Consider the following 56921-nt stretch of genomic DNA (forward strand, 5'->3'; position numbering starts at 1 on the left):
GCCTCAGCCGGATGCGCGAGCAGGTGCTGAAGGTCGCCGCCACGCTGAGGCTGCACGCTCGGCGAATCACCGTTCATCTGGGTGCCGCCGCCGACAAGTGGTGGCCGACCTTGCTTAAGGGGCTGCCGAAGCTGACCGCACTGAGCTGACGCTCCTGCGAGACCACCACAGCATCAGAAAGCGAGCGACCGGAGCGGCGGTCGGCGATCACGGCTGCTTGGACGGCCGCCATTGATTCCAAAGAGCTATAAGTAAGTAGGAAAAGGGCTGCGTTCTGGCATTACTCAACAGCCACTCGCGCTGAAGATGCGAATCCTGATAAGCAATGCCAACAGCCAGTACCTTCAGACCGCTCAATCAGCGCCCTCGTGAATAAGGCGGGATTACCGATGTTTAGGCCATTTCAGTTAGTATAGAGTATCTGCGAGCCAGCCGAATTGCGCAACGTTATGCTCTCAATAGACGTCATTATTCATCTAAGTGCCAACGAATGCCTTGCCCACTATGAAGGGCAGTACGACAATGTGCGTACACGAAGTATAGATGGTCGCTGGGTTGTTTTCCCTGCTCAAGCGCTTAGACGCGTGGTGGGGGAGGAGGGGGTTCATGGTATTTTTCGGTTAACGTTTACCGAGCAAGGCCGTTTTCACGATATTGTTCCACTTAATCGCCGCTGAGCCTGCTTATGCCCCAATATAATGCAAAAATGACGCTGAATGAGCTTGTTTACTCCGTCATACCTAATTTAAACACCGCCGAGCGTTTAGTGTGCAACACCTTAGATAGCTTGATTGAGTCTGCAGAAAACCCTCTTGATGTCTTTAAGCGCACCGAACAGCGCCAAGCATTTAATTTAGAGCTACACCGAATCCGCATGAATATTAAGCATTTGCTGGATCGCTATCGCGCCGATGTTGATGAAATAATGCGAAAAAATGGCGGTGTGGATGGCCCGGTGATTGAGCCAGATGCGTTAGAGGCCGATGCCATTCAAAGTGCCATTGATATTTATCAGCATGTTCGAGCGTTTCAGCGTGGCGAGCAGCGTCATCCAATCCCGCGCCGGTGATACATACATGGCATTAATATTGCCTGTATAATGTGGCACATGCTTCAGGACTACCCGCCTGAATGCTTGCAGCTCGCCTACCCGGCAGCAGCTGCTTACACATTAGGAGATTACCCATGTCTGCCTCACCTGTCACATTGATGGTGGCTCGTCGCGTCGCGAATAGTCGCTACCAAGATTTTAACCGTTGGCTAAATGAAGGTCGTGAACTCGCGGCTGACTTTCCTGGCTACTTGGGGTCCGGTGTATTGGCGCCCCCTAAAGAAGATGATGAGTATCAGATCATTTTTCGCTTTGACAGCCAGGAAACCCTTTCTGCTTGGGAGCATTCGGCCTCTCGCCATGCTTGGCTTGAGCGGGGTAAAGGCCTTTACGATGCGCCCCATGAGCACCGGGCAACAGGCTTGGATGCGTGGTTTAAGGTAAGCCCTGGAGCTACCCCACCACGCTGGAAGCAAGCCGTAGCCGTCTGGCTGGCGTTTTTCCCCATTTCACTACTGTTTCAGTGGACGTTTGGCAGTGTGTTAGCCGAGTGGCCGCTCATTCCGCGGGTGCTGGTGAGTACCATGATGCTGACTCCCGTGATGGTGTTTGTGTTTATCCCGCTTTCAACACGTTTACTAGCGCCGTGGTTACAAGGCAAGTGGTCACCCATGGATCTTTTTGCCCGCTTTCGACAGCAGCATAGAACGTGAGTGTTTATATTGTTCAGCCTCCTTATGATTCGCGTCCACCATCTAGAAAATTTTCGAAGCGTATTAAAGAGCCCGCCCAGTGCACGAGCGCTGGGCGGGCTAGCGTGTTTACCTGCTAAGGCTAGCCAAACAGCGCGAAGCTTTCGGCATTGAGCCACATATGAACCAGGATACTGGCGATATACCCCAGCAAAATCACGGGCGACCAGCGCAAGTGCCCCATAAAGGTATAAGAACCACGCGCTTGACCCATCACGGCCACGCCAGCGGCTGAGCCAATCGATAGCAGGCTACCACCTACGCCCGCCGTCAACGTGATTAGCAGCCAGTGCCCATGAGACATTTCAGGTTCCATGGTAAGTACGGCGAACATGACCGGGATGTTATCAACCACTGCAGACACTACCCCTAGCGCAATATTCGCCCACGTAGCGTTCCAGCCGGTGTAGAGTGCTTCTGAAAGCAACCCCAGGTAACCCATAAAGCCAAGGCCACCGACACACATCACTACTCCGTAGAAAAACAGCAGTGTGTCCCACTCTGCCCGAGCAACGCGGTTGAAGACATCAAACGGCACGACACCCCCTAGCTGCTCCAGCTTTTTGTTGTCACCCAGGCGGCTATAGCGTTCCCGCTTGCGTTCCAGTGAACGGGGCAGGCTCTGGCGTAGGTAGTAACCAAAAAACTGTAGGTAGCCTAGGCCGGTCATCATGCCCAGCACGGGCGGAAGATGAAGCAGTGTATGACACAGCACCGCTGTACCAATGGTCAGCAAGAAGAGCGCAATAATGCGTCGCGCTCCGCGCTTGAGCTGTACATCCTCATATACGCTGCTGGGCTTTTGATCTTTAATAAACAGGCTCATTACCATCGCTGGGATCAGGAAATTAACCAACGACGGAATAAACAGGATAAAGAACTCCTGGAATTCAATCAGACCGGCCTGCCATACCATCAGCGTTGTAATATCGCCAAACGGACTAAAAGCACCGCCTGCGTTTGCTGCGACCACAATATTGATACAAGCAAGGTTAATAAAGCGTTTGTCGCCTTCGGCTACTTTAGTGATGACGGCACACATTAGCAGCGCAGTGGTTAAGTTGTCGGCAATCGGAGAAAGAATAAAGGCAAGGCCGCCCGTTAGCCAAAAAAGCGTACGATAGTTAAAGCCTTTGCGCAGCATCCAAGAGCGCAGCGCATCAAATACTCGGCGCTCCTCCATGGCGTTGATATACGTCATGGCGACCAGCAGGAACAACATTAGCTCGGTAAACTCCAGAAGCGTCACGCGAAACGCGTACTCGGACGTATCCGACATGCCGTTCTGGACATATACCCAGCCAATGAGTCCCCAAATAATACCGGCGGCCACCAACACAGGCTTGGATTTGCGCATGTGGATTTTCTCTTCGGCCATGACCAAGGAATAGGCCAGGACAAAGACTGCCACCGCGAAGAACCCTACCGCAGAGGTGGTTAAATCAATCTCACCTGTGACCGCGAAAGCGGCTGGGCTAATAAAAAATAATAAGGCCGCTAACAAAAAAGGCCAGCAACGAGTCACTCGAAGCTGGCCTGGGTCATGATGTAACGTCATCATAGTGTGTTTATCCTTATAATGGTTAAAAGAAGGGGGAATAAGCGACGCTAGTTTAGCAAGCGATATTGCGCTGCAATACGGAATAAAACCGAATGAAAGCCTGTGATAAATAAGTTATTGCGTCTTTTTTTTGGAAATTATCCGTTTCGCTAATAGTAAATTTCGCCAGATAATGTAATGAATTTAGGCTGAATTAGTTGGACGATAGTCGGCTATAAGTAACCCTACCATTACCAGTCAATGTGCTAGACACGGCTTATCGGCACAATGAAAGCCACTTCCAGCCGTCTCAGTACTCGTGAGAAATCAAGACGAAGGCCGGTAGGGGGGGGGGGCAACACACAGGAGGGGTGCGGCTATGATGAAGGGGCGCACCTGCGTACAGGCCAGAACATGCCGCCAGGGTAGCGTTTTGGGGGATGGCTAGTGGGATGGCCAATAAACAAAAAAGCACCCGTAGGTGCTTGATTTGTAGGGGTGTCTGGTGGAGGCGGCGGGAATTGAACCCGCGTCCGCCAGCACGCGCCCATTGGCTCTACATGCTTAGATTCCGTCATTTGCTTTAGCGCGACTGACTCCGACGGTCAGGATTCAGCCACGCGAGCCTTCTAAAGTTTAACGGTTGACGAGAAGACACCGCCAACCGCGGTCCTATCAGCTTTAGCTCATATCCCCGCAGTGATGAATAGGCACATCACCTTGGGGCCAGACAAGAAGCTAGCAGGGTTTAAGCTGCCAGCGCGCCTTGAGCGTAGTTTTCGTCGTTTGCGACTATTTTTCGTGATGTGGTATTTACGAGATACATCACGCTCTCGGCATGCACCGCAGGGTTTGTCACCGGCGTCGAAACCATGTCGCCCCCTTAGTCAGAGCCGCATTCTAACGTGCTCATCGCTAATTGACCAGTTATGCCTTGTTATGTTCCCGCATAATTCGACCTTTTTGGCGATTCCAGTCGCGGTCCTTCTCAGTGGCCCGCTTATCATGGAGTTTCTTACCGGTTACCAGCGCCAGTTCGCACTTCACTTTGTTGCGCTTCCAGTAGAGCTTGAGCGGTACACAAGTGTGGCCCTTGTCCTGGGTGACCGAAAAGATTTTGGCGATCTCTTTACGGTGAAGCAGCAGCTTACGAGTTCGCGTGGGATCAGCAATTTCATGGGTGCTGGCCGTATTCAGCGGCATAATATGGCTGCCCAGCAGGAACGCTTCGCCGTTGCGAATTAAAATGTAGGTATCGGTGAGCTGCGCTTTACCAGCACGCAGGCTTTTCACTTCCCAGCCAGCCAGCGCTAAACCCGCTTCGAAGGTTTCGTCGATATGGTACTCAAATCGTGCCTTCTTGTTCTGGGCAATGACACTGCTGCCGGGGCCCTTACTGTTACCTTTCTTAGTGGCCATGGAACCTCATCGTTGATCTGTCAGTAGCATCCCCCTTCGTTATGTGGGGAGGCGTGATACCATTCAAGGTCTGAAAAAATGTTTCCCATGATACGCTTTGGGCACTGTGAAGTCAGCGGAGAGGTCAATGCCAACCGTTAATCGTACCGCCTTGGTGCGGCACACCCCCCAACAAATGTTCGATTTGGTCAATGACTTCGAACGTTACCCCGAGTTCCTGCCGGGATGCCGCCGCGCGCGTCTGCTGGAAAAGGACGATCAGCACCTGGTCGGAGAAATGACTCTGGGTCGTGCGGGGGTCGAGCAAACCATCACTACGCGCAACGACCTGCACGCACCAGAGCGGATCGAGCTTTCGCTGGTCAAAGGGCCCTTCAAGCAGCTCAAAGGCCGCTGGCTGTTCATCCCCATGGGGGATGATGCTTGCAAGGTCAGCCTGGAAATGGAGTTCGTATTCGCCAATCGGTTGCTGAGCATGGCGTTTAGCAAACTGTTCCAGCAGATTGCCGGGCAATTGGTCGATGCCTTCACCAAGCGCGCCAACGAACTGTATGGCCGTTGATGATATTGCCGTCGAGGTGGCCTTCGCGCTGCCTCACAAGCAGCGAATCGTCGCGCTGAAGGTACCCAGCGGCACCACTGCCAGAGCAGCCGTTGCCATGGCCGACCTGCCCAGCCTGTTTCAGGAACTGCCCGCCAAGACCTTCGAGCAGGCGCCGCTGGGCATCTTCGGCAAGGCGTTGCGCCACCCCGATAAGGAGCCGCTGCGCGAGGGCGATCGTGTGGAGGTGTATCGCCCGCTGCAGATCGACCCGAAGGCGGCCCGCCTAGAGCGGGCCAAGCGTCAGGCCAAAGAGCAGTAGCCTGGCGCTTACTCGCCAGTGATGATCGGCTGCGGCTCGGGGGTGGTTTCCGGCGTGGGCGTTCGCTGGCTGGGCAGTGCATCTAGCGGGTCGGCACCTTCAACGGCTGGCCCCATACCGCGGTCTGTGCTCACCGGCAGGTCGCGGGATAGGTCTCCCTCCTGCTCAATGTTGACCAGTCGGCTCGCATCATCAAACGTGAGCGTGACGCGGCGCTGCTCAACACTTTCATAGGCTTTATCGATGCGGTAAACGTAGTCCCATTCGCGGGAGTCGAAGGGCGCTTCCAGCAGTGGGCGGCCCATTACGTAGGCTACCTGCTCTTGAGTCATGCCCGGCTGGAGCTGGCTGACCATCTCCTGGGTGATCAGGTTGCCCTGGGGGATGTCACGCTTATAAACGCCGACATAGCTACAGCCACTGACAACGGTCAGGGCGACGGAAAGGGTAATGATACGAGTCAATTTTTGCATTTGAGCCTGTTCTTCACTATCGTGGTTTCGGTCGATGATACCCGACCTAACCTGTTACTGCGAAGAGCAACCATGGCCGATCAGAACCATGAACTACGCAAAGCCGGGCTGAAAGTGACCCTGCCGCGCGTCAAGATCCTGCAGATTCTCGAAAATGCTTCGGGCCAACACCACCTTAGCGCAGAAGAAGTGTATAAAACACTGATTGATGCGGGCGAGGATGTTGGCCTGGCAACTGTCTACCGCGTGCTGACTCAGTTTGAATCAGCGGGCCTTGTGATTCGTCACAACTTTGACGGTGGCCATGCAGTATTCGAGATGACCCAAGAAGACCACCACGACCATATGGTGTGTCTGGAAAGCGGTGAGATCATCGAATTTGTCGATGACATCATCGAGCGTCGCCAGCAAGAGATCGCCGAAGAGCACGGCTACGAGCTAGTGGACCACGCTCTGGTGCTGTACGTACGCCCCCGTGGGTCGGACGTCACGCGCCAGGACAGTGGCCCCACGAACCGCAAGTAGTCCGCTGCCACATGAAAACGCCCTTGGGGTGCCAGAGTAGTTCATCTGGCGCCTCAGGGGCGTTTTTGTAGGTCGCGTGATGGCCGAAGCGCTGCCTTCGCCCGGCGAAGGGCAAAGGCTTGGCGTGGGCTTGGTTGAGTTTGGTTGAACTTAGTGAGGAGGGCGCTGGCTGGCGTGCAGCATTTCCCGCGCGTGGGCCAGGGTTTGGTCGGAAAGCGTCACGCCGCCCAGCATCCTCGCCAGCTCGCTAATCCGGCCGCGTTCGTCCAGCAGCGCCATGTGGGTGAGTGTGGTGTCTCGCTTGGCGCGCTTTTCGATGTGCAGATGCTGGTGCGCCTGGGCAGCCACTTGAGGCAGGTGGGTCACGGTCATTACCTGGCCGTTTTCGCCTAGTTTACGTAGCAGTTGGCCGACGATTTCCGCCGTTGCCCCAGAAATACCCACGTCCACTTCATCGAAGACCAAGCTCGGAATCGTCGAATGCGACGCCGCTACCACCTGAATGGCCAGGCTGATGCGCGACAGCTCACCGCCGGAAGCGACTTTGGTGAGCGGCCGGGCGGGTTGGCCCGGGTTGGCGCTGATCAGGAATTGCACATGGTCCAAGCCCTCGGGGGAAGGCGTTTCGCGTGGGGTGACGTCCACGTCGAAACGTGCTTTGCCCATGGCCAGGAAGGCCAACTGCTGCTGCACCTCTTTGCCCAAGCGAACAGCGGCCTTTTGGCGTGCTTCGGTGAGCTGTTTGGCTTCGCTGCGGTAACGCTCGCGGTACTCGGCCACTTGACTGCTGAGGGCTTCTAGATCGTCATCGCTGGCTTCGAGCTGCGCCACCTCTTGTTTGAGTTGGGCATGCAGCGCGCAAATCTCTTCGGGAGCGACGTGGTGCTTACGGGCAATGCGGTGTACGTCGCCCATGCGCTCCTCGACCCACGCCAGTCGCTCTGGGTCCAGTTCGGTGGTGCTGGCCAATCGGTGCAGCTCGCTAGCGGCTTCTTCGACTTGAATTCGGGCATCGCTCAACATGGTGAGCGTATTGGCCAGCGTGCCTTTATCGCTGCCGGGCAGCGCACTCAAGTGGGCGTAGGCTTGGTTGAGAAGCGACAGCGCGCCCCCTTCATCGCTTTCGCAGCAGTCGGCGGCAAACTGGGTTTCACGTAGGGTCTCTTCGGCGTGGGCCAGGGTGTGCTGCTCCTCTTCCAAGGTTTGCAGCTCGCCTTCGGCAAGGCCCAACTGGTCCAACTCCTCGACTTGATAGCGCAGCAGTTGGCGTTTGGCCTCGACTTCGCTGCCCTCTTCACTGAGTTTTTTCAGCCGACGGCGGGCACTGCGCCACTCGCGGAACGTCTCGGCGAGCTGCTGGCTGCGTTCGCGAAGCCCGGCGTAGTCATCCAGTAGCGCCAAGTGCGTCTCTTCCCGCATCAAGGCTTGGTGGGCATGCTGGCCATGAATCTGAATCAGCTGTTCACCCAGAGATTTCAAATCGGCAATGGTCGCTGGGTGGCCATTGATCCACGCCTTGGAGCGCCCGTTGGCAGTAACCACGCGACGCAAGAGACACTCATCGGCAGGTAGCTCGCGGGCGTCGAGCCACTCGGCTGCTGCGGGCAGGTGCTGGATATCGAAACGGGCGGAGAGGTCGGTTCGCTCGCAGCCGTGGCGCACGCTACCCGCATCGGCGCGCTCGCCCAGGCAGAGCCCCAGAGCACCCAGCAGAATGGATTTACCCGCCCCGGTTTCCCCCGTAATGGCGGTCATGCCACGGGTGAGGTCGAGTTCGAGACGGTCAACGATCGCATAGTCTTGGATCGCTAGCTGCGTAAGCATAAGGCCTCCTGAGGCGGTGCGGCACAGAAGCTGGATACTTATCCAATGATTGTTGTTTTATACAGTAGTCGATAACTCACTTCAATGCCCCTCTTGAGATGGCTTTGATGGCCCCCATATAGGCTGCATACGTGGTTAACACCCGCTACTTACCTCAGGTGGCCGCCACCGGCACCGTTACTTATTCCAGGAGCAAGGCATGGCAAAAGAACCGCAAACCCCGTTGGAAGATGAGCTGGCACGCCAAGAGCAGGAAGCAGAGGTCACCGACCAGTCTGCCGAAGAGCGGTTGGTGGAAGGCGAACTGGAAGGGCTGATCGATGACGATGCACCGCTGAAAGATAGCGCTGGCAGCCCCGAGGCCGACGTGCTGGCCGCTCAGGTAGAAGAACTCGAGCAGAGCCTGGCGGAAGCCAAAGACCAAGCGCTGCGGGCTGCTGCCGAAGCTCAGAATGTTCGCCGCCGGGCGGAGCAAGAAGCCGAAAAGGCGCGCAAGTTTGCCCTAGAGAAGTTTGTCAAAGAGCTGCTGCCCGTGGTGGATAGCTTGGAGAAAGCGCTGGAAAGCATGCAGGACGATGCGTCCGAGGCGCATCGCGAAGGTGTCTCCATGACCCTCAAGATGCAGCTCGACGTGCTGAGCAAGTTTGGCGTCGAAAGCATCGAGCCTCAGGGCGAGCCCTTCGATCCACAGGTGCATGAAGCCATGGCGATGGTGCCGAACCCAGAGCTCGACCCCAATACCGTGATGGATGTGATGCAGAAAGGCTATCTGTTGAACGGCCGCCTCGTGCGTCCTGCCATGGTCGTGGTCAGCCAAAAAGCGAATTAAGCCGCGTTGACGCATTGCCGCAAAAAAAGCCCTTGAAATGCGGCAAGCGGCCCCCAAATAAAGGTCAACCCCGCGGGATAAGCCCGCAACTTGTTTAAAGAACAAATTTTTTAGTTTTGTAACAACTGAATTCGAGGTTTTTACTATGGGACGCATTATTGGTATCGACCTGGGCACCACTAACTCTTGTGTGGCCGTGCTCGATGGTGACAGCGCTAAAGTCATTGAAAACGCCGAAGGCGGTCGTACCACGCCTTCTATCATTGCCTACACCGACGACGGTGAAATCCTGGTAGGCCAGGCCGCCAAGCGCCAGGCCGTGACTAACCCGGAAAACACTCTTTACGCCATCAAGCGTCTGATCGGCCGTCGCTTCAAAGACGACGTCGTTCAAAAAGACATCAAGATGGTGCCCTACAAAATCGCCGAAGCCGACAACGGTGACGCGTGGGTAGAAGTAAAAGGCAAAAAAATGGCGCCGCCGCAGGTGAGCGCGGAAGTGCTGAAGAAGATGAAGAAAACCGCCGAAGATTATCTCGGCGAAGCGGTCACCGAAGCGGTCATCACCGTACCGGCCTACTTCAACGACAGCCAGCGTCAGGCTACTAAAGATGCAGGCCGCATTGCCGGTCTAGACGTCAAGCGTATCATCAACGAGCCGACCGCTGCTGCTCTGGCCTACGGCATGGACAAAGCCCGTGGCGACAAAACCATCGCAGTCTACGACTTGGGTGGTGGTACCTTCGATATTTCCATCATCGAAGTCGCCGACGTGGATGGCGAAACGCAGTTCGAAGTATTGGCAACCAACGGTGACACCTTCCTGGGTGGTGAAGATTTCGACCTCGCGCTGATCAACTATCTGGTCGATCAGTTCAAGTCGGACAGCGGTATCGATTTGTCTGGTGACAATCTGGCCATGCAGCGTCTGAAAGAAGCCGCCGAGAAAGCCAAAATCGAGCTTTCCAGCGCCCAGCAGACCGATGTGAACTTGCCGTACATCACCGCCGACAACACTGGCCCGAAACACCTCAACGTGAAGGTGACTCGTGCCAAACTGGAGTCGCTGGTCGAAGACCTGGTACAGCGTTCGCTCGAGCCGTGCAAAATGGCGCTGAAAGATGCAGGCTTATCCGCTTCTGAAATCGACGAAGTGATCCTGGTCGGCGGTCAGACCCGCATGCCGTTGGTTCAGAAGAAAGCGGCAGACTTCTTCGGTAAAGAAGCCCGTAAAGACGTGAACCCGGATGAAGCGGTTGCCGTGGGCGCTGCGATTCAGGGCGGTGTATTGGGTGGCGACGTAAAAGACGTTCTGCTGCTTGACGTTACCCCGCTGACCCTGGGTATCGAAACCCTGGGTGGCGTGATGACGCCGCTGATCGACAAGAACACCACCATCCCGACCAAGAAGACGCAAACCTTCTCGACCGCGGATGACAACCAGACCGCCGTGACCATTCACGTCGTTCAAGGTGAGCGTAAGCAAGTGTCGCAGAACAAGTCGCTGGGTCGCTTCGACCTCGCCGACATTCCGCCGGCACCGCGCGGTGTGCCGCAGATCGAAGTGGCGTTCGACCTCGATGCCAACGGTATTCTGAACGTATCTGCCAAAGACAAGGCGACCGGTAAAGAGCAGTCCATCGTCATCAAGGCGTCTAGCGGCCTCTCCGATGAAGAGATCGAGCAAATGGTACGTGATGCCGAAGCCCACGCGGACGAAGACAAAAAGTTCGAAGCGCTGGTGCAGCTGCGTAACCAAGCGGACGGCATGATTCACGCCACCCGTAAGACCGTTCAAGAAGCGGGCGATAAGGCCACCGATGACGAGAAACAGGCCATCGAAACCGCCATCGCCGAACTGGAAGAAGCGGTGAAAACCGATGACCAGGACGACATCCAGAAGAAACTGGATGCGCTGACCGAAGTCTCCGGCCAGCTGGCGCAAAAGATGTACGCCGAACAGGCAGAAGCGGCCCAGGCGGGTGGTGAAGGTGCTGAAGAAGCCAACACCAAGCAGGACGATGACGTGGTTGACGCCGAGTACGAAGAAGTCAACGACGACAAGAAGAAGCAGTAACCCACCTCTTTCTGCCAAGGAAAGCGGTGACGCGGGAGGCAACTCCCGCGTTGCTGTTTCCGCGGCCGAGACGCCTATAGTGTGTAGCTAACCAGGAGGCGTAGGACCCATGTCCAAACGCGATTATTACGAAGTCCTGGGTGTCGAAAAAGGGGCCGATCAGAAAGAGATCAAAAAGGCCTATCGCCGTCTGGCGCAAAAATTCCACCCTGATCGAAACCCGGACGATACCTCCGCAGCGGAAAAATTCCGCGAAGTGTCGGAAGCTTACGAAGTTCTGAGCGATGGTGAGAAGCGCGCGGCCTACGACCAGTTCGGCCATGCCGGTGTGGACGGCCAGGGCGGCGGCTTCGGTGGCGGCGGCGCTGGCGATTTCAGCGATATCTTCGGCGATGTGTTTGGCGATATCTTCGGTGGCGGCGGTGGCCGTCGTCGTGGGCCCAACGCACCTGCACGGGGTTCCGACCTGCGCTACAACCTAGAGCTGGATCTAGAGAGCGCAGTGGCGGGCACCACGGTGGATATTCGCGTCCCGCGTCATATTGAGTGTGACCGCTGTGACGGTGGCGGCGCCGAGCCGGGCTCCACCAAAGAGACCTGCCCGACCTGTCATGGTCACGGCCAAGTACGCATGCAGCAGGGCTTCTTTGCGGTTCAGCAAACCTGCCCGACCTGTCACGGCAGTGGCCAGCACATCAAAGTGCCGTGCCACAAATGTAACGGCGAAGGGCGCGTGCGCGAAACCCGCACCCTCTCGGTGAAGATTCCGCCGGGTGTGGATACGGGAGACCGTATTCGTCTCAACGGCGAAGGCGAGAGCGGCGTGAACGGTGGCCCGGCGGGCGATCTGTACGTTCAGGTGTCCATTAAGCCGCACCACATCTTCAAGCGTGACGGTAAGCACCTGCAGTGCGACGTGCCGATCAACTTTGTTGATGCAGCGTTAGGTGGCGAGCTGGAAGTGCCCACGCTAGATGGTCGCGTGAAGCTGAAGATCCCGCCGGAAACCCAAACCGGCAAACTCTTCCGCCTGCGCGGCAAAGGCGTGAAGCCGGTACGCGGCGGTGCCCCCGGCGACCTGCTGTGCAAAGTAGTGTTGGAAACGCCCGTCAACCTCAACGACGAGCAGAAAGACCTGCTTCGCCAGCTGCAAAAGAGCTTTGATGACAGCAATAGTCATAGCCACTCGCCGAAGAAGACTGGCTTCTTCGATAGCGTGAAGAAGTTCTTTGAAGAGATGAAGCCGTAAGGTCTTTATCTATTTCATGCAGTTTGTGTAGCAACGCTAAAAACCAGCATCCATTGGGTGCTGGTTTTTTGTTGCATGTAGCTAGGTGGCTGCACCGTTGCAACGAATTCTCATTCAACGCTTGGCTCTTATCGCGGTGGGGATTAGGCTAGTGGGTGCTCACCCGCCACCTATATGGAGAGATCTCTATGCCTTTATCCCGAGCAGAAATTGCCACCCCATCCGGCGCGCGGTTGATCAACCGCCTGTGTAAACACTGGGCGCATAAGCTTGAGGTGGAGCACAGTGAGCAGGACGCCAAGATCGTGTTTGCCAGCGGTACTTGCCTGATGCACGCCGAACCTGATCGGCTACTGGTCTCCATCGAAACCCTGGAAGAAGAGCACTTGGACCAGCTAGAGGGCGTGGTCGAGAGCCATCTAATGCGTATGGCGAAAGACGAGTCGCTGGAGATTGTCTGGGAGAATTGAAAGTGCATGAAGGGCGCTGCCGTTAGCGCCGCATCGCTAAGGGTGGTCTGCTATAATCGCGGCCACCTTTTTTGTTTCTAGTTGATGCCAAATAGCGCACGCGTAGGAGTTTCCATGACCCGAATTGCCATTGTAGGCGTAGCTGGCCGCATGGGCCGCACGTTAGTTAACGCTGTTGAGCAACAGGCTGATGCCTCGCTTGCAGGCGGTATTGTGGAGCCGGGCAGCTCCCTGGCGGGCGTAGATATCGGCGAGCTGGCAGGTGTGGGTAAGCGTGGTGTGGCCGCCGTGGATTCGCTCGACGCCATTGTGGATGACTTCGACGTGCTGATCGACTTCACTGCGCCCCAAGTCACCTTGGCGAATCTGGCATTCTGCGCTGAGCACGGTAAGTGCATCGTGATCGGCACCACCGGTATGAACGATGAAGAGCTGGCCGAGCTAGATAGCTACCGCGATAAGGTGGCCATGGTGTTTGCTCCCAACATGAGCGTGGGCGTGAACCTGACGCTCAAGCTACTGGAAACGGCGGCCAAGGCGCTGGGTGATGAAGGCTACGATATTGAGGTGATTGAGTCCCACCACCGCTATAAAGTCGATGCGCCTTCCGGCACGGCCATTAAAATGGGTGAAGTGGTGGCCGAAAGTTTGGGCCGTACCTTGAAAGAGCACGGCGTGTTTGAGCGGGTTGGGCAGTGCGGCCCGCGTACCGATAAAGAGATCGGCTTCGCTACCGTGCGGGCGGGCGATATCGTCGGTGAGCACACGGTGATGTTCGCCACCGAAGGCGAGCGCATCGAAATCACTCATAAAGCTTCCAGCCGTATGACCTTCGCCAAAGGGGCCGTGCGGGCGGCACGCTGGGTGGCCGCTCAGCCGCATGGCCGTTATGACATGCAGGACGTGCTGGCGCTGAGCTGAGCCGTGGGCTTGTGTTAGACCAAGGTCGGCATAAAGCGCTGGCCCTGATGCGCTAAATGCTGTAACATTCCAAAAATTTTGGCCCAGTGGCTGCAAAGAGCAGCAAAATATCTACAGTGAAGAGCTGTAGAGAGAGCAGAGAGAGCACCGCGCTTGTTGCACTGGCCGTTAAGTGGGAAAAGTAGTCAGCTAAATGCTGCGCCATGGCTAACACCGTTATGAAGGCCAAGGAAAGAGAACAACAAGCGGGATGAAACCGATTTTTTATTATCGGCTTCGTCCCGCTTTTTTACGACCCGACGTTTGCACGCAAACGCCGACAACCGGATCGCCGAGCCTGCGCCCACAGGCTCCCACCAGCATGGGAGAACTTGTCTTGAATAACCCCGCATTGAGCAAACCCGCGATATTGGCCCTGGAAGATGGCAGTGTGTTTCATGGAACTGCCATTGGCGCGGATGGAGTCACAAGCGGTGAGGTGGTGTTCAATACAGCCATGACCGGCTACCAGGAAATCCTCACCGACCCCTCTTACACCCGCCAAATCGTCACCCTGACTTACCCGCACATCGGCAACACTGGCATTAACTCTGAAGATGTAGAGTCCGCCTCGATTGCGGCAGCTGGCTTGGTAATTCGCGATCTCCCCCTGCTGGCCAGTAGCTTCCGTTCTGAGCAAACCCTCTCTGATTACCTGAAAAGCCACAACGTGCTGGGTATTGCGGATATCGATACCCGCCGCCTGACGCGTATTTTGCGCGATAAAGGTGCCCAGAACGGTGCGATTCTGGCGGGTGTCGATGCAGAAGGTGAGGATGCCGTCGAGCGGGCGCTGGCGGCGGCGAAGGCATTTCCGGGCTTGAAGGGCATGGATTTAGCCAAGGAAGTCTCCTGCAAAGAGGCTTACGAGTGGTCGGAAGGCGAGTGGGCCTTGGGCGAAGGCTATGCGGATGCGAGCCAGGGCGAGCGCCCTTACCATGTGGTCGCGTTTGATTACGGCGTGAAGTTCAACATCCTGCGTATGCTGGCGGCGCGCGGCTGCCGCTTGACCGTGGTGCCGGCGCAAACGCCTGCGGCAGAGGTGCTGGCGATGAACCCGGATGGCGTGTTCCTGGCTAACGGCCCCGGCGACCCCGAGCCCTGTGACTACGCCATCAAAGCGATCCAGGAAGTGTTGGAAACCGACACGCCGGTGTTCGGCATTTGCTTGGGCCACCAGCTGCTGGCGCTGGCCTCCGGTGCCAAAACCGTCAAGATGGGCCACGGCCACCATGGTGCTAACCATCCGGTACAAGACCTAGATACCGGCACGGTGATGATCACCAGCCAGAACCATGGCTTTGCCGCCGATGAAGCCTCCCTGCCCAGCAACGTACGTGCCACGCACCGCTCGCTGTTCGATGGCACCCTGCAGGGCATTGAGCGTACCGACCGCCCGGCGTTTAGCTTTCAGGGCCACCCGGAAGCCAGCCCTGGCCCGCGCGATGTAGCGCCGCTATTTGATCGCTTTATCGCCATGATGCAGGCGCGCCGCTAAGTTAGCCACGCTGCCTCTCATTGCCTAGTTACGCCGTTTTGATGCTCATCGTCACCACTTTTTGCGGGAACCGTTATGCCTAAGCGTACCGATATCAATAGCATTCTTATCATTGGCGCTGGTCCGATTGTCATCGGCCAGGCCTGCGAATTCGACTACTCTGGCGCTCAGGCGTGTAAAGCGCTGCGCGAAGAGGGTTACCGGGTTATTTTGGTCAACTCTAATCCGGCCACCATCATGACCGACCCGGCCATGGCCGATGCCACCTACATCGAGCCGATTACCTGGCAGGCGGTTGAGAAAATTATCGAAGTCGAGCGCCCGGACGCCATTCTCCCCACCATGGGCGGCCAAACCGCGCTGAACTGTGCGCTGGATCTTGAAAAACATGGCGTACTTGCTAAGTACAGTGTTGAGATGATCGGCGCCAACGCCGACGCCATTAATATGGCGGAAGACCGCGACCTGTTCGACCAAGCCATGAAGCGCATTGGCCTGGAGTGCCCGAAAGCCAAAGTGGCGCACACCATGGACGAGGCGTGGGAAATTCAGGCAGAGCTAGGTTTCCCAACAATTATTCGTCCTTCCTACACCATGGGTGGCTCTGGCGGCGGTGTGGCGTACAACAAGGAAGAGTTCGAAGAGATCTGTACCCGCGGTTTCGAGCTTTCCAATAACCACGAGCTGCTGATTGATGAGTCGCTGCTGGGTTGGAAAGAGTACGAAATGGAAGTGGTGCGCGACAAAAACGATAACTGCATTATCGTTTGCGCCATCGAGAACTTCGACCCCATGGGCGTCCACACCGGCGACTCCATCACTGTCGCGCCGGCACAAACGCTGACCGATAAAGAGTACCAGATCATGCGGGACGCGAGCCTCGCGGTACTGCGTGAAATCGGCGTGGAAACCGGCGGCTCCAACGTGCAGTTTGGTATGGACCCGAAAACCGGTCGTCTGGTCGTGATCGAGATGAACCCGCGTGTGTCGCGCTCGTCGGCGCTGGCATCGAAGGCCACCGGTTTCCCGATTGCTAAAATCGCCGCGAAGCTGGCGGTGGGTTACACCCTTGACGAGCTGCAGAACGATATTACTGGCGGTCAAACACCAGCGTCGTTTGAGCCGTCCATCGACTATGTCGTGACCAAAATTCCGCGCTTTACGTTCGAGAAATTCCCCCAAGCGAACGACCGCCTGACCACCCAGATGAAGTCGGTGGGTGAAGTGATGGCGATTGGCCGCACGTTCCAAGAGTCGCTGCAAAAAGCGCTGCGCGGTATGGAAACCGGTAACGACGGCCTCGACCCGATCATTACCGAGTTCACCGATGAAACGATGGCCCAGATTAAGGGCGAGCTGCAGGCCGCGGGTGCCGAGCGTATCTTCTTTGTGGCTGATGCTATGCGCGCTGGTATGAGCGTGGAAGAGATCTTTGCGCTGACCAACATCGACCGCTGGTTCCTGGTGCAAATGGAAGACCTGATTCTCACCGAAGCCGCCGTGTCCAAGCGCGCCCTGGCAGAGTTCTCGGCGCGTGAGCTGTTCCAGCTCAAGCGCAAGGGCTTCTCCGATGCGCGGCTGGCGAAGCTGCTGGGCGTCTCCGAGAAGGAGTTCCGCAAGACGCGTCAGGCAGCAGGCATTCGCCCGGTGTACAAGCGCGTGGACACCTGTGCCGCCGAGTTTGCTTCCGATACCGCCTACATGTACTCCACCTATGAAGAGGAGTGCGAAGCGGACGTGTCGGATCGCCAGAAGATCATGGTGCTGGGCGGTGGCCCGAACCGTATCGGTCAGGGTATCGAGTTCGACTACTGCTGTGTGCACGCCGCCTTCGCCATGCGCGACGACGGCTATGAAACCATCATGGTCAACTGCAACCCGGAAACCGTCTCCACCGACTACGACACCTCCGACCGTCTCTACTTCGAGCCGGTGACGCTGGAAGACGTGCTGGAAATCGCCGACAAGGAGAAGCCGGTGGGCGTCATCGTCCAGTTCGGCGGCCAAACGCCGCTGAAGCTGGCTCGTGAGCTGGAAGCGGCAGGCGTGCCGATCATCGGTACCACGCCGGACGCCATCGATCGCGCCGAAGACCGCGAGCGCTTCCAGGTGATGATCGACAAGCTCGACCTGAAGCAGCCGCCCAACGCCACGGCCCGGAGCTTCGAAGAAGCCTTCACCAAGGCCGAGAAGATCGGCTACCCGCTGGTCGTGCGCCCCAGCTACGTACTAGGTGGCCGTGCCATGGAGATCGTCTACGATGCCTCTGAGCTCGAAAACTACATGACCAACGCGGTGAAGGTCTCTAACGACTCTCCGGTACTGCTGGATCACTTCCTGAGCGCGGCGGTGGAAGTGGATATCGATGCGGTCTCTGACGGCCAGCAGGTCGTGATTGGCGGTATCATGCAGCACGTCGAGCAAGCGGGCGTTCACTCCGGTGACTCCGCCTGCGCGCTGCCGCCTTACTCGCTGCCTGCCGACGTGCAGGACGAGATGCGTGAGCAGGTCAAGAAAATGGCCGTGGAGCTGGGCGTCAAAGGCCTGATGAACGTGCAGCTGGCCTGGCAGGAGGGCGAGATCTACGTGATCGAGGTCAACCCTCGTGCATCGCGTACCGTGCCGTTTGTTTCCAAGTGCATCGGCACCTCGCTGGCGCAGATTGCCGCGCGCTGCATGGCTGGTAAGACGCTGGCCGAGCAGGGCTTCGAACGTGAGATAGTGCCGCACTTCTATAGCGTCAAAGAAGCGGTCTTCCCGTTCAACAAGTTCCAGGGCGTTGATCCAATTCTCTCGCCGGAAATGAAATCCACCGGTGAAGTGATGGGCTCGGGCGATACCTTCGCGGAAGCCTTTTTCAAGGCGCAGCTGGGCGCGGGCGAGGCGATCCCGGCGCTGGATGGCGACCGTAAAGCGTTCCTGTCGGTGCGTGAGCCTGATAAGCAGGGGATTATCGAAGTGGCCCGTTCTCTGCTAACATTGGGCTTCACGCTATGTGCAACACGCGGTACCGCTGCGGCCCTCGAAGCCGCCGGGCTGCCCGTGGAGCACGTCAATAAAGTCTACGAAGGCCGTCCCCATATCGTCGATCTGCTGAAGAACGACGAAATCGCCTACATCGTGAATACCACCGAAGGTCGTCAGGCAATCAACGACTCTTCGATCATTCGCCGTACTGCTCTCGCGCGCAAGGTGCCCTATGCGACCACCTTGGCGGGCGCTAATGCTGTTTGCATGGCGCTAGAGTACGGTAGGGAGATTACGGTGCGGCGCCTTCAGGATCTGCATGCAGGAGCAAGTCAATGAACAAGGTCCCGATGACGGTAGCGGGAGAAAAAAGTCTTCGCGAAGAGCTCAACCACTTGAAGGGCGAAGCTCGCCCTCAGGTGATTGCGGCCATCGCTGAAGCGCGTGAACACGGCGATCTCAAGGAGAACGCCGAGTACCACGCCGCCCGTGAACAACAGGGGTTTATTGAAGGCCGTATTCAGGAAATCGAGAGTAAGCTCTCTGGCGCCCAGGTGATTGATGTCACCAAGCTGCCGAAAACCGGCAAGGTGATTTTTGGGGTGACTGTGTCGCTCTTGAACCTGGATAGTGATGCCAGCGTTACCTATCGCATTGTTGGCGAAGATGAAGCCGACATTAAAGCGGGGCGTATTTCGGTCACTTCACCCATTGCGCGCGCGCTGATTGGTAAAGAAGAGGGCGATGTGGTGGTGGTGAAAACGCCCGGCGGCGACGTTGAGTACGAAATTGAGAGTGTTGAACACCTCTAATATTGTGCGGATAGCGCCATAAAAAAGGCCCGATGCAGGTAGCTGCTTCGGGCCTTTTAGCTTAGCGGCGCTTGGCACCGTGTCAGCATAGTACTGTGTGCTTTAGTGCCGCCCGTGATGGTTTTCGAAGCGGGTAACGTTGGAGAGCTTGGGGTTAGCCTTTGGGTTGCGGCGATAAAGCAGCGCCATTTTGCCAATGGTCTGCACCAGCTCGGCCTTGCTGTCAGCCAGCAGCTCGTTGATCATCGCGGCGCGATCATCCCGCTCGGGCAGGGCGAGCTTCACTTTGATCAGCTCGTGGTCGTTGAGCGCGCGGCTGAGTTCTGCGAGCAGGTTTTCGGAGACGCCGTTCTCAGAAACGGTGACCACGGGGTTCAAATGGTGGCCAATGCTACGAAATGCTTTCTTTTGTGCCTGTGACAAGCTCATGGTATCTTGCGGTATCCCGGTTAGCGCTTAACGTTCCATCTTACGGTGAAATGCCGCTAAGTGAAAGCAATCACGTGAACGCACCCATCTCTTATTCCAGTGTCAGATTCCCACATGCAGCAAAAGCCTCCAAGCCGTAAACATTCAGTGAGCAAAACCAGCAACAACTGGAAGAAAGAACATTTCGACGACCAGTACGTAAAACAGAGCTGGCAGGATGGCTACCGCTCCCGGGCGAGCTATAAGCTGCTAGAGCTGGATGAGAAGGATAAACTGTTTCGTAATGGTATGACGATCATTGATCTGGGGGCAGCCCCCGGTGGATGGAGCCAAATCGCCGCCGAAAAAGTCGGGCCAGAGGGCGTGGTCATCGCCTCTGATATTCTGGAGATGGATGCGCTGGCAGGGGTGGACTTTATTCAGGGCGATTTTACCGAGGAGAGCGTACTTAACGCGATTCTTGAGCGCCTGGGAAATCGTCCGGTAGACCTTGTTATGTCGGACATGGCCCCCAATATGAGTGGTATGGCAGCCATCGATCAGCCACAAGCGATGTATCTTGTCGAGCTGGCGTTGGAGTTGGCCCGTGAAACGCTCTCGCCCAAAGGGCGGTTTTTGGTAAAGGTCTTCCAGGGGGAAGGCTTTGACGCCTACCTAAAAGAGCTGCGCGGCAGTTTTGACCGCGTGGTTACCCGCAAACCGGATGCCTCCCGGGCGCGCTCCCGAGAAGTCTATTTTTTGGCGGAGGGTTTTCGCGGTTAAACCAGTGCTGGCAAGGCCCTGGTGTTATGGCAAAGTGCTATAGCAAAGATTTATCACCACGATTGCCAGACAGGCAAGCGTAAGGTGTGTCACATTATGTACATTGGACGAACGTGACACAGATGGCCCAAAGCCAAATGTGCTTTGGCAATGGTTGAACGTTAAGCTCTAGTGTAAGGTCAGAGTATTAGCGGTTAACTGACGGATTCTTGTAATGAGGGTAGCCCCTTGAACGATATGGCGAAGAACCTGATTCTGTGGTTGGTCATCGCGGCCGTTCTACTGACAGTGTTCAATAATTTCAGTACGGAAAGCGCACCGCAAACCACTAACTACTCCCAGTTTGTGCAGCAGGTGCAAAATCAGCAGATCCGCAGCGTCACCATCGATGGGTATACCATCACCGGTGAGCGGATCGATGGTTCGCAGTTCCAGACCATCCGCCCTGCCGCAGAAGATCCCAAGCTGATCGACGACCTGCTGAGCAACAATGTCACGGTGGTCGGCAAGGCGCCGGAGCAGCAAAGCATCTGGACGCGGCTACTGATTGCCAGTTTCCCGATCCTGCTCATTCTGGCGATCTTCATGTTCTTCATGCGCCAGATGCAAGGCGGTGCCGGTGGTGGCAAGGGTGGCCCGATGAGCTTTGGCAAATCCAAGGCGAAGCTGCTCTCCCAGGATCAGATCAAAACCACCTTTGCCGATGTCGCAGGCTGCGACGAAGCGAAGGAGGAAGTAGAAGAGCTGGTCGACTTCCTGCGCGACCCGACCAAGTTCCAGCGTCTGGGGGGTACCATTCCCCGCGGCGTACTGATGGTGGGCCCGCCCGGTACCGGTAAAACGCTGCTGGCCAAGTCTATCGCGGGCGAAGCTAAAGTGCCGTTCTTCTCCATCTCGGGTTCCGACTTCGTTGAAATGTTCGTCGGTGTGGGTGCGTCCCGCGTACGCGACATGTTCGAACAGGCCAAGAAGCAGGCGCCCTGCATTATCTTTATCGACGAAATCGATGCTGTTGGCCGCTCGCGCGGTACCGGCATGGGTGGTGGTAATGATGAGCGTGAGCAGACGCTGAACCAGCTGCTGGTCGAGATGGACGGCTTTGAAGCCAACGAGGGCATTATTGTCATCGCCGCCACCAACCGCCCGGACGTTCTTGACCCCGCGCTGCTGCGCCCGGGCCGCTTCGACCGTCAGGTAACCGTGGGCTTGCCGGATATCCGTGGCCGTGAGCATATTCTGGGCGTTCACCTGCGCAAGGTGCCGCTGGCGGATGACGTGAAGCCGCAGCTGATTGCCCGTGGTACGCCTGGCTTCTCCGGTGCCGACCTGGCCAACCTGGTGAACGAGGCTGCCCTGTTTGCGGCGCGTCGTAACAAGCGCCTGGTAGGCATGGAAGAGCTTGAGCTGGCCAAGGACAAGATCATGATGGGCGCTGAGCGCAAATCCATGGTCATGACCGATAAAGAGAAGCTCAATACCGCTTATCACGAAGCAGGCCACGCGATTATTGGCTTGGTCATGCCTGAGCACGATCCGGTCTACAAGGTGACGATTATTCCCCGTGGCCGCGCGCTGGGTGTGACGATGTTCCTGCCGGAAGAGGATCGCTACAGCCTGTCGCGCCAGCAAATTATCAGCCAGATCTGCTCGCTGTTTGGCGGTCGTATTGCCGAAGAGATGACGCTGGGTGCTAACGGTGTGACCACTGGTGCATCTAACGACATCAAGCGTGCCACTGAGCTGGCTCACAACATGGTGGCCAAATGGGGTCTCTCGGATGAGATGGGTCCGATCATGTACGATGAGGACGAGTCTCACCAGTTCCTCGGTGGCCCTGGTCAGGGCGGTGGTAAGCTGAAATCTGGAGAAACCACCGCGCGTCTTGATAAAGAAGTGCGCAAGATTATCGATGAGTGTTACGAGCAGGCGCGTCAGATTCTGCATGACAACCGCGACAAGCTGGATGCCATGGCAGAAGCGCTGATGAAGTTTGAAACCATCGACGCCAGCCAGCTTAAAGACATCATGGAAGGACGTGACCCGCGTCCGCCGGAAGGCTGGAACGACGGTGACTCCTCCGGTGGTGGAATGCGCATCAGCGACGATAAGCCAGAAGCGAAAGCGGATGACCAAGCGCCTAACGCGTCAAGCGATGAAGGCGAAGAGGGTGACGATGAGCCTCGCCGTCGTCCATCTGACCCGCTAGGTGGCCCTGCAGGTCCTTAATCAAGCCATACTGCTGGTGTTAGCAAAGGCGTCCCATATTGGGGCGCCTTTTTGTTATGCTGTGGGCCAATAGCAGTTACGTTTCTTTTCTATTTTTAGGCGGTAGCATGACACCGAACGTTGACCCTTCATCGCCTTCATCGCCTTCACGCCAAGCAGAGAGTGCTTTGCAGCTGCGCTGTGGGCGCCATACGCTTGATCTTTCGTTTCCACGGGTGATGGGTATTTTGAACGTCACGCCTGATTCGTTCTCCGATGGTGGTCAGCATGTTGCCTTAGAAGATGCGCTACGCCACGCCGAGCGCATGCTGGCCGAAGGCGCTGCCTTGATTGATGTGGGCGGCGAATCGACCCGTCCAGGCGCTATGGCGGTTTCTGAGCAGCAAGAGCTAGACCGTGTCGCACCCGTAGTGGAAGCGCTGGTGCGCGAACTAGATGCGTTGGTATCGGTGGATACCAGCAGCGCCACGGTAATTCGTGAAGCCAGCGCCTTAGGGGCGGGGATGATTAACGATGTGCGTGCGCTAGAGCGCGAGGGCGCACTGGCAGCTGCCGCCAGTAGCGGTTTGCCTGTGTGTCTGATGCACCGCCAGGGTGAGCCGCAGAACATGCAGCACTCTCCTGAGTACAGCGAGCCCGTAGAGCGTGCGGTCGCGGCGTATTTATCCGAGCGTATCGATGCTTGTGAAGCGGCAGGGCTGCGCCGTCATCGTCTTTTGATCGACCCTGGCTTTGGGTTTGGCAAAACCGTCGAGCATAACCTGCGTTTGCTCAAGTATATGGAGTCGCTGCTCGCGCTTGATCTGCCGATATTGGTAGGCATGTCACGTAAAAGCATGATTGGCAAAGTACTGGGTCGTCCGGTAGAAGAGCGGTTAGCTGGCGGCTTGGCTTTGTCGGCTATGGCGGTTGAACGTGGGGCGAGCATTCTACGAGTGCATGATGTTGGGCCTACAGTGGATGCTGTGAATATGGCTTGGGCGGTACTACAAGAGGGCTGTGAGCCGCCCGTTGATAAGGAACTCTCGTTATGACACGACGCTATTTTGGCACTGATGGTATTCGCGGTACCGTTGGGCAGTCACCGATTACTGCTGACTTTATGCTCAAGTTGGGGTGGGCCGCTGGGCAGGTGCTGCGCCGTGAAAAGGGCCGCACGCGGGTATTAATTGGTAAAGACACGCGTATTTCTGGCTATATGTTTGAGTCGGCGCTGGAAGCGGGGCTTTCAGCCGCCGGTGTGGATGTTTCCCTGTTAGGGCCGATGCCCACGCCTGGGATCGCTTATCTCACACGTACCTTCCGGGCGGATGCGGGCATTGTGATTTCAGCTTCTCATAATCCGTTTGACGATAACGGCATTAAGTTTTTCTCCGCAGAAGGCAAAAAGCTGCCGGATGACGTGGAAGGCCGCATTGAAGCGATGCTGGAAGCCCCGTTGACCACCGCCGATGCAGCGCAGCTAGGTAAGGCGGCACGCATTGACGATGCCGCAGGCCGCTATATTGAGTTCTGTAAATCTACCCTGCCGGACCGACTTAGTCTGCACGGACTGAAAGTGGTATTGGATTGCGCCCACGGTGCCACTTACCATATCGCGCCCAGCGTTTTTCGCGAGCTAGGGGCGGAAGTGAGCGTGATTGGCGCTGCGCCAGATGGATTAAATATCAACCACCATGTGGGATCGACACACCCAGCAGCGCTGCGGGCGGCGGTAATTCAGCAAGGGGCGGATTTAGGCATTGCTTTCGATGGCGATGGCGACCGTGTACTGCTCGTTGATGCGGATGGTCGTGAGGTCGATGGCGACGATATTTTGTACTTAATCGCCCGTGACCGTTTTGAGCGCGGCCTTCTGGAAGGCGGCGTGGTCGGCACGCTGATGAGTAACTTCGGCTTGGGGATGGCATTAGACCGGCTCGGTATCCCGTTCCAGCGTGCCAAAGTAGGCGACCGCTTCGTGATGGAAATGATGGCAGCCAACGGCTGGGAGCTGGGCGGCGAAGCGTCGGGACACATTGTCTGTGGCCACGTACAAACGACCGGTGATGGTATTGTGTCAGCCTTGCAGGTGCTGGGGTTAATGGTGCGGGAGCAAAAGCCGTTACCATCGCTGCTGAAAGGGCTGGAAAAAGTGCCGCAATCACTGGTTAATGTGCGCTTGCCCGCAGGGTCGAATGCCAAAGAGGTTATGGCTGCCCAACCGCTGTTGGATGCTGTTGCTGCATTAGAGGCTGAATTAGGGGACCAAGGGCGGGTACTGCTGCGCCCATCCGGCACCGAGCCATTAATCCGCGTAATGGTGGAAGGGCGCGCTCATTTGGATGTGGATCGCTTAGCCAATAAGCTGGCAGGTCAAGTGCAGGCGCTACTCGGCTAGCATGCTGGGTCGTGAATAGCCGTCCTTGCTTGGCGAAGCGCGTCCTGCTTGTCATTGGGCTTGCAACAGCGGTTGTCTTGACAAGGCGGCTCCTATACCATTTCGCTCCACCTTGAGTGAGGATTATCCATGCGTACGCCATTAATCGCCGGTAACTGGAAAATGAACGGTTCTGCGGCGTTGATTGAGTCGTTTGGCAAAACGTTTGCTTCTGCTGCGCTGCCCGCCAATATCGACGTGGTGGTCATTCCGCCGTTTCCCTATCTAGATGCTGCGCGCCATGCGTTCAGCAACACGCCGCTGCAGTTAGGGGCGCAAACGCTTAATCCTCATCACTCCGGGGCACATACCGGGGAAGTGAGCGGTAGCATGCTCAAAGAGTTTGGTGTGGCCTACGTGTTGGTGGGGCATTCTGAGCGCCGCCAGCTTTACCGCGAAAGCGACGAGCAGGTGTTTGACCGTCTGTTGGCAGCCCTTGATGCTGGGCTGACGCCTATTCTATGCGTGGGTGAAACGCTGGAAGAGCGCGATGCAGGCCGCACGATGGACGTTGTGTTGCGCCAAGTAGGCTATATCATGGCTCGCTTAGCACCAGAGCAGCGTCTGCAAATCGTTATTGCCTACGAGCCTGTGTGGGCGATAGGTACCGGCCGTACGGCCACGCCAGAGCAGGCGCAAGAGGTCATGGCAGGCATTCGTGCCTATCAGGCAGGGTTTGATGCGTCGCTTGCCGAGCAGCTGAAACTGCTTTACGGCGGTAGCATGAACGCAAGTAACGCGGCTGAGCTGCTCGCCCAGCCGGACATCGACGGCGGTTTAGTGGGCGGTGCCTCGCTTAAAACCGACGATTTCTACGCCATTTGTCAGTCAGCAGGATAACTCCATGCAAGTTGCAATTCTTATGGTTCACGTGGTGATTGCGGTCGCCTTGGTTGTACTCATCCTGCTCCAGCAGGGAAAAGGTGCCGAAGCAGGCGCAGCCTTTGGTGGTGGTGCGTCGCAAACGGTTTTCGGCTCGCGGGGCAGTGGTAACTTCCTGTCGCGTACCACCGGTATTTTAGCCGCTGGCTTTTTTGTGACCTCGATGGCTCTAGCATACTTTGCCACTCAGGCAGGCCAAGCGCCGGAAGCCGGTATTCCTGATGCGCGGCTGATCGAACAGCAGCAAAACATTCCAATGCTTGACGACTCCCCTGCAAGTATGGATAATACCGCGCCAGTGCTAGAGGAAAGCAGCGAGTAACTTCTTGATGTCGCTTTCTTTAGCCTCCCCTGATGCCGAAGTGGTGGAATTGGTAGACACGCTATCTTGAGGGGGTAGTGACCGTATGGTCGTGCGGGTTCAAGTCCCGCCTTCGGCACCATCTGTTTCGCTGGTTTACCAGCTTCCCAGAATGTCAGGATTGGCACCTGAGGCGAAAGACGCATTTGAAAAAGTTTTTGAAACAAGTTCTTGGAATGAGTTCTTGACGTAAGCCTTTCAAGTGTCTATTATCGTCGACCTAGATTGATGCGGGGTGGAGCAGTCTGGTAGCTCGTCGGGCTCATAACCCGAAGGTCATCGGTTCAAATCCGGTCCCCGCTACCATTTATCTAGTAGCATGGTTTAGGATCAACGGCATGTATTAAGGTGCTTTTGAGCTGCGAAAAATTCGCGACATGTTGCTAAAATGGTACTACAGGTTTCTTTTGAAAAGCCCCTTCCTGTGAAGGGGCTTTTTGTTAGTAGCTTTTTGTAACTGGTTTTTTGTAAACAGCTTTTATGAAGAGCTTTTTGCGAGCCAAGCGTGTCTCAAGAGCGGATGTTGTTCGAGTAGCCAGAGACACATTCCCAGGTAATGCCAATCAGCCACCTAGCTTTTCTTACGACTCCTGGCCAGGTGCCTGATGCAACGGCTATAGGAGCTTTGTCTGTGGCCACAAAACACGCTGCGCTTCACGCGCTGATCGAACCTGTCGTTGCCGCCATGGGCTTCGAGCTATGGGGTATCGACCATATTTCCCAGGGCAAGCATTCGCGGCTGGTGATTTACATCGAGCGCGAGAGCGGTGTCAGCGTGGAAGACTGCGCTGATATTAGCCGCCAAGTCAGTGCCGTGATGGATGTGGAAGACCCCATTCCCGGCGAATACCGCTTGGAAGTCTCGTCGCCCGGCATGGCGCGTCCCCTTTACTCCCTGGATCACTTTATCCGCTATCAGGGCCACCAGGTCGCTCTGAAGCTACGTGTCGCGTTCGATGGGCGACGCAAATACCAAGGGCTCCTCGCAGGTGTCGAGGGCGATGAAGTGCTACTGCAACTGGAAGGCGAAGAGTACTGCTTTCCTATCGAAAGCATCGATTCTGCGCACGTTGTCCCGCAGTTCGACGAATAACACGGGTCGCGGCTTCCGGCAGGCGCCGGGGTGATGCACAAAAGGACAGGTTTTCTGGCGAGGCAAACGCATGAGTAAAGAAATTTTAATGGTCGTGGACGCGATCTCTAATGAAAAAGGCGTCCCCCGCGATGTCATCTTCGAAGCGGTAGAAGCCGCGCTGGCCAGCGCGTCGCGTAAGCGTTTTGAGCACGAAGAAGCCAATGTGCGCGTGCATATTGATCGCCGCACCGGAGACTACGATACGTTCCGCTACTGGACCGTGGTCGAAGATGACGAATTCGAAACGCCAGACTATGAAATCAAGCAGAGCATTGCCGAGCAGCGCGACCCGCCGCTGAAGCTGGGCGATGTGGTCGAGCAAAAGATCGAAAACGCTGTGTTCGGGCGTATCGCCGCGCAAACTGCCAAGCAGGTCATCGTGCAGAAAGTGCGCGAAGCCGAGCGTGCCGAAGTCGTGCGTCAGTACGCTGACCGTGAAGGCGAACTCGTTGCGGGTATCGTTAAGAAGACCACCCGTGACGGCCTGATCATTGATCTGGGAGAAAACGCCGAAGCGTTTTTGCCGCGTAACGAGATGATCCCCGGCGAGCGCTACCGGATGAACGAGCGTGTTCGCGCGCTGCTGGTCAAGGTTGACCCGGACGCTCGCGGTGCGCAGCTGCAACTCTCACGCACCTGCCCTGAATTCATCATTGAGCTGTTCAAAATTGAGGTGCCGGAAATCGCCGAGCAGCTGATTGAAATCAAAGGTGCTGCTCGCGACCCCGGCTCACGTGCCAAGATCGCAGTGAAAACCAACGACCGCCGCATTGATCCGGTCGGTGCCTGCGTCGGTATGCGTGGCTCACGGGTTCAGGCGGTATCATCTGAGCTGCAAAACGAGCGTGTAGATATCGTTCTGTGGGACGACAACCCGGCTCAGCTGGTGATCAACGCCATGGCGCCGGCCGACGTGGCCTCGATCTTGGTGGACGAGGATGCGCACGCTATGGACGTCGCCGTGGCACAGGACAACCTGGCACAGGCCATTGGCCGTAGCGGCCAGAACGTGCGTTTGGCGTCTGAATTGACCGGCTGGCGGATCAACGTCATGACCGAAGATGAAGCGGAGTCCAAGCGCGAGCAGGAAATCGACAGCCTGGTGGATTCCTTTGTTCATCATCTGGGGGTCGATGATGAGGTCGCTCGCCTGCTAGTGGAGGAAGGGTTTACCACCCTGGAAGAAGTTGCCTACGTGCCGCTGGAAGAGATGCTCGAAATCGAAGAGTTCGACGAAGAGCTGGTGGAAGAGCTGCGTGCACGCGCAAAAGACGAGCTGCTGACGATGGCGATTGCCTCGGAAGAAGCGCTGGACGGTGCCCAACCAGCGGATGACCTGCTGGAGATGGACGGTATGGAGCGCCACCTGGCCTTCATTCTGGCCAGCCGCGGTATCGTCACAATGGAAGATCTCGCCGAGCAGTCTGTCGACGATCTGGTCGATATCGAGGAGTTGGACGAAGCGCGCGCAGCGGCACTGATCATGACTGCCCGTGCGCCCTGGTTTGAAGTCGATGACACATCGGATTCAAACACACAGTAAACAGGTCACGGGCTGAGGAGGGTCACTATGTCAGATATGACAGTTAAAGATTTTGCAGTAAAGGTGGGCCGCGATGTGCCCCGCCTATTGGAACAGATGAAAGAAGCTGGCTTGAAGCATGCCTCAGAAAACGACGCCGTGTCTGAAGATGACAAGCAGACACTGCTAAGCTTTTTGAAGAAAAGCCACGGCGGCGGCGACAGCGAACCGAGCAAAAACCGTATTACGCTGACCCGTAAAACCCGCAGCCGCATCAAGACCGGCGAGCGCGGTAAAACGATCGAAGTACAGGTTCGTAAGAAGAAAACCTACGTTAAGCGCGAAGAAGATGAGAAGCCGAAGTCGCCTGAGCCCAAGCACTCTGGCCCGCGTCAGTTGGTAGGCGATATGGCGGAAGCAGAAGCAGAGCGTAAAGCGCGCGATGCCCGCGTCGCTGAAGAGAAAGCCGCCGCTGCGAAAGCCAAAGCTGCCGAAGACGCCGCGCGTAAAGAAGCGGAAGAGAAGGCCAAAGCCAAAGCCGCTGAAGTGCCGGATATCGAAGTGCCCGAGCTTGAAATCGACGACACGCCGGTAGCCGATGATCTGCCGCCGGCACCGCCGAAAGAGGGCCGTACCGATCGTCGTACTGCGCCGCCGAAAAAGGCAGCCGCGAAGAAGAAAGGTCGTGACGACGACGATGATCGTGGCGATCGCGAAGAGCGTAAGCGCGGCGGCGGCAAGAAAGTGAAGCGTGCCGAGCGCCGTGGCGGACGTCGTGGTGGTGCTAGCCAAAGTGGTAATGGCAAGCACGGCTTCCAGAAGCCGACGCAGCCGATCGTTCGTGAAGTCTCGATCCCTGAGTCCATCAGCGTTGCTGAGCTGGCCGACAAAATGTCGATCAAGGCGAACGAAGTCATCAAAGCCATGTTCACCATGGGTGCGGCGGTGACCATCAACCAGACAATCGACCAGGATACAGCGGCGATTGTGGTGGAAGAGATGGGCCACAAGGTCAAACTGGTGAAAGATGACGCGCTGGAAACGGAAATGCTGGAAGGCATCTCCTACGAAGGCGAAGAGATCACCCGCTCACCGGTCGTCACCGTCATGGGTCACGTTGACCACGGTAAGACCTCGCTGCTGGACTATATCCGTCGTGCGAAAGTCGCCACTGGCGAAGCGGGCGGTATTACCCAGCACATCGGTGCCTACCATGTGGAAGATGACCACGGTGGCGTGACCTTCCTGGATACCCCGGGTCACGCGGCGTTTACCGCCATGCGTGCTCGCGGTGCGAAAGCCACCGACGTGGTCATCCTGGTGGTGGCGGCCGACGACGGCGTCATGCCGCAAACCATCGAAGCCGTCGAGCACTCGAAAGCTGCTGGTGTACCGATGGTCGTGGCCGTGAACAAGATCGATAAGCCCCAGGCCGATCCTGATCGTGTCAAGAACGAGCTGTCTCAGCACGGCGTCATCTCGGAAGAGTGGGGCGGCGATACGCAGTTCGTTCACGTCTCTGCGAAGAGCGGTGAAGGCATCGAAGACCTGCTGGAAGCCATCCAGCTGGTATCTGAAGTACTCGAGCTCAAAGCCGTTCCGTCGGCACCGGGTAAAGGTGTGGTAGTTGAGTCGCGCTTGGATAAAGGGCGCGGTCCGGTCGCTACCGTGCTGGTACAAAACGGTACGCTGAAGAAGGGCGATATCGTCCTGGCGGGCCTGCACTACGGTCGCGTTCGCGCGCTGACCAACGAGCTAGGCAAGCAGGTCGATACCGCTGGCCCCGCTATGCCGGTCGAGATCCAAGGTCTCGACGGCACGCCAGATGCTGGTGACGACTTCATGGTCGTGGCCGACGAGAAGAAAGCCCGCGAAGTGGCCAACTTCCGTCAGGGTAAATACCGCGAAGTACGCCTGGCGCGTCAGCAGAAGGCCAAGCTGGAGAACATGTTTAGCCAGATGGGCCAAGACGAAGTGGCCAAGGTCAACATCGTCCTCAAAGCCGACGTACAGGGCTCGCTGGAAGCGATCAAAGGCGCCTTGGAAGAGCTCTCCACCGAAGAAGTACAGGTGGCCGTGGTCTCCTCTGGTGTGGGGGGGATCACCGGTACCGACGCCAACTTGGCGCTGGCCTCGGAAGCCATCGTGGTGGGCTTCAACGTCCGTGCCGATGCCGCTGCTCGTGAGATCATCGAGCGTGAAGGTCTGGATCTGCGCTACTACAGCGTCATCTACCACCTGATCGACGAAGTCAAACAGGCGATGAGCGGTATGCTCGCCCCCGAGTGGAAAGAAGAGATCGTGGGTGTGGCCGAAGTACGCGACGTGTTCCGCGCGCCGAAGATCGGTGCGGTGGCTGGCTGTATGGTCGTCGAAGGCACCGTGTCGCGCAGCAAGCGTATCCGCGTTCTGCGTGACAACGTGGTCATCTACGAAGGTGAGCTCGAATCGCTGCGCCGCTTCAAAGACGACGTACAAGAAGTGCGTAACGGCATGGAGTGTGGCATCGGCGTGAAGAACTACAACGATGTCCAGGTCGGCGACAAGATCGAAGTCTTTGACCAAGTGAGGGTCGAGCGCAGCCTGTAAGGCCGCGCGAGGAGCAACCATGCGCGAATTTAAGCGTACCGACCGAGTAGCCGACCAGCTCCAAAAGGAGCTGGCGGTACTGATCCAACGCGAAGTGAAAGATCCGCGCTTGGGCATGGTCACGGTGAGCGGGGCCACCGTTAGTCGTGACCTTGGCTACGCCGATATCTACGTCACCCTGCTGGGTGAACAGGATCCCGAGCGTATCAAGGAGAACCTGCAGGTACTGAAACGTGCAGCAGGGTTTCTGAGAAGCCAAATCGCCCAGCGCATCAAGCTGCGTCACGTACCCGAACTGCGCTTTCATTTCGATGAAAGTGTGGTGCGCGGCCAGCACCTCTCATCGCTGATCGACGAAGCGGTCTCTTCTGACCGTGCCCGTCAAGCGGAAGACGAGGGCGGCAGTGAAGAGCAAGGTGAGGAGGCGCGCTAATGCCCCGTCGCCGTCGCGGATTACCGGTCAATGGCGTGGTGCTGCTGGATAAGCCGAAAGGCCTCTCCAGCAATCACGCGCTGCAGCGTGTGCGCCGTCTCTTTGAGGCGCAAAAAGCCGGGCATACCGGCACGCTGGACCCGATGGCGACAGGCTTGCTGCCTATCTGCCTGGGGGAGGCCACCAAGTTTTCCGCGCATCTGCTGGAAGCCGACAAGATGTATCGCACCCGGGTCGAACTGGGGGTGATCACCGATACCGGCGATGCCGAAGGCACTGTGCTGGAGCGGCGCGAGGTGCCAAACCTTGCGGTCGAGGACATCGAATCTGTCTTGACGCGTTTTCGCGGCGAGATCGATCAGGTGCCGCCCATGTACTCGGCGCTCAAGCATCAGGGTAAAAAGCTCTACGAGTTGGCCCGCGAGGGGAAACAGGTTGAACGTGCAGCGCGGCGGGTAAGCGTGTATGATGCGCGCCTGCTTTCGTTCGAGGGCACGGCGTTCGAGCTGGAAGTCAGCTGCAGCAAAGGCACGTACATCCGCACGTTGGCGGAAGACATTGGCCACGCGCTGGGCTGTGGTGCCCATATCAGTCAGCTACGTCGGCTCAAAACCGGGCCGTTCGATGGTGATGCGATGTGGACACTCGAGGCACTGGAAGCACTGGCTAGCCAAGCCGACCGCGAGGCGGAACTGATGCCCGTGGATGTGCTGGTCGATCACCTGCCGTCGCTTAGCGTCGATGACACCTCGTTTGGCCGACTGGCCCACGGACAGTCAGCCGAGCTCACCGTCGATGAATTGGCACCCGATGCGTTGGCACGACTTTATCACGCCGAGACGTTTATCGGCCTTGGCGTTGTAAAAGGGCCGCAGGAAGTGGCCCCCAAGCGGCTGTTAAGTACGGTCGCTCGTTCGTAATATCGCGGTAAAACGTTGCAAGGATGTAACGATTTGCGCGAAAATAGTCGCTTGAGACTGCAAATATGCGTGGTCTCACCCATTCATTTTTAGGCATATTGCTTACTGGAGAGACAGATGGCATTAACCGCTGAGAAAAAGGCCGAGATCGTCAACGAATACGGCCGCGGCGATAACGATACCGGTTCCCCTGAAGTTCAGGTTGCACTGCTGAGCGCCAACATCAACGGCCTGCAGGACCACTTCAAGACCAACAAGCAGGATCACCACTCTCGTCGTGGTCTGATCCGCATGGTAAACCAGCGTCGTAAGCTGCTGGACTACCTGAAGCGTAAAGATTTCGAACGCTATCAGTCTCTGATTCAGCGTCTGGGTCTGCGCCGTTAAGTTCTTAACGGCCATGATCTAAAACGGGCAGCTCCTTGTGGGCTGCCCGTTTTTTGTTTCTGGTAGCCGTACGGCGCGTCAACGCCTAGAATGGTGGCGAGTCAAACGACCCAAGCGAAAAGACAAGTAGCTATTAATGTTAAAGGAAGTAGCCGTGAATCCGGTCAAAAAAACGTTCCAATACGGTCGCAGCACCGTCACCCTCGAAACTGGGCGTATTGCTCGCCAAGCCACTGGTGCCGTGATGGTCACCATGGACGACACCGTCGTCCTGTGTACGGTGGTGGCGAAGAAAGACGTCAACCCAGGCCAGCCCTTCTTTCCGCTCTCGGTACACTACCAAGAGAAAACCTACGCCGTGGGTAAAATCCCCGGTGGCTTCTTCAAGCGTGAAGGCCGCCCGACGGAGAAAGAGACCCTCACGTCGCGTTTAATCGACCGCCCGATTCGCCCGCTGTTTCCGAAAGGCTTCATGAACGAAGTGCAGGTGATCTGTACCGTTCTATCCACCGACCGTAATCACGATCCGGACATCGCGGCCATGCTGGGCACCTCGGCGGCGCTGAGCATCTCAGGCGTTCCGTTCAATGGCCCGATTGGTGCCGCCCGTGTTGGCTTCAACGAAGAGCAAGGCTACTTCCTGAATCCCACCGTCGAAGAGCTGACCACCTCCGAGCTGGACATGGTGGTGGCCGGTACCGAAAACGCCGTGCTGATGGTGGAGTCCGAAGCGCAAGAGTTGCTCGAAGACGAAATGCTGGGTGCCGTACTGTTTGGCCACCAGGAGATGCAAGTCGCGATCGACGCCATTAAAGAATTGACTGCCGACGCTGGTAAGCCGCGCTGGGAGTGGCAGGCGCCGGCAGAAAACGTTGCCTTGAAAACGGCCATGGCCGATGCTTTTGAAGCCAAAGTGGGTGAGGCGTACCGCATCACCGATAAAATGCAGCGCCAAGATGCACTCGCAGCGCTGAAAGACGCGGCCGTCGAACAATTAGCGGCTGCCGAAGGCGAAGAGGAAGCGGAAGGCAAGTTCAGCAAGGATGACGTGAAAGGCGCGTTCGCAGCGCTTGAGAAGCGTGTGGTGCGCTCCCGCGTGGTCAAGGGCGAGCCGCGTATCGATGGCCGCGACAACGTCACCGTGCGTCCGCTGAACATCGAAGTCGGCGTGCTGCCGAAAACTCACGGCTCAGCCATCTTCACCCGTGGTGAGACCCAGGCCATTGCGGTCGCAACACTCGGCACGCTGCGTGATTCGCAGCTCATCGAGTCGCTGGAAGGCGAGCGTAAAGACCGCTTCATGCTGCACTACAACTTCCCTCCCTACTCGGTGGGTGAAGCGGGCTTCATGGGTGGCCCAAAGCGCCGTGAAATCGGCCACGGCCGTTTGGCGCGTCGCGGTGTCCAAGCGATGCTGCCGTCCGAAGAAGAGTTCCCCTACACCATCCGTGTGGTGTCGGAAATCACCGAATCCAATGGCTCTAGCTCCATGGCGTCCGTGTGCGGTTCCTCGCTGGCGTTGATGGATGCGGGCGTTCCGCTGAAAGCCCCGGTGGCGGGTATTGCCATGGGCCTCGTCAAAGACGAAGACGGCTACGCGGTGCTGACCGATATCCTGGGTGACGAAGACCACCTGGGTGACATGGACTTCAAAGTGGCCGGTTCTGAAGAGGGCGTCACTGCCCTGCAGATGGACATCAAGATCGAGGGCATCAACGAAGAGATCATGGAGACTGCGCTGCAACAGGCCCACGATGCGCGCATCGGTATCCTGGCGCAGATGAACGCCGTGATCAGCCAGAGCCGTAACGAGGTGTCGGAAAACGCCCCCTCCATGGCGACGATCAAAATCGATCCGGACAAGATTCGCGACGTCATCGGCAAGGGCGGCGCCACCATTCGTAAGATTTGCGAAGACACCGGCGCATCGATCGATCTTGATGACGATGGCACCGTTCGCATCTACGCCGAAGACAAAGCCGCTGCCAAGAAAGCGATCGATACCGTACTGGCGATCACCGCCGAAGCGGAAATCGGCAAGCTGTACAAAGGCAAGGTCGTACGTATCGCCGACTTTGGTGCGTTCGTGAACATCATGCCGGGAACCGATGGCCTGGTGCACATCTCGCAAATCGTCCAGGAGCGCGTCAATAACGTGCGGGACTTCCTGAACGAAGGCGACGATGTCATCGTGAAGGTGTTGGATATCGACAACCGCAACCGCGTGAAGCTCTCGATCAAAGAGATCACCGAAGAAGAGAAAGCAGCGTTTGAAGCTGCCGAGGCGGACGTCGCTAGCTAACGAGCGCTCAGCGTAGGATTTACCGCCCCCGCAGCCCTTGGCTGTGGGGGCGGTGTCGTTTTGATAGGTCAGGAATGTGAGGACATAGCATGGAGCAGCAGGAATCGCCGCGTTGGTGGGCGGTGGTGGCCGTGATGATCGGCATTTTTTTGTTGGTGACCGCAGAGCAACTACCCATCGGTTTGCTCTCTCAGGTGGCAGAATCGATGGGCGTGACCCCAGGTATGGCAGGGTTGATGGTGACGGTGCCCGGCGTCGTGGCGGCGTTTTCAGCGCCGCTGCTACCGGTGGCGGTAGGGCGTCTCGATCGCCGTATCATGCTGACGCTGATGATGGCAGTGATGGTGCTGGGCAGCGTGCTCTCCGCCATGGCCAGCAACTTTGCCCTACTGTTGGCGGCGCGAGTGTTGGTGGGGATCAGTATCGGCGGTTTTTGGGCCATTGCGGGCAGTATTGCGCCACGTCTGGTGCCTAGCGATCAGGTGTCGCGGGCCATGACCATCATTTTTGGCGGCGTGGCGGCGGCCTCGGTGCTCGGCGTACCGTTGGGCACGCTGCTGGGTGATATCAGTAACTGGCGCGTGGCCTTTGGTGCCTTGGGGGGCTTGAGTTTGCTCACGGCGTTGGCGCTTTGGCGCTGGCTACCGCCACTGCCGCCCCGAGAGCCGGTGCGGCTTCGGGTGCTGGCGCAACAGCTAAAGAATCGTGGCGTGCGGGTAGCCGTGTTGACCACGGGGTTTGTTGTGGTGGGTCACTTTGCGGCCTACACCTTCATTAGTCCCATTTTGCAAGAGATCAGCGGGGTCGCGCAGCGCCATGTCGGAAGCCTGCTGCTGCTGTACGGTGCGTCGGGGATTTTGGGCAATATCGTTGCAGGGATGTTTGCTGGCCGTCACCCGTACCGTGCGGTGCTCGCGATTCCCAGCCTACTGCTGGTAGTCGTGGCGATCTTCCCGGTGGTAGGCGTAGAGCCGACCAGTGGGGTGCTGCTGTTAATGCTGTGGGGTGCTGTATTTGGCAGCGTATCAGTGAGTATTCAGACATGGATACTACGCACGGCGCCCAATACGGAAGCCGCCACGGCGTTAATGGCGTTCGTGTTCAACATGTCGATTGGCCTGGGGGCCATGGTCGGGGGGCAAGTGGTCGATGGCACCAGCCTACCGGTGGCGATGTGGGTTGCCTCGGGGCTGTTCCTGCTGGGGATGCTATTGGTATGGCGCACACCCTCGCGCATTGTGGGGGAGAAGCGTCGCTAATGGCTTGGCAAGACCAGTGAAAAAAATGCCCCCGCGTGGCGGGGGCACTCTCTCTACGTTCCGCTTAAGAGGTGTTACGGACGCTCAATCGCCAGTGCAACCCCTTGGCCACCGCCAATACATAGCGTCGCCAAGCCTTTTTTGGCATCGCGGGCGATCATTTCGTGGAGCAGTGTCACCAGCACGCGGCAGCCCGACGCACCAATAGGGTGACCTAGCGCGATGGCGCCGCCGTTGACGTTCACTTTAGAGGTGTCCCAGCCAAGCTCTTTGTTGACCGAGAGCGCTTGGGCGGCGAAGGCTTCGTTAGCTTCAACGAGGTCCAGGTCATCCAAGCTCCAGCCCGCTTTTTCTAGGCAGCGACGGGTGGCGGGGGCCGGCCCGATTCCCATGATGGCCGGGTCGACGCCTGCGTTGGAGTAGGCGGCAATGCGGGCTAGGGGCTCCAGGCCAAGCTCTTTGGCTTTTTCCGCCGAGCAGAGCATAACCACGGCCGCGCCGTCGTTCAGCGACGAGGCGTTACCCGCCGTCACGGTGCCGTCTTTCTTGAACGCAGGACGCATCCCGGCCAGCTTGTCTGCCGTGACTTCACGAGGGTTTTCGTCGGTATCGAAGACCACCGGGTCGCCTTTACGCTGCGGCACCTCGACCGGGACAATCTGGCTTTTTAATTTGCCCTCTTTGATGGCGGCAGCAGCTTTTTGCTGGGAAGTGGCGGCAAATTCGTCCATGGCTTCTCGCGTGATGCCATATTTCTCTGCCAGGTTCTCGGCCGTGATGCCCATGTGGTAGTTATTGAACGCATCCCACAAGCCATCGTGCACCATGGAGTCGATAGCCTTCCAGTCGCCCATGCGCTGGCCGTTGCGCGAGTTCGGCAGAATATGGGGAGAGGCGGACATGTTCTCCTGACCACCGGCCAGCACGATCTCGGCATCGCCGCAGCGGATGGCTTGAGTCGCCAGGTGCAGCGCTTTGAGGCCAGAGCCACATACTTTGTTGATCGTCATGGCCGGTACGGTGTCTGGCAGGCCTGCCTTGATGGCTGCTTGGCGCGCCGGGTTTTGGCCAACGCCTGCGGTGAGCACTTGGCCCAGTAGCACTTCATCGATTTGCGCAGGAGCCACCCCAGTGGAAGCCATAATATCTTTAATCACTAGTGCGCCCAGGTCGCTGGCAGGAATACCAGCGAGTGATCCACCAAAGCTACCTACGGCGGTGCGGCGTGCCGCCACAATGACCACGTCTTGCATACGATGACTCCTTGAGTAAGTGTTGCATCGTTCCTATGGCAGATAGACGTCGCTGCCTATCCGTTGTTATTAACATCGTTATTAGCGTGTATTGACAGGCTTGGCTATCAGCATAGGGGAAGGTTGTGCATTGCGGCAATACGCTTTTTTGGCAAATAAAAACAGGCCGATCAACGGCCCGTTAAATAACAACGTATTCTCAGGTGATTAGCTTATGCCAATTGGACCGGAATGGCGTTGCTGGTATGGCTAACGTGGTTGCCTTCTTGGAGGTACACCAGCGCAGGCTGATGGTTTTCAAGTTCGGCTTCTGAGTAGTGGGCGTAGCTGCAAATAATGATGCGGTGCCCTGGCGAGGCTAGGTGCGCCGCTGCGCCGTTGATCGAGATCAAACGTGACCCCTCTTCGCCACGAATGGCATAAGTGGTGAAGCGCTCGCCGTTCTCCACGTTATAAATCTGAATCTGTTCATTTTCGCGGATACCGGCCATATCCAGCAGTTCGCCGTCGATGGCGCACGAGCCTTCGTAATTGAGAACGGCGTGGGTAACGCGGGCCATGTGCAGCTTGGCTTTGAGCATAATGGTATGCATAGAAACTCCTGGGTAAAGAGCTAGCCTGACGGGCTAGTCAGTGGCAGCGCTAGGAAGCTGCACGCTGAGATTGTCGATAAGCCGGGCTGGGCCGAGCTTGGCGGCGGCTAAGAGCACGGCATGGCGCGTGGAGACCGCCACAGGTTTTAGGGTGGCATCCCGCAGCTCAAGATAGTCCGGCGTAAAACCGGCATCATACAGCGCGGTTTTACCCCGTTGTAGTACCTGTTCGGCGGATTCGCCTTGGGCCAGCGCATCACGTAGCTCGCACAGCGTACGGTAGAGCGTGGGCGCTATGGCGCGCTCCTGCTCGCTGAGGTAGCCATTACGTGAGGAGAGCGCCAAGCCATCGTCGGCGCGCACAATCGGCACGCCAATAATCTCGATGGGCATGTGCAGATCAGCCACCAGCTTGCGAATCACCGCCAGCTGCTGGTAGTCCTTTTCACCAAAGCAAGCGACATCTGGCTGCACTAGGTTAAACAGCATGCTCACTACGGTGGAGACACCGTCAAAATGCCCAGGGCGTGAGCCACCGCAAAGCCCTTCGCCGACCTCAGGTACGTGAACACAGGTTTGAGCTGCCAGCCCGTTGGGGTAGAGGGCGCTGACTGAGGGGGCAAACAGAAGGTCACAGCCTGCTTCGGTGAGCTGGCGCTGGTCAGCTTCAAACGTGCGCGGGTAGGCGTCTAAATCTTCGCCAGGGCCAAACTGCATTGGGTTAACAAACAGACTGGAGACGACCACATCTGCATGCTGGCGGGCGGTCGCAATGAGTGCCAAATGCCCAGCGTGCAGGTTGCCCATGGTAGGCACCAGCGCAATGCGCTGGCCCTTTAGGCGATAGTTGCGCAGAGTGGCGCGTAGCTCGTTAATATCTTGCAAAGTGCGCATAGGGGATTCGCTGTCACTCACTTAAAAACAGTGTTCCAGAGCGGGAAACGTGCGGGTTTTGACCGCTTCATGGTACTGCTCAAATGCACCTTGAATAGAGTGTGCGTCCGCCATAAAGTTCTTCACAAAACGCGGTGTGCGGCCATGGGTAACGCCTAGCACGTCGTGCATTACCAGAATCTGGCCGTCGGTATCCGGGCCTGCGCCGATCCCGATGACGGGGACGTCCAGCGCCTCGGTCACCGCTTTGCCCAAACTGGCGGGTACGCACTCCAGCAAAATGACCGATGCTCCTGCCTCGACCAGCACTTTGGCATCATTAATGATTTTTTCTGCTTGCTCGGCCTCGCGGCCCTGCACTTTATAACCGCCCAACTGGTAAACGGTTTGCGGCGTCAAGCCTAAGTGGGCGCACACTGGTACGCCACGGCGCGTCAGTTCGCGTATGCCGTCGGCCATCCACGCCTCGCCCTCTACCTTCACCAGCTCCGCACCTGCGCGCATGAGTGCCGCGCCATCTTCCAGCAGGCGTTCGGTGGTGGCGTTGCTCATAAACGGCAGGTCGACCATTAGCAGGCTGTGGCCTTTGCCACGTGCTGCACAGCGGGTGTGGTAGCAGATGTCGTCGATGGTCACAGGGAGAGTGCTGCTATGGCCTTGCAGAACCATGCCCAGGGAGTCGCCTACCAGTAGGACATCAATACCTGCCGCGCTAGCGGCATGGGCAAAGGAGGCATCGTAAGCAGTCAGGCAGCTGAACGTTTCACCGGCGCGCTTATACGCCTGCAGAGTGCTCAGGGTGACGGTTTTCATGGCGTGCTCTCATTCAATCTTTATGGGGCCGATGCGGCAGGGGGGTGTGACACGCCTGCTTTGCTCGGCCATTATTATCGCAGCGTCCCTGCCTGCGCGATGTGGCGTAACCGGCAATTGTTACCTGATTGGGGGCGTGGTGTCGAGATTTGTGTCAGATGGTAGCAGTCGCGGTGACGCCGGTATCATTTAAGTGCCGAATATCGCTCATATTTACAGCTGTTAGCCAGTGATTAAGCGGCTGCTGATGTAGGGTGATGGGGTGCTGAAGCGCTGTGGCCACTTCCACCAGTGGGACTAACACGAAAGCGCGGGCGTGCATCTGCCCATGGGGAACGGTCAAGCGTGGCTGATGAAGCGTGAGTTCGCCGTAGAGCAGCAGGTCTAAATCCAGCGTGCGCGGCCCCCAGTGGCGCAGCCGCCGCCGGCGATGGCGCTGCTCCAGCGCCTGCAGTTGATCCAACAGTGCCAAAGGCGAAAGATGCGTCTCGAGGCAGGCGACCGCGTTGATAAAGTCAGGCTGGTCTTGAGGGCCTACAGGGGGGGTGGCGTAGAGTGACGAGCTAGCCACCAGCCGAGACAAGGGCAGGGCAGCTAGCTCTTGAAGCGCCTGCTGCACCTGACCTTTGGGGTTCTCCAAATTGCTACCAAGGCCGATGTAACTGCGAATGGCGTTATTCACTGTTCGCCTTCCGCGGCTTGCGGCGTTTTTTGCGCCGGCGGTCACCTTGGCTGGCAGGATCGCTGCCGACTTTTTGCAGTAGGCGGAGCTGTTCGTGCTCATCGCCTTTCTGAAATGCCGTCCACCAGTCGCCCAGCCCACGGGGAATTTCACCCGCCTGCTCACGTAGCAACAGGAGGTCATAAGCAGCACGGAAGCGCGGATGCTCGCGGGTTTGGAAAGCCCGTTTGCCCCGGCGCATCGGCAAGCGTGCTTGCAGCTCCCAGATTTCGCGCATGGGGATACCAAAGCGCTTGGGAATGGAGGTGTGCTGAAGCTGGCGCGATACGACCTGCTGAGCTGCGGTTTGCAGGGCGGGCACGGCAGGCATGCCCTCGCGCTCGAGCTCGGCCTGGCGGTGAACGACCGGCGCCCACAGAAATGCTGCCAGCAAAAACGCGGGCGTGACGGGCCGGTCTTCGGCGATACGCTTATCGGTATTGGCGAGTGCCTGCTCAATGAGCTCTTCTGCCCAAGCGGCATCGGCCATGGCTTCTTCTGATTCCGGGAAGAGCATGCCAAACAGATTGTAATGGCTGAGCAGGCGGAAAGTGATTAATCCGTGGCCCGCCATAAACAGCTTGAGCACTTCATCAAACAGGCGCGCAGGTGGAATTTGCAGCAGCAGCGGCGCCAAGTCGTACATCGGCGCTTCGGTGGCGGGCTCGATGGTGAAGTCGAGCTTGGCTGCAAAGCGAACCGCGCGCAGCATCCGTACCGGGTCTTCACGGTAGCGGGTGGCGGGGTCGCCGATCAGCCGCAGCGTGCGCGACTCAATATCCCGCACGCCGTTGGCAAAGTCGTGGATCGTGAAGTCAGCAATATTGTAGTAGAGCGCATTGACGGTAAAGTCACGGCGCAGTGCGTCCTCTTCGATATTGCCCCATACGTTGTCCCGCAGCAGCAAGCCATCGTCCGATTGGTGAGCGATATGGTCGCCGTGCTCGTCCTGGGGTTTGCCGCGGAACGTCGTTACCTCGATGACTTCGCGGCCAAAGCGTACATGCACGATTCGAAAGCGGCGGCCAATCAGGCGTGAGTTGCGAAACAGGTCGCGCACCTGCTCAGGCGTTGCGTTGGTGGCAACATCGAAATCTTTCGGCATTTTGCCCAGCAGCGCGTCGCGAATGCAGCCACCGACAAGATAGGCATCGAAACCAGCCCCATTGAGGCGGTATAGCACCTTGAGCGCGGCTTCACTGATTTGCTGACGAGAGACGGGATGCTCGGAGCGCGGAATAATACGAGGACTGAGCGCATCAGAGGCGCTCTCAGGGGAATCGAGCAGGGATTTCAAGTGCTCTCCCGGGCTATGTAATAAACGGGTAAATCCTTTAAACATGCGGCGATATCGACTCGCAGTGTATCGAAAACAGTTTCGAAAAACGTGACCGTATGGAGGACGGTAAAGGGTTGAGTGTATCCGACCCCCTGGGGCTTGCAAAGAGCGGTTTGCAATGAGCCGTCGGACCTGACGTCAATGCCACCCGTAAACGCGGAAAGGGGAGGCTACGTGAGCCTCCCCTATAAAGCAGACAATCAGCGTCCATGCTGCTGTTTTTATTCATGATGGCACATCGCCCTGAATACGCACCGCAGTCGGCAGGCGTAAAGAATCACTCTGATTCCGACCGCCTCGTATTCAAAACAATAATCCAACCGCGAACTTTTCTCTCCCGGCGAGTTGTTATTGGCTCCGGGGGTGTACACCTATGCTGCTATTGTTGTTGTTTGGGTGCAGACCTTGTGTACGTCGCGTCCTTATTTGGGCACTTGCTGTGTATTGTTATTGTTTGCTGCGCGTTTGCTTGGCTCCGCTAGGTAACCCTGTGCTGCGCGTGCAAGTCATGAGACTCAAGCCTGTTGTTCTTGTTCGTGCCGTTATCTCTACCTGGCCTTGTTGTTTTTGTTTTGGCTCAGGTCGGGGCGGTGTCATGTTGTTTTTGTTAGCGACTAACCGCGCTGCCCAGTTTGTTCTTCTTACCCAGTAATATTGCACTCGCCGTGCCACTCATTTGATACGTTATGTATTTCAATGGTTTGGCGATTTTTTGGTAGGCCGGGGAACTAATTGGAAGGGAAAGTGTTACCCGTTTTTGACCCTATTTTTCGCTTCGTTGTGTGGGAAGGTAACAGTGTCTGGGTAACGATATTTTGAGTATTTCTTATGAAAATCAATCTATTGGACGTTAGTCTTATGATCAGGGGGTAGCCCCTGCAAAAACAGCCAATCGGTACGCTAATTCTGGCGGCGGGCAGTTTTTTTCCGCGGAATGCCCAGTCGCTGGCGACGTTCCCATAAGTTTTTACGGCTAATACCTAGTTTCTGGGCCAGCTCGGTTTCGCTCATTTGGTCCTGGTGTTCCAGCACAAAATGCTGGAAGTAATCTTCGAGGGAAAGGTCGTCTTCGTCAGCCGTCGTGGCGTCGTCATTTGTGGAAGCCCCAGGGCTAACGGCAGGTGGGTGAGGTCGGTTAGTCGCCGGGCCAAGTCCCAAATCATCGGGGTGAATCAAATGCCCTTCGGCGAGAATAACTCCGCGCTCCAGAGCATTTTCAAGCTCGCGCACGTTACCGGGCCAGGGGTAGTCGCGTAGATCCTGACGAGCCGCTCTAGAGAGCCGCAGCCCGGGGCGCTCGTGGCGCTTGCAGGCCTTTTCCAGCAGGATGTCGGCGATTTTAAGTACGTCATCTTCGCGCTCGCGTAGCGGTGGCAGGGCAATCTGCATCACGTTCAGCCGGTAGTACAAATCAAGCCGGAACTCGCCGCTTTTGGAAAGCGCGCGCAGGTCACGGTGAGTGGCGGCAATCAAGCGAACGTCCACATGGCGGGTTTCCACGGAGCCAATTTTGCGGATTTCGCCCTCTTGCAGTACCCGCAGCAATCGCGCCTGGGCGTCCAGGGGCAGCTCGCCAATTTCATCGAGAAAAAGCGTGCCGCCGTCGGCGGCTTCGACCAAGCCGGTGCGCGCCGCGCTGGCACCGGTAAACGCTCCTTTCTCGTGACCAAACAGCTCGGATTCAATCAGCGTTTCGGGGATCGCCGCGCAGTTCACGCAAATCAGCGGCGCTTTGGCGCGCTTGCTCTGCTGATGGATGGCGCGCGCGACCAGCTCCTTGCCAGTGCCTGATTCGCCTTGGATGAGCACGGTGACGTCCGCAGGCGCGGTTTTACGAATGCGCGTGTAAACCTCCTGCATGGCGGTGCAGTCGCCAATCATGGTTTGACGGCCGCCGCCTCCGTCGGTGATATCAGGCGGCGTGCCCTGCTGCATCGACTGCTTATGCAGAATGCGTTCAACCGTTTCCAATAGCTCGGTGTGGTCGAAGGGCTTGGCAACATAATCAACGGCGCCCTGCTTGAGCGCATCCACCGCCGAACGCATGCTGGCGTAGCTGGTCATGATCAATACCGGGGCGGGGGCCGCTAGCTCAATGAGCGTCGTGCCCGGCTCCCCCGGCAGGCGCAGGTCGCTGATGATGAGGTCAAAGTCGCTGAGCGGCTGCGTACGGGCCTCTTCGGCGCTGGCCGCTTCGCTGACGCTGTAGTGATGACGTTCCAGTAAGCGCTTTAGCGCGCTGCGAATAATCGCTTCATCTTCAACAATCAGTATCCTGGGCATGGGGCAAGTGATCATCCTGTTGGTAAAGCGGTAGCCATAGCGTAATGGCCGTGCCGCGAGGCTTTCCGGGAGGTGGTGAAGCGACCTCTATTTTGCCTTGGTGCTCATTGATAATTTGATACGCCAACGATAACCCAAGTCCGGTGCCTTCACCCGCCGGTTTGGTGGTGGTGAACGGTTCGAACAGGCGGTGTTTAACGCTGGGATCAATCCCATGGCCGTCGTCGACAACGCGCCACCAAGCGTGGCTGGCCTGGGTGCCTGCCTCAATACGTACCGTACCCTGTGGCTGGCAGGCGTCCTTGGCGTTGCTCAGTAAATTTACCATGACTTGGGTCAGGCGCTGTGCATCACCGCGCACCACAATGTCACTTGGGCAGGCGTTGGTAAAGGTGACATCCTCGCCTGAGCGGGCTAAATGGATCAAGTGCAGCGCATCTTCGCTGACCGTTTTCAGCGATGCTGGCGCGGCGGGAAGCGGTAGCGCGGGGCGTCCGCCATGGGCAAATCCCACCAGGGAGTTGACGATTTTAGTCACCCGCTGAGTGAGCTGCTGAATTTGGTCGGCGGTTTCCAGCAGCGCCGGGTCTTCGGTGTCGTAGCGCAGGTTTTGCGCCAGCGATGAGATGCCGGTAATCGGGTTGCCAATCTCGTGGGCTACACCAGCGGCGAGCTGGCCAATGGAGGCGAGCCGCGCGGCGTGCACTAGCTCCTCTTCCAGCCATTTCATCTCGGTGTGATCCTCTACCAGAATGACGCTGCCGCCACGACTATCGTGGCCGCTGAGCACCGCTTTGTGCAGCGTCAAAAAGTAGTCTTTGCCGTGCAGCGTGACCGCCTGTTTGTACAGCGGCGTCTGGCTGGCATTCAGCACGCTGCCCAGCAGCGTGGGCCAGGGCGGGGGCAGGCTGTCGCGTCGGGAGCCGATCACGCTTTCGCCGCTGATGCCAGAGAGCTGGGAGAGCGCTTGGTTCCACATCAGCAGCTCATCGTCGTCGCCCAACACGCACAGCCCTACCGGCAGATAGGCCAGGGTTTGCCGATGGTGGCGGCGCAGCCCGTCGAGTTCTCGGGCAAGCCCGGTGAGGCGCGAGCGATAGGCTTCTAAGCGGCTCTCGACAAAGTGGATATCATCGGTAACAGGAGCATCGTCGTGGCGATAGGGCAGGTATCGATCCACAATATCCCGCGCCACCGACGGCCCCATCAGCCCTGATAAGTTGGCCTGAATACGGTCGCGTAAACGGCGCAGCGCATAGGGGCGGCGCTCTTGCGGGGTCAGGTTGAGCGCTTTCAGGGCGCGATCCACTTCTCGGCTGGCGGCTTCATCGCCCAGCGCCTGGGCCAGGTGAGCGGGGAAATCCCCCGCCGTAGCGGCTTCCAGCGGTAGGCGTTTCGAGCGGATGACCGCATCCACCGAGCAGGCTTCTGCCGCCGAACGCTCGCCCTCTGAGATGCGCGTAAACAGCGACACCACGATCAGCAGGACGATATTCACCGCTAGCGAAATCAGCGTGGCGTTGTACCACGCGGGGGCATCGGCGGGCATCAGCAGAGTGAACGGGAGCGCGGGCATGGTGATGTCGAATAGCAACGGCAGCCACAGCCCCCATAGCCAGACGCCAATACCACCGATAAGGCCAGCAATCATGCCTTTGCGGTTCGCGCCCGGCCAATAGAGCAGCGCTAGAAGGCCCGGCAAACACTGCGCCATGCCCACGAACGCGGCTAACCCTAGGTTCGTCAGGGAGTGATAGCGCCCGACGCTTTCGGCAAACAGCCAGCCACCGAAAATGACGGCCCCGACTAGCGCCCGGCGCAGCCACAGCAGCCAGCCATAGAGGTCACTACGCGCCTCCGGCGGGCGGGCGACCAGCACGATATGGTTCAACACCATGCCGGAGAGCGCGAGCGCAATCATCATCATGGTGCCGCTGGCGGCCGCCAAACCGCCAATGAACGCCAGCGTGCCGACCCACCAGTGCTCGGTCATCAGATACGCCGCGTAAGCGGCGAGCGGCACGCTCTCGTTGGCCGACTGCGCCGCCCATAAGATCAGCGGCACCGGTAGCGCCATCAGTAGCAAAAAGAGCGGCAAGGTCCAGCTCGCCTGCAGCAAGGTATGGCGAGAGAGGCTTTCGGCAAAGGTGATCTGAAATAGGTGCGGCATCATAAAGGCCGCCGCGAAAAACAGCAGCAGAAGCGTGCGCCACTGGGGGGCTTCTAGCTGTGGGGTGGCGCTCTGGAGTGCCGCGCCCGGGCCTTCCAGCCAGCGCTGTAAATCTTGAGGGCCGTCAAACACCCACCATAAGGCAATGGCACCGAGCCCGAGCATGGCCAGCAGTTTGATCACCGATTCGAAGGCGATGACGCTCAGCAGTGTATCGTGGCGGTGCCGATGGCTGTGGCGTGCGCCAAACAGCACGGCGCAGCCTGCAATGACCGCGCAAAACAGCAGCGCTACCGCTGAGCTGTAGCGGCTGCCGGTTAGCAGTTGCACGGCGTCGCTCAAGGTGTGTACTTGAATGCCCAGCAGCGGTAGTACGGCAATCAGACTAAGCAGCGTGACAAGCGTTCCCGCCCAGCGGGAGCGGTAGCGAAAGGCGAACAGATCCGCCAACGAAGAGAGCTGGTAAGTGCGGGTAATGCGCTGAATCGGTACCAGCAGCACAGGGGCGAGTAAGAAAGCTCCCGCTGGCCCTAGGTAGTAAGCGAGGTAGCCAAACCCGGCATTCGCGGCTAATTCGATGCTGCCATAAATTGCCCAGGCGCTGGCGTATACGCCGAGCGCTAGGGTATACACCATCGGGTGGCGAGTAATACGCACTGGCACCCAGCCCCGCTCGACGGCCATGCCGCAGCCAAACAGCAGCCCCAGGTAGCTAAGCCCCAGTAATACAACGCCTATCAGCTCAGCGTTCATCTAACTTCCTCTTCTGCTCAAGCCATAGCGTCAGGGCAATCAGGACGCCCCAAATCGCAAAAGGGCGGTACCAGGCCACGCTCGGGTCGCCCCAGCCATCCATAAACAGCGGTGATAGCAGGTAGCCGCCAAACACAAGAAATAGCATGATGCGGTAGATGTACATCTTACTGCTCCGGTGGAGTGGGGCGATGGGCAAGCGGTGCCAGGCGTGACACCGTCCAGTTCTCTATTGCCCAGCGTAGTTGCGCTTCCGGCGATTCATCGACAAGCGCTGGCGGTGGCGCTTGGTCGAGTAGCTGCAGCGCCTGAAAGAGCTGGCGGCGTATCCCGGTGCTCTCTTCGGCTAGGGCGGGTGCTAGGTTCTGCTTGGAGAGCTTTTGGCCATCCGTAGTTACCACTAATGGTAGGTGCAGGTAACGAGGTGTTGGTAGGCTTAGCGCTGCCTGTAACTGCTGCTGCCAAGGCGTGTTATCCAGCAGGTCGTACCCGCGCAAGATATTGGTAATGCCCTGGTGGGCGTCATCCACCACCACCGCGAGCTGGTAGGCCCATAATTGATCTTTGCGCTTTAATACTACGTCGCCCAGTTCGGCGGGGTCGAAGTGCTGCTCGCCGAACAGCCGATCATTCCAACCTACGGGGCGTTTGGCGAGGTCGCTGCGCAAGCGCCATGCGACCGGCTTGGTGGCATCGCACACGCCGTTTCGGCACCAGCCGGGGTAGATGTCAAAGGCCTGCCACTGCTTGCGCGAGCAACTGCATGGATACGCCAGCCCCTGTTCAACGAGCTGATCCAGCGCGTGCTGGTAGGCATCATGACGATGGCTTTGCCATATCACCTCACCATCCCACGTTAGTCTAAAGGCCTCTAGCTGGCGCAAAATAGTGCTGTCCGCGCCTTCTGGGCAGCGTGGCGGGTCGATATCTTCGATGCGTACCAGCCACTGGCCGCTAGCGGCGCGGGCATCCAAATAGCTGCCTAAAGCGGCAACCAGCGAGCCAAAGTGCAGCGGCCCGGAAGGGGTGGGGGCAAAGCGCCCTCGATAGTGAGTGGTGGCGGTCATGGCAACCCGTCGTTTGGGAAACTGCGTAGCGATGAGAAGAACAAGATGACAAACAAAAACGGGCACCTCAAGGGTGCCCGTTGGCTGTCATCTTAGGATGACGAGGCGTTTGGTACTTAACCGCCCAGTTGCTTCTCTTTCAGCTCGGCCAGGGTTTTGCAGTCAACGCAAAGCGTGGCGGTGGGGCGTGCTTCCAAACGGCGGATGCCAATTTCCACGCCGCAGGCTTCGCAGAAGCCGTAATCGTCTTCGTCGATCTTCTCGATGGTTTCGTTGATCTTCTTCAGCAACTTACGCTCGCGATCCCGGGTACGCAGTTCAAGGCTAAAGCCCTCTTCTTGCGTCGCGCGGTCAGCGGGGTCGGCGTAGTTGTTAGCATCTTCCTGCAGGTGGCGTACGGTACGATCCACCTCTTCCATGAGGTCCTGTTTCCAGTCCAGAAGCAGCTGGCGGAAGTGCGCGAGCTGCTTCTCGTTCATATACTCTTCACCCGGTGCCGGCTCATACGGGATGAAGGACTTGGACGCTTCCGGTTTCTTTTCCGCTACTGGCATGGGAGTGCCCCTTACGTATGTGACTGCTGATCGACCATGAGCGTGTGTCACGATCTCACGCCAAAGGGATGCTTGTTTAGCTGAAAATTGCGCGCGATGCAAGCATAATAGTGCGCTTTCGACCATGGTCCCACATCGTGTGCGACCTGCGTCATGGTTTAACTACTGCTAGGTGAAGGAGCCGTTATGGCCTGGAATTCGCGTGTCGATCACGTTGCGCCTTTTCGCGTGATGCACTTACTAGAAATGGCTCAGGCACGTGAGGCGGCTGGGCATGACGTGATTCATTTGGAAGTGGGAGAGCCCGATTTTGCCACTCCCGCACCCATTGTGGCGGCGGGTCAGCAGGCGCTTGCCGAAGGCAAAACGCGCTACACCCCCGCTGCCGGTTTGGCGTCGTTACGTGAAGCCATCGCTGGGCACTATGCCGAGCACTTCAACGCCACGGTGGATCCCGCCCGTATTCTGGTCACGCCCGGCGCTTCTGGCGCGCTGCTGCTGGCTAGCCAACTGTTGGTCGAAAGCGGCGACCGGGTATTAATGGCCGACCCTAATTACCCCTGTAACCGCCACTTTATGGCCCTGGCGGGCGCGGAAATTGATACCGTGCCCGTTGGGCGTGACAGCGGTTGGCAGCTCACCGCGCCGCTGATTGAGCGGCACTGGCAGGCCAAGACGCGGTTAGCGATGTTGGCAAGCCCCTCCAACCCTACCGGGCATACGTTGGATGCCGAGGCGCTCACGAAGGTGAGCGACACGGTAGCCGCCAAGGGCGGTGATCTCATCGTCGATGAGATTTACCAGGGGCTGAATTACGATGACGCGCCGCTATCGGCCACGTCGCTGTCGGATGACGCCTTTGTGGTGAATAGTTTCTCCAAGTACTTCGGCATGACCGGCTGGCGATTGGGCTGGCTGGTGGCGCCAGAACAGGCTGTCGAGCCGCTGACTCGGCTGGCACAAAATGTGTTCCTTGCCGCGCCAACACCTTCCCAGCATGCGGCGCTGGCAGCGTTTACTCCCGAGTGTCGGGATATTCTGGAAACCCGTCGCGCCACCCTCAAACAGCGTCGCCAGGTGCTGCTGGATGGCCTGGCCGAGCTAGGGCTTGCGCCTGATCTACCACCCCAGGGGGCGTTCTATCTCTGGCTGGATATCTCCCGCTACAGCCGCGACAGTCAAGCCTTCTGCGAGCGCCTGTTGGTGGAGGAGAACGTCGCCATCACCCCCGGCATCGACTTTGCGGTTCAGGGCGGCGAGCATCATGTGCGCATCGCGTTCACCAACGACGTGGCACGTCTGCAGGAGGCGGTGGTGCGCATCGCGCGTTTTGTGAGCCGCTTATGATGACCTATCCAGGGCTGGTGCCCGGCATTCTGCTGCGCCGCTATAAGCGCTTTCTGGCCGATGTCCGCCTGGACAGCGGTGAGGAAGTGGTGGCCCACTGCCCGAATACTGGCTCGATGAAGGCGGTGAACGTACCCGGCTGCCGTGTATGGCTCTCGCCCAGTCATAACCCTAAACGCAAGCTTGGGTGGACCTGGGAGTGGATAGAGCTGCCCGAGCCAGATGGTGGAACGGCGCTGGCATCGGTGCACACAGGCCGTGCTAATCGATGGGTCGAAAGTGCCATTGAGGCCGGAGATATACCGCCGCTGTCGGGCTATCGAACGTTAAAGCGCGAGGTAAAGGTCGGCGAAGCGCGGCTCGATTTTCGCTTGGATGACCCTGAGAAGGGGGTTGCCTATGTGGAGGTCAAGCAAGTCACGCTGAAAGAGGCGGATGGGCATGGCTACTTTCCCGACTCCGTGAGCGTGCGCGGCACCAAGCATTTGCACGCGTTGGCTGCGCTGGCTGAGCAGGGTAAGCGGGCGGTGCTGCTGTTTTGCGTGGCCCATGAGGGGATTGCGGACGTGGCACCGGCGACGCATATCGACCCTACCTATGCGGCGGCGTTAGCCGATGCGGTAGAGGCGGGCGTGGAAGTGTTGGCGTACGGCGTCACGGTGGAATGGCAGCAGGGCGTACCGGTAGCGGCCCGCTTGGCGCGGGCGCTACCGGTACGGGGTTAGCGTTCGATATAAAAGCGCTGGATAAAGCTCACCGGCTCGGGGTTTTCATTGCGGTCGTAGCGCACGTCGAGATTGAAGCGCATCGGCTCGTCTTGGCGCAGCGTGAACGTGGCCAGATGGTAGGTGGCATCGCCATCGTGCACGGTGCGAAAGCTGAGCGGTTCGCGGGTGTCGGTGAGGTCGCTAACGTAGCCTTCAACGCTAGCGTTGACCGGTCGCGTGGTGCCATCTGGCTGACGCTCGCGCACGCTGACATTCACTAAGCCGTGCCCGATGCTGCGCTGGATACTGTTCGCCTGCGCCACTTCTGGTGTGAGAAAGCGCGTTTCAATGGCGTTGTAGTGGATTTCGTACTCGCCCACTCGCACCATCTGCTCGGCCGCTGCCTGGGTGGCGCTGAGCAGCGTCCCCATTAGCAGCGTTAGCAGTGAAAAGCGTCGCAGTGTCGCGATAGCCATAGCGTGTCTCCTCTCATGGGTGAGGTAAGTGCGGTATTAGGCGCGTCGGCGCACTCGGAAAATGGCGATTTCACCAAACAGGTTCGGCCACCACTTCGAGGTCCAGTGCCCCTTGTGGTCGCCCACTCCTACGGCGCGGTCAACAATCACCAAGCCTTTCTCTTTGCACAGATGCTCGAAGTCGTTAAACGTCGAGAGGTGGATATTGGGGGTGTCGTACCACGCGTGGGGCAGCGATTTCGATACCGGCATATAGCCGCGCAGCCCCAGGTGAATGCGGTGACGCCAGTAGGCGAAGTTGGGGAAGGTGATGATGCCCTCCTCGGCTACTCGAAGCATTTCATCAAGCATCTTATCCGGGCGGCGCAGCGCCTGCAGCGCCTGGGTCATGATGACTTGGTCATAGCTATTGTCGCAGAAGCTACTCAGGCCATCGTCCAGGTTGTGCTCGATGACGTTGACGCCGCGCGCCACACACTGGGTGATACCGTCTGGGTCGATCTCCAACCCGTAGCCGGTCACGCCTTTCTCTTGGGCCAGCCGCTCCAGCAAAACGCCGTCGCCGCAGGCGAGGTCAAGGATGTGTGCACCTTGGGGAACCCAGTCGTAAATCAGTTCAAGATCCGTGCGCATTAGCGTATTTCCTCCGCGCCTGCGGCGTCGATGTGCTGCTCTCGTGCGACGCGGCCCATAAAGGCGCTGAACAGCGCTTGGTAACGCGGTTCTGGCAATAAGAAGGCATCGTGCCCGTGGGGCGATTCAATGTTGGCATAGCTCACCGATTTGCCCGCGCGCGTTAGTGCATCCACCAACTCCCGGGAGCGCGACGGCGGGAAGCGCCAATCGGTGGTAAAGCTGACGATCAAAAAGGGGCACTGCGCTGGTGCCAAGGCGCAGGCAAGATCGCCGTCGCAGCTGGCCGCCGGGTCGAAGTAGTCCAGCGCTTTGGTCATTAGCAGGTAGGTATTGGCATCAAAGGCGGTCGAGAAGGTATCGCCCTGATAGCGCAGGTACGACTCCACCTGAAACTCGACGTCGAAGCCAAAGCTCAAGTCGTCGCTGCGCAGGTCGCGGCCAAACTTGCTGCCCATGGCATCTTCGGAGAGGTAGGTGATATGCCCGACCATGCGGGCCAGCTTCAGCCCCCGTTTGGGTGCGGTGTCGTGCTCGGCGTACCAGCCGTCGAAGAACTCCGGGTCTGAGCGGATGGCTTGGCGGGCGACCTCGTTGAAGGCGATGTTCTGCGCCGAGAGGCGCGGCGTGGCCGCAATGACGACGGCATTGGCGACCCGTTCGGGGTAGGTGATCGTCCACTGCAGCACCTGCATGCCGCCCAAACTGCCGCCCACTGCCGCTGCCCAGCGCTCAATGCCCAGATGATCGGCGAGGCGCGCTTGGCTGGTGACCCAATCGCTCACCGTGACCACGGGGAAGTCAGGACCCCACTGGCGGCCGGTGTCCGGGTTATGGCTCGCCGGGCCAGTACTGCCGTGGCAGCCGCCTAGGTTGTTCAGCGACACCACGAAAAAGCGATTGGTGTCGATGGATTTGCCGGGTCCGATATGGGCATCCCACCAGCCAGGTTTGCGATCCTCGGCCGTGTGGTAGCCCGCAGCGTGATGATGCCCCGACAGTGCGTGGCAAATCAGCACCGCGTTAGAGCGCTCGGCGTTCAGCGTGCCGTAGGTCTCATAGATCAGTTCGTACTCCGGCAGCGTTTTGCCACAGGCAAGCGGCAGCGGCGTCTCGAACTTAACCACGTGAGGGGTCACAAGGCCAACGGAGTCCGCCGGCCGGTCGTCATAAGCAAGAGTGTCTGAATCAGGCATCGAAAGCGCTAGTCCTGCAAAAATAAGTCCTGCAAAAAGTAAGCTCGGGGCGATAGTCGAGTCGATAGGGCCTTTATAGGCCTACGAGTGCGCCCGAGATGCCCGCCGCGCGGATCAGCGAGCCAACCACTAAGCCGTCTACTAGGTTAATGGCGATAAAGACCACGATCGGCGAAAGATCAATCATGCCTAGCGGCGGAATCACCTTTCTCACCGGAGCCATGATCGGCTCGACCAACTGCATCACCAGCAGCGCGCCGGGGTGGCTGGCATTCGGCGCGACCCAGCTCAGAATGATCATCACGATCATGGCAAAGAAGTAGATCTTCAAGATGGCGTTGGCCAGCGCGGCCACCCCAGCAATCAGCAGCCCTGCAATGGGCGGCATACCCACGCCGATCACCATGAAAATGGCAATCATACTGACCACTTTGAGCACGAAACCGGCCGCCAGGGTGGCAAGGTCAAAGCGACCGGCGACCGGCCCTAAAAAGCCTTGGAACAGCCCCACGACAGGCTGGGTGATTTTCACCACCGACTGGCTGAGCGGGTTGTAGTAATCCGCTCGGGATGCCTGCAGCAAAAAGCGCAGCATTAACAGAAACAGATAAATATTGATCAGCGAGTTCACCAGCATTAACCCGGCGCTGCCTAATTGACTTCCCATTGTGGCTTCTCCTAAAAAATGTCGTTCTTGAGATGAGCGGCGTGCCTGCAGTTCATCCCGTTCTTATGGTGTGATTCACGGTCGGTTGCCTACGTAAGACTCAATCGTTACCGCTTAGCTCTTTGGACATGGCATCGGCGCGCGCGGCGCAGGCCTGCATGGCGTCGGCAATGATCGTGCGCAGGTGCGCATCTTCCATATGCGCAATAGCGCGCTCGGTGGTGCCGCCCGGTGACATCACGTTCTGCTTCAGGGTGGCCGGGTCTTTGTCGCTGCGCTGGGCCATAGTGGAGGCCCCCAAGGCGGTTTGAATGGCCAAGCGGCGGGCGGTTTCGGCAGGCAGGCCGAGCTTCACGGCGGCCTCTTCCATGGCTTCAAACATTAAGAAGAAGTAAGCCGGGGCGCTGCCGGAAACCGCGGTCACCGCATCTAGTAAACGCTCTTCCTCGACCCACTCGACAATACCCACGGCTTCCATTAGCTGCGTGGCGAGGGTGCGCTGGGCATCGCTGACCGCCGCGTTGGCGTACAGGCCGCTGGCACCGATGCCGACCAGTGACGGGGTGTTGGGCATGCAACGCACCAGGGCGTTGCCGCCGCCCAGCCACTGGTCGATGGTGTTGGCATCCAGGCCTGCAGCAATGGAAATTACCAGCGGCGCCTGCTGCTGAACGCTTTCACGCAGGGCTTCACAAACGCCGCGCATGATCTGCGGTTTGACCGCCAGCACGACCACATCTGCACCGTTAACCGCTGCACTGTTGTCGGTGTGGGTATGAATACCCAGGCGCGCCTTCAGCGGAGCCAGTTCGCTTTCGTTGGGGGCCGTGGCGGTGATGTCGCTAGGTGAGACACCGCTTTCGATCAGGCCGCCGATAATGGCACCGGCCATATTGCCTGCGCCAATGAAGGTGATCTTGCTCGCCATGGGGGTATCCTTTTTCGCAAATGGCTGCGTCTTGCAGCGTGTAAAGTAAACCGTGAGTTGTGTGAGCCGCGTGCTGTGTGAACCGTAGTTAGCCCCGAGCGCCAAAAATGGCGGTGCCTAAACGTACCAGCGTGGCGCCTTCTAAGACAGCCGCTTCTAAATCGTCGCTCATACCCATCGAGAGCGTATCCAGCGGTGCTTCAGGCAGTGCCGCTTGGAGCTCTTCCAAGAGCTGGCGCAGCGCTGCCAGCGGCTGGCGCTGTGCTTCTAGCGTCTCCGCCGGGGCGGGAATCGCCATCAGCCCGCGCAGGGCGAGGCCTGGCAGGGCGGCAATCTCTTGGGCCAGTGCCAAGGTACCCTCGGGCAGCACGCCGGATTTCGTGGCCTCGCGGCTAATATTGACCTGCAGGCATACGTTTAGCGGCGGTAACGCTGCCGGGCGCTGTTCGCTCAGGCGTTTGGCGATCTTTAACCGGTCAACGCTGTGTACCCAGGCAAACTGCTCGGCCACAGCGCGGGTCTTGTTCGATTGCAGTGGGCCAATGAAGTGCCACACAATGCCGTCAAGATCCTCAAGCGCCGCTTGTTTATCCAGCGCCTCTTGCAGGTAGTTTTCACCAAACTCGCGCTGGCCGTGCTGCCACGCTTCGCGCAGCATCTCGGCGGGCTTGGTTTTGCTCACCGCCAGCAGGGTGGCGCTGGTGGGCGAGCGTCCGGCATCCTCAAGCGCCCGGCGCAGGCGTTCACGCGCAGATGCAAGTGACTCGGGGAGCGCGTTGTCTGTCATACTCAAGCACCTTACCGCAGCTGGGAAAGAGAGATGGATATTACCGAACTGCTGGCATTCTCGGCAAAGCAGAATGCATCCGACTTGCACCTTTCGGCGGGTCTGCCTCCCATGATACGTGTTGATGGCGATATTCGTCGGCTTAATGTGCCCGCCATGGAGAACAGCGACGTTCGGCGGCTGATCTACGACATCATGAACGATCGGCAGCGCCGCGACTATGAAGAGCACCTAGAAACGGACTTTTCCTTCGAAGTGCCGGGCGTGGCGCGCTTTAGGGTTAATGCCTTCAACCAGGCACGCGGGGCAGGGGCCGTCTTTCGTACCATTCCTAACAAGGTGCTTTCCATGGACGCCTTGGGCATGGGCGAGGTGTTCCAGCGCCTTTCGATGCTACCCAGGGGATTGGTGCTGGTGACCGGGCCCACGGGGTCGGGCAAAAGCACGACCTTGGCGGCGATGATCGACTACATCAACGAACAGCGCTTCGAGCATATTCTGACCATCGAAGATCCGGTGGAGTTTGTGCACACCAGCAAGCGTTGCCTGATTAATCAGCGGGAGGTTCACCGCGATACCCATAGCTTCTCTGGGGCGCTGCGAAGCGCGCTGCGCGAAGACCCGGACGTGATTTTGGTCGGTGAGTTGCGGGATCTCGAAACGATCCGTTTAGCGCTCACCGCTGCTGAAACGGGGCACCTAGTATTTGGTACGCTGCACACGACTTCGGCGGCGAAAACCATCGACCGGATTATTGATGTATTCCCCGGCGAAGAGAAATCTATGGTGCGCTCGATGCTGTCTG

53 protein-coding genes, 2 tRNA genes, 1 other RNA gene and 1 pseudogene (1 of these 57 running past the window's edge) are annotated in these 56921 nt (G+C 58.0%); 34 read left to right on the plus strand and 23 right to left on the minus strand.

Annotated elements, in window-relative coordinates:
* The 4 genes and pseudogenes from NH344_RS12855 to NH344_RS12870 form a co-directional block, all read left to right on the plus strand.
* Positions 1 to 149: pseudogene (locus NH344_RS12855) on the plus strand (IS1380 family transposase); the annotation flags it as partial.
* A 300-nt stretch (positions 150 to 449) separates the two neighbouring features.
* Positions 450 to 677, plus strand: coding sequence for a DUF2835 family protein (locus NH344_RS12860; RefSeq protein ID WP_058578288.1), 228 nt, complete (start codon positions 450 to 452; stop codon positions 675 to 677).
* 8 nt (positions 678 to 685) lie between these two features.
* Positions 686 to 1069, plus strand: coding sequence for a hypothetical protein (locus tag NH344_RS12865; RefSeq protein ID WP_044629454.1), 384 nt, complete (start codon positions 686 to 688; stop codon positions 1067 to 1069).
* 116 nt (positions 1070 to 1185) lie between these two features.
* Positions 1186 to 1764 (plus strand): antibiotic biosynthesis monooxygenase, encoded by a 579-nt coding sequence (locus tag NH344_RS12870; RefSeq protein WP_044629455.1) that lies wholly within the window; start codon positions 1186 to 1188, stop codon positions 1762 to 1764.
* Positions 1765 to 1885: 121 nt separating this feature from the next.
* On the opposite strand, the gene nhaD is transcribed toward NH344_RS12870, so the two are convergent.
* The 3 genes from nhaD to smpB form a co-directional block, all read right to left on the minus strand.
* Positions 1886 to 3364, minus strand: coding sequence for a sodium:proton antiporter NhaD (gene nhaD / locus NH344_RS12875; protein WP_044629456.1), 1479 nt, complete (start codon positions 3362 to 3364; stop codon positions 1886 to 1888).
* A 482-nt stretch (positions 3365 to 3846) separates the two neighbouring features.
* Positions 3847 to 4226, minus strand: a transfer-messenger RNA (tmRNA) gene (gene ssrA / locus NH344_RS12880).
* 44 nt (positions 4227 to 4270) lie between these two features.
* A complete protein-coding gene (smpB, locus tag NH344_RS12885) occupies positions 4271 to 4762 on the minus strand; it encodes an SsrA-binding protein SmpB (RefSeq protein WP_054640971.1) in 492 nt (163 codons plus the stop codon).
* Between the two features lie 127 nt (positions 4763 to 4889).
* Between smpB and NH344_RS12890 the strand changes: the two genes are divergently transcribed.
* Together NH344_RS12890 and NH344_RS12895 are read left to right on the plus strand one after the other, a co-directional pair.
* A complete protein-coding gene (locus NH344_RS12890; RefSeq protein ID WP_230835035.1) occupies positions 4890 to 5324 on the plus strand; it encodes a type II toxin-antitoxin system RatA family toxin in 435 nt (144 codons plus the stop codon).
* Positions 5314 to 5625: an RnfH family protein gene (locus tag NH344_RS12895; protein WP_044629458.1), complete on the plus strand. Its 312-nt coding sequence runs from the start codon at positions 5314 to 5316 to the stop codon at positions 5623 to 5625. Before NH344_RS12890 ends, NH344_RS12895 begins: the two co-directional genes overlap by 11 nt.
* A gap of 8 nt (positions 5626 to 5633) precedes the next feature.
* Here the strand turns inward: NH344_RS12895 and bamE are convergent, their stop codons facing one another.
* Positions 5634 to 6098, minus strand: coding sequence for an outer membrane protein assembly factor BamE (bamE, locus tag NH344_RS12900; RefSeq protein WP_230835034.1), 465 nt, complete (start codon positions 6096 to 6098; stop codon positions 5634 to 5636).
* A gap of 72 nt (positions 6099 to 6170) precedes the next feature.
* Between bamE and fur the strand changes: the two genes are divergently transcribed.
* On the plus strand, positions 6171 to 6623 hold the full coding sequence (fur, locus tag NH344_RS12905; RefSeq protein WP_016915905.1) for a ferric iron uptake transcriptional regulator: 453 nt from the start codon (positions 6171 to 6173) through the stop codon (positions 6621 to 6623).
* A 150-nt stretch (positions 6624 to 6773) separates the two neighbouring features.
* Here the strand turns inward: fur and recN are convergent, their stop codons facing one another.
* Positions 6774 to 8447, minus strand: a complete 1674-nt coding sequence (gene recN, locus NH344_RS12910) for a DNA repair protein RecN (RefSeq protein WP_089674882.1) — start codon at positions 8445 to 8447, stop codon at positions 6774 to 6776.
* Positions 8448 to 8646: 199 nt separating this feature from the next.
* Here recN and grpE point away from each other — a divergent pair, with 199 nt between their 5' ends.
* From grpE to greA, 8 genes are all read left to right on the plus strand, one after another.
* Positions 8647 to 9276, plus strand: coding sequence for a nucleotide exchange factor GrpE (gene grpE / locus NH344_RS12915; RefSeq protein ID WP_044629461.1), 630 nt, complete (start codon positions 8647 to 8649; stop codon positions 9274 to 9276).
* 145 nt (positions 9277 to 9421) lie between these two features.
* Positions 9422 to 11353: a molecular chaperone DnaK gene (dnaK, locus tag NH344_RS12920; protein ID WP_044629462.1), complete on the plus strand. Its 1932-nt coding sequence runs from the start codon at positions 9422 to 9424 to the stop codon at positions 11351 to 11353.
* Between the two features lie 109 nt (positions 11354 to 11462).
* Entirely contained in the window at positions 11463 to 12602 is a 1140-nt protein-coding gene (gene dnaJ, locus NH344_RS12925) for a molecular chaperone DnaJ (protein ID WP_044629463.1), read from the plus strand.
* A 188-nt stretch (positions 12603 to 12790) separates the two neighbouring features.
* Positions 12791 to 13072 (plus strand): DUF2218 domain-containing protein, encoded by a 282-nt coding sequence (locus NH344_RS12930; protein ID WP_044629464.1) that lies wholly within the window; start codon positions 12791 to 12793, stop codon positions 13070 to 13072.
* Positions 13073 to 13186: 114 nt separating this feature from the next.
* Positions 13187 to 13993 carry a 4-hydroxy-tetrahydrodipicolinate reductase gene (gene dapB / locus NH344_RS12935; protein WP_044629465.1) on the plus strand — a complete coding sequence of 269 codons (807 nt, stop codon included), beginning with the start codon at positions 13187 to 13189 and terminating at the stop codon, positions 13991 to 13993.
* 391 nt (positions 13994 to 14384) lie between these two features.
* Positions 14385 to 15530, plus strand: a complete 1146-nt coding sequence (gene carA, locus NH344_RS12940; protein ID WP_197931393.1) for a glutamine-hydrolyzing carbamoyl-phosphate synthase small subunit — start codon at positions 14385 to 14387, stop codon at positions 15528 to 15530.
* 75 nt (positions 15531 to 15605) lie between these two features.
* Positions 15606 to 18836 carry a carbamoyl-phosphate synthase large subunit gene (gene carB / locus NH344_RS12945; RefSeq protein ID WP_044629466.1) on the plus strand — a complete coding sequence of 1077 codons (3231 nt, stop codon included), beginning with the start codon at positions 15606 to 15608 and terminating at the stop codon, positions 18834 to 18836.
* Positions 18833 to 19309 carry a transcription elongation factor GreA gene (gene greA, locus NH344_RS12950; RefSeq protein WP_044629467.1) on the plus strand — a complete coding sequence of 159 codons (477 nt, stop codon included), beginning with the start codon at positions 18833 to 18835 and terminating at the stop codon, positions 19307 to 19309. The genes carB and greA overlap by 4 nt, the downstream gene beginning before the upstream one ends.
* A 102-nt stretch (positions 19310 to 19411) precedes the next feature.
* Here the strand turns inward: greA and yhbY are convergent, their stop codons facing one another.
* The gene (gene yhbY / locus NH344_RS12955; protein WP_016915916.1) at positions 19412 to 19738 is read right to left on the minus strand and encodes a ribosome assembly RNA-binding protein YhbY; all 327 of its coding nucleotides are present in this window, start codon (positions 19736 to 19738) and stop codon (positions 19412 to 19414) included.
* Positions 19739 to 19852: 114 nt separating this feature from the next.
* Between yhbY and rlmE the strand changes: the two genes are divergently transcribed.
* The 16 genes from rlmE to NH344_RS13035 all read left to right on the plus strand — a co-directional run bounded on the left by rlmE (position 19853) and on the right by NH344_RS13035 (position 36935).
* Complete coding sequence (gene rlmE, locus NH344_RS12960; RefSeq protein ID WP_044629468.1) at positions 19853 to 20500, plus strand: 23S rRNA (uridine(2552)-2'-O)-methyltransferase RlmE; 648 nt, start codon at positions 19853 to 19855, stop codon at positions 20498 to 20500.
* Between the two features lie 228 nt (positions 20501 to 20728).
* The gene (ftsH, locus tag NH344_RS12965; protein ID WP_044629469.1) at positions 20729 to 22726 is read left to right on the plus strand and encodes an ATP-dependent zinc metalloprotease FtsH; all 1998 of its coding nucleotides are present in this window, start codon (positions 20729 to 20731) and stop codon (positions 22724 to 22726) included.
* A 107-nt stretch (positions 22727 to 22833) separates the two neighbouring features.
* Positions 22834 to 23760, plus strand: a complete 927-nt coding sequence (gene folP / locus NH344_RS12970; protein ID WP_044629501.1) for a dihydropteroate synthase — start codon at positions 22834 to 22836, stop codon at positions 23758 to 23760.
* Positions 23757 to 25106 carry a phosphoglucosamine mutase gene (gene glmM / locus NH344_RS12975; RefSeq protein ID WP_044629470.1) on the plus strand — a complete coding sequence of 450 codons (1350 nt, stop codon included), beginning with the start codon at positions 23757 to 23759 and terminating at the stop codon, positions 25104 to 25106. Before folP ends, glmM begins: the two co-directional genes overlap by 4 nt.
* A gap of 129 nt (positions 25107 to 25235) precedes the next feature.
* Positions 25236 to 25985: a triose-phosphate isomerase gene (gene tpiA, locus NH344_RS12980; RefSeq protein WP_044629471.1), complete on the plus strand. Its 750-nt coding sequence runs from the start codon at positions 25236 to 25238 to the stop codon at positions 25983 to 25985.
* A 4-nt stretch (positions 25986 to 25989) separates the two neighbouring features.
* Positions 25990 to 26349: a preprotein translocase subunit SecG gene (gene secG, locus NH344_RS12985; RefSeq protein WP_044629472.1), complete on the plus strand. Its 360-nt coding sequence runs from the start codon at positions 25990 to 25992 to the stop codon at positions 26347 to 26349.
* Positions 26350 to 26383: 34 nt separating this feature from the next.
* Positions 26384 to 26470, plus strand: a tRNA-Leu gene (locus NH344_RS12990).
* Between the two features lie 147 nt (positions 26471 to 26617).
* A tRNA-Met gene (locus NH344_RS12995) sits at positions 26618 to 26694 on the plus strand.
* A 325-nt stretch (positions 26695 to 27019) separates the two neighbouring features.
* Positions 27020 to 27481 carry a ribosome maturation factor RimP gene (gene rimP, locus NH344_RS13000; RefSeq protein ID WP_044629473.1) on the plus strand — a complete coding sequence of 154 codons (462 nt, stop codon included), beginning with the start codon at positions 27020 to 27022 and terminating at the stop codon, positions 27479 to 27481.
* A 70-nt stretch (positions 27482 to 27551) separates the two neighbouring features.
* Positions 27552 to 29066, plus strand: coding sequence for a transcription termination factor NusA (nusA, locus tag NH344_RS13005; protein WP_044629474.1), 1515 nt, complete (start codon positions 27552 to 27554; stop codon positions 29064 to 29066).
* A 27-nt stretch (positions 29067 to 29093) separates the two neighbouring features.
* Complete coding sequence (gene infB / locus NH344_RS13010) at positions 29094 to 31634, plus strand: translation initiation factor IF-2 (RefSeq protein WP_253027994.1); 2541 nt, start codon at positions 29094 to 29096, stop codon at positions 31632 to 31634.
* Positions 31635 to 31653: 19 nt separating this feature from the next.
* Positions 31654 to 32067, plus strand: a complete 414-nt coding sequence (rbfA, locus tag NH344_RS13015; protein ID WP_044629476.1) for a 30S ribosome-binding factor RbfA — start codon at positions 31654 to 31656, stop codon at positions 32065 to 32067.
* Entirely contained in the window at positions 32067 to 32987 is a 921-nt protein-coding gene (gene truB / locus NH344_RS13020; RefSeq protein ID WP_062360559.1) for a tRNA pseudouridine(55) synthase TruB, read from the plus strand. The genes rbfA and truB overlap by 1 nt, the downstream gene beginning before the upstream one ends.
* Before the next feature lie 117 nt (positions 32988 to 33104).
* A complete protein-coding gene (rpsO, locus tag NH344_RS13025) occupies positions 33105 to 33374 on the plus strand; it encodes a 30S ribosomal protein S15 (RefSeq protein WP_009723734.1) in 270 nt (89 codons plus the stop codon).
* Positions 33375 to 33510: 136 nt separating this feature from the next.
* Positions 33511 to 35676, plus strand: a complete 2166-nt coding sequence (pnp, locus tag NH344_RS13030; RefSeq protein WP_054645008.1) for a polyribonucleotide nucleotidyltransferase — start codon at positions 33511 to 33513, stop codon at positions 35674 to 35676.
* Positions 35677 to 35765: 89 nt separating this feature from the next.
* A complete protein-coding gene (locus NH344_RS13035) occupies positions 35766 to 36935 on the plus strand; it encodes an MFS transporter (RefSeq protein WP_058578291.1) in 1170 nt (389 codons plus the stop codon).
* A 74-nt stretch (positions 36936 to 37009) separates the two neighbouring features.
* On the opposite strand, the gene NH344_RS13040 is transcribed toward NH344_RS13035, so the two are convergent.
* The 11 genes from NH344_RS13040 to dksA all read right to left on the minus strand — a co-directional run bounded on the left by NH344_RS13040 (position 37010) and on the right by dksA (position 49375).
* Positions 37010 to 38188 carry an acetyl-CoA C-acetyltransferase gene (locus NH344_RS13040; protein ID WP_253027995.1) on the minus strand — a complete coding sequence of 393 codons (1179 nt, stop codon included), beginning with the start codon at positions 38186 to 38188 and terminating at the stop codon, positions 37010 to 37012.
* Positions 38189 to 38400: 212 nt separating this feature from the next.
* Entirely contained in the window at positions 38401 to 38781 is a 381-nt protein-coding gene (panD, locus tag NH344_RS13045; protein ID WP_009723730.1) for an aspartate 1-decarboxylase, read from the minus strand.
* Between the two features lie 33 nt (positions 38782 to 38814).
* Positions 38815 to 39675 (minus strand): pantoate--beta-alanine ligase, encoded by an 861-nt coding sequence (panC, locus tag NH344_RS13050; protein WP_230834821.1) that lies wholly within the window; start codon positions 39673 to 39675, stop codon positions 38815 to 38817.
* A gap of 21 nt (positions 39676 to 39696) precedes the next feature.
* Positions 39697 to 40488, minus strand: coding sequence for a 3-methyl-2-oxobutanoate hydroxymethyltransferase (gene panB, locus NH344_RS13055; protein WP_054640976.1), 792 nt, complete (start codon positions 40486 to 40488; stop codon positions 39697 to 39699).
* Positions 40489 to 40642: 154 nt separating this feature from the next.
* Positions 40643 to 41170: a 2-amino-4-hydroxy-6-hydroxymethyldihydropteridine diphosphokinase gene (folK, locus tag NH344_RS13060; RefSeq protein ID WP_062360566.1), complete on the minus strand. Its 528-nt coding sequence runs from the start codon at positions 41168 to 41170 to the stop codon at positions 40643 to 40645.
* Positions 41163 to 42551: a polynucleotide adenylyltransferase PcnB gene (gene pcnB, locus NH344_RS13065; protein ID WP_058578296.1), complete on the minus strand. Its 1389-nt coding sequence runs from the start codon at positions 42549 to 42551 to the stop codon at positions 41163 to 41165. The genes folK and pcnB overlap by 8 nt, the downstream gene beginning before the upstream one ends.
* Before the next feature lie 897 nt (positions 42552 to 43448).
* Positions 43449 to 44831: a sigma-54 dependent transcriptional regulator gene (locus NH344_RS13070; RefSeq protein ID WP_058578297.1), complete on the minus strand. Its 1383-nt coding sequence runs from the start codon at positions 44829 to 44831 to the stop codon at positions 43449 to 43451.
* Positions 44809 to 47754, minus strand: coding sequence for an ATP-binding protein (locus tag NH344_RS13075; RefSeq protein ID WP_253027996.1), 2946 nt, complete (start codon positions 47752 to 47754; stop codon positions 44809 to 44811). Before NH344_RS13075 ends, NH344_RS13070 begins: the two co-directional genes overlap by 23 nt.
* Positions 47744 to 47920, minus strand: a complete 177-nt coding sequence (locus NH344_RS13080; RefSeq protein ID WP_044629487.1) for a hypothetical protein — start codon at positions 47918 to 47920, stop codon at positions 47744 to 47746. Before NH344_RS13080 ends, NH344_RS13075 begins: the two co-directional genes overlap by 11 nt.
* A gap of 1 nt (position 47921) precedes the next feature.
* A complete protein-coding gene (gluQRS, locus tag NH344_RS13085; protein ID WP_253027997.1) occupies positions 47922 to 48821 on the minus strand; it encodes a tRNA glutamyl-Q(34) synthetase GluQRS in 900 nt (299 codons plus the stop codon).
* 116 nt (positions 48822 to 48937) lie between these two features.
* Positions 48938 to 49375, minus strand: coding sequence for an RNA polymerase-binding protein DksA (gene dksA, locus NH344_RS13090; RefSeq protein ID WP_044629489.1), 438 nt, complete (start codon positions 49373 to 49375; stop codon positions 48938 to 48940).
* A gap of 186 nt (positions 49376 to 49561) precedes the next feature.
* Here dksA and NH344_RS13095 point away from each other — a divergent pair, with 186 nt between their 5' ends.
* Positions 49562 to 50722: an aminotransferase class I/II-fold pyridoxal phosphate-dependent enzyme gene (locus NH344_RS13095; RefSeq protein ID WP_253027998.1), complete on the plus strand. Its 1161-nt coding sequence runs from the start codon at positions 49562 to 49564 to the stop codon at positions 50720 to 50722.
* On the plus strand, positions 50719 to 51447 hold the full coding sequence (gene sfsA / locus NH344_RS13100) for a DNA/RNA nuclease SfsA (RefSeq protein WP_253027999.1): 729 nt from the start codon (positions 50719 to 50721) through the stop codon (positions 51445 to 51447). The genes NH344_RS13095 and sfsA overlap by 4 nt, the downstream gene beginning before the upstream one ends.
* Here the strand turns inward: sfsA and NH344_RS13105 are convergent.
* From NH344_RS13105 to NH344_RS13130, 6 genes are all read right to left on the minus strand, one after another.
* Positions 51444 to 51905: a DUF4426 domain-containing protein gene (locus NH344_RS13105; protein WP_044629492.1), complete on the minus strand. Its 462-nt coding sequence runs from the start codon at positions 51903 to 51905 to the stop codon at positions 51444 to 51446. The two genes, sfsA and NH344_RS13105, sit on opposite strands and share 4 nt — an antisense overlap.
* A 36-nt stretch (positions 51906 to 51941) precedes the next feature.
* Entirely contained in the window at positions 51942 to 52538 is a 597-nt protein-coding gene (gene metW / locus NH344_RS13110) for a methionine biosynthesis protein MetW (RefSeq protein WP_044629493.1), read from the minus strand.
* Complete coding sequence (locus NH344_RS13115) at positions 52538 to 53734, minus strand: homoserine O-acetyltransferase (RefSeq protein ID WP_062372869.1); 1197 nt, start codon at positions 53732 to 53734, stop codon at positions 52538 to 52540. Before NH344_RS13115 ends, metW begins: the two co-directional genes overlap by 1 nt.
* 73 nt (positions 53735 to 53807) lie before the next feature.
* A complete protein-coding gene (locus tag NH344_RS13120; RefSeq protein WP_062360581.1) occupies positions 53808 to 54401 on the minus strand; it encodes a YggT family protein in 594 nt (197 codons plus the stop codon).
* A gap of 100 nt (positions 54402 to 54501) precedes the next feature.
* Positions 54502 to 55329, minus strand: coding sequence for a pyrroline-5-carboxylate reductase (gene proC, locus NH344_RS13125; RefSeq protein WP_044629496.1), 828 nt, complete (start codon positions 55327 to 55329; stop codon positions 54502 to 54504).
* An 88-nt stretch (positions 55330 to 55417) separates the two neighbouring features.
* Positions 55418 to 56116, minus strand: a complete 699-nt coding sequence (locus NH344_RS13130; protein ID WP_044629497.1) for a YggS family pyridoxal phosphate-dependent enzyme — start codon at positions 56114 to 56116, stop codon at positions 55418 to 55420.
* A gap of 33 nt (positions 56117 to 56149) precedes the next feature.
* Between NH344_RS13130 and NH344_RS13135 the strand changes: the two genes are divergently transcribed.
* A protein-coding gene (locus NH344_RS13135) for a type IV pilus twitching motility protein PilT (RefSeq protein ID WP_074211079.1) crosses the window boundary here: on the plus strand, positions 56150 to 56921 show its 5' portion. It continues 272 nt past the right edge of the window; the window shows 772 of its 1044 coding nt (coding positions 1–772); it begins with the start codon at positions 56150 to 56152; its stop codon lies beyond the right edge, outside the window.

Source organism: Halomonas sp. Ps84H-12, assembly GCF_024124725.1.
Taxonomy (GTDB): domain Bacteria; phylum Pseudomonadota; class Gammaproteobacteria; order Pseudomonadales; family Halomonadaceae; genus Vreelandella; species Vreelandella aquamarina.

Excerpts from the sequence above, each read along its gene's own strand:
- metW (WP_044629493.1), bottom strand. The coding sequence starts at position 52,538 with ATGCGCACGGATCTTGAACTGATTTACGACTGGGTTCCCCAAGGTGCA.
- NH344_RS13070 (WP_058578297.1), bottom strand. The coding sequence starts at position 44,831 with ATGCCCAGGATACTGATTGTTGAAGATGAAGCGATTATTCGCAGCGCG.
- panB (WP_054640976.1), bottom strand. The coding sequence starts at position 40,488 with ATGAAAACCGTCACCCTGAGCACTCTGCAGGCGTATAAGCGCGCCGGT.
- panC (WP_230834821.1), bottom strand. The coding sequence starts at position 39,675 with ATGCGCACTTTGCAAGATATTAACGAGCTACGCGCCACTCTGCGCAAC.
- NH344_RS13115 (WP_062372869.1), bottom strand. The coding sequence starts at position 53,734 with ATGCCTGATTCAGACACTCTTGCTTATGACGACCGGCCGGCGGACTCC.
- NH344_RS13035 (WP_058578291.1), top strand. The coding sequence starts at position 35,766 with ATGGAGCAGCAGGAATCGCCGCGTTGGTGGGCGGTGGTGGCCGTGATG.
- panD (WP_009723730.1), bottom strand. The coding sequence starts at position 38,781 with ATGCATACCATTATGCTCAAAGCCAAGCTGCACATGGCCCGCGTTACC.
- NH344_RS13130 (WP_044629497.1), bottom strand. The coding sequence starts at position 56,116 with ATGACAGACAACGCGCTCCCCGAGTCACTTGCATCTGCGCGTGAACGC.
- rlmE (WP_044629468.1), top strand. The coding sequence starts at position 19,853 with ATGCAGCAAAAGCCTCCAAGCCGTAAACATTCAGTGAGCAAAACCAGC.
- NH344_RS13075 (WP_253027996.1), bottom strand. The coding sequence starts at position 47,754 with ATGAACGCTGAGCTGATAGGCGTTGTATTACTGGGGCTTAGCTACCTG.
- NH344_RS12930 (WP_044629464.1), top strand. The coding sequence starts at position 12,791 with ATGCCTTTATCCCGAGCAGAAATTGCCACCCCATCCGGCGCGCGGTTG.
- dnaK (WP_044629462.1), top strand. The coding sequence starts at position 9,422 with ATGGGACGCATTATTGGTATCGACCTGGGCACCACTAACTCTTGTGTG.
- infB (WP_253027994.1), top strand. The coding sequence starts at position 29,094 with ATGTCAGATATGACAGTTAAAGATTTTGCAGTAAAGGTGGGCCGCGAT.
- greA (WP_044629467.1), top strand. The coding sequence starts at position 18,833 with ATGAACAAGGTCCCGATGACGGTAGCGGGAGAAAAAAGTCTTCGCGAA.
- truB (WP_062360559.1), top strand. The coding sequence starts at position 32,067 with ATGCCCCGTCGCCGTCGCGGATTACCGGTCAATGGCGTGGTGCTGCTG.
- bamE (WP_230835034.1), bottom strand. The coding sequence starts at position 6,098 with ATGCAAAAATTGACTCGTATCATTACCCTTTCCGTCGCCCTGACCGTT.
- NH344_RS12870 (WP_044629455.1), top strand. The coding sequence starts at position 1,186 with ATGTCTGCCTCACCTGTCACATTGATGGTGGCTCGTCGCGTCGCGAAT.
- rpsO (WP_009723734.1), top strand. The coding sequence starts at position 33,105 with ATGGCATTAACCGCTGAGAAAAAGGCCGAGATCGTCAACGAATACGGC.
- glmM (WP_044629470.1), top strand. The coding sequence starts at position 23,757 with ATGACACGACGCTATTTTGGCACTGATGGTATTCGCGGTACCGTTGGG.
- yhbY (WP_016915916.1), bottom strand. The coding sequence starts at position 19,738 with ATGAGCTTGTCACAGGCACAAAAGAAAGCATTTCGTAGCATTGGCCAC.
- nhaD (WP_044629456.1), bottom strand. The coding sequence starts at position 3,364 with ATGATGACGTTACATCATGACCCAGGCCAGCTTCGAGTGACTCGTTGC.
- NH344_RS13105 (WP_044629492.1), bottom strand. The coding sequence starts at position 51,905 with ATGGCTATCGCGACACTGCGACGCTTTTCACTGCTAACGCTGCTAATG.
- NH344_RS12890 (WP_230835035.1), top strand. The coding sequence starts at position 4,890 with ATGCCAACCGTTAATCGTACCGCCTTGGTGCGGCACACCCCCCAACAA.
- grpE (WP_044629461.1), top strand. The coding sequence starts at position 8,647 with ATGGCAAAAGAACCGCAAACCCCGTTGGAAGATGAGCTGGCACGCCAA.
- recN (WP_089674882.1), bottom strand. The coding sequence starts at position 8,447 with ATGCTTACGCAGCTAGCGATCCAAGACTATGCGATCGTTGACCGTCTC.
- proC (WP_044629496.1), bottom strand. The coding sequence starts at position 55,329 with ATGGCGAGCAAGATCACCTTCATTGGCGCAGGCAATATGGCCGGTGCC.
- NH344_RS13040 (WP_253027995.1), bottom strand. The coding sequence starts at position 38,188 with ATGCAAGACGTGGTCATTGTGGCGGCACGCCGCACCGCCGTAGGTAGC.
- NH344_RS13080 (WP_044629487.1), bottom strand. The coding sequence starts at position 47,920 with ATGTACATCTACCGCATCATGCTATTTCTTGTGTTTGGCGGCTACCTG.
- sfsA (WP_253027999.1), top strand. The coding sequence starts at position 50,719 with ATGATGACCTATCCAGGGCTGGTGCCCGGCATTCTGCTGCGCCGCTAT.
- gluQRS (WP_253027997.1), bottom strand. The coding sequence starts at position 48,821 with ATGACCGCCACCACTCACTATCGAGGGCGCTTTGCCCCCACCCCTTCC.
- dapB (WP_044629465.1), top strand. The coding sequence starts at position 13,187 with ATGACCCGAATTGCCATTGTAGGCGTAGCTGGCCGCATGGGCCGCACG.
- dksA (WP_044629489.1), bottom strand. The coding sequence starts at position 49,375 with ATGCCAGTAGCGGAAAAGAAACCGGAAGCGTCCAAGTCCTTCATCCCG.
- NH344_RS12860 (WP_058578288.1), top strand. The coding sequence starts at position 450 with ATGCTCTCAATAGACGTCATTATTCATCTAAGTGCCAACGAATGCCTT.
- NH344_RS12895 (WP_044629458.1), top strand. The coding sequence starts at position 5,314 with ATGGCCGTTGATGATATTGCCGTCGAGGTGGCCTTCGCGCTGCCTCAC.
- pnp (WP_054645008.1), top strand. The coding sequence starts at position 33,511 with ATGTTAAAGGAAGTAGCCGTGAATCCGGTCAAAAAAACGTTCCAATAC.
- rbfA (WP_044629476.1), top strand. The coding sequence starts at position 31,654 with ATGCGCGAATTTAAGCGTACCGACCGAGTAGCCGACCAGCTCCAAAAG.
- smpB (WP_054640971.1), bottom strand. The coding sequence starts at position 4,762 with ATGGCCACTAAGAAAGGTAACAGTAAGGGCCCCGGCAGCAGTGTCATT.
- nusA (WP_044629474.1), top strand. The coding sequence starts at position 27,552 with ATGAGTAAAGAAATTTTAATGGTCGTGGACGCGATCTCTAATGAAAAA.
- pcnB (WP_058578296.1), bottom strand. The coding sequence starts at position 42,551 with ATGTTTAAAGGATTTACCCGTTTATTACATAGCCCGGGAGAGCACTTG.
- NH344_RS12865 (WP_044629454.1), top strand. The coding sequence starts at position 686 with ATGCCCCAATATAATGCAAAAATGACGCTGAATGAGCTTGTTTACTCC.
- dnaJ (WP_044629463.1), top strand. The coding sequence starts at position 11,463 with ATGTCCAAACGCGATTATTACGAAGTCCTGGGTGTCGAAAAAGGGGCC.
- secG (WP_044629472.1), top strand. The coding sequence starts at position 25,990 with ATGCAAGTTGCAATTCTTATGGTTCACGTGGTGATTGCGGTCGCCTTG.
- carB (WP_044629466.1), top strand. The coding sequence starts at position 15,606 with ATGCCTAAGCGTACCGATATCAATAGCATTCTTATCATTGGCGCTGGT.
- fur (WP_016915905.1), top strand. The coding sequence starts at position 6,171 with ATGGCCGATCAGAACCATGAACTACGCAAAGCCGGGCTGAAAGTGACC.
- NH344_RS13095 (WP_253027998.1), top strand. The coding sequence starts at position 49,562 with ATGGCCTGGAATTCGCGTGTCGATCACGTTGCGCCTTTTCGCGTGATG.
- NH344_RS13120 (WP_062360581.1), bottom strand. The coding sequence starts at position 54,401 with ATGGGAAGTCAATTAGGCAGCGCCGGGTTAATGCTGGTGAACTCGCTG.
- tpiA (WP_044629471.1), top strand. The coding sequence starts at position 25,236 with ATGCGTACGCCATTAATCGCCGGTAACTGGAAAATGAACGGTTCTGCG.
- folP (WP_044629501.1), top strand. The coding sequence starts at position 22,834 with ATGACACCGAACGTTGACCCTTCATCGCCTTCATCGCCTTCACGCCAA.